This window comes from Streptomyces europaeiscabiei (assembly GCF_036346855.1).
Lineage (GTDB): Bacteria > Actinomycetota > Actinomycetes > Streptomycetales > Streptomycetaceae > Streptomyces > Streptomyces europaeiscabiei.
Window position 1 is genome coordinate 9,594,494 of the sequence record NZ_CP107841.1, and the last position, 56,606, is coordinate 9,651,099.

General features: G+C 71.5%; 47 protein-coding genes, 4 pseudogenes and 1 riboswitch (1 of these 52 cut by a window edge). Of the genes and pseudogenes, 26 read left to right on the plus strand and 25 right to left on the minus strand.

Annotated elements, in window-relative coordinates:
* Positions 1 to 876, plus strand: partial view of a universal stress protein gene (locus OG858_RS41680; RefSeq protein WP_319065433.1) — the 3' portion only. The gene continues 3 nt to the left of window position 1, outside the view; only the last 876 of its 879 coding nucleotides appear in the window; the start codon falls outside the window, past its left edge; the stop codon is at positions 874 to 876.
* A 17-nt stretch (positions 877 to 893) separates the two neighbouring features.
* On the opposite strand, the gene ppk2 is transcribed toward OG858_RS41680, so the two are convergent.
* Entirely contained in the window at positions 894 to 1,697 is an 804-nt protein-coding gene (gene ppk2 / locus OG858_RS41685) for a polyphosphate kinase 2 (protein ID WP_086749845.1), read from the minus strand.
* Positions 1,698 to 1,746: 49 nt separating this feature from the next.
* Between ppk2 and OG858_RS41690 the strand changes: the two genes are divergently transcribed.
* Positions 1,747 to 4,128, plus strand: a complete 2,382-nt coding sequence (locus tag OG858_RS41690; protein ID WP_319259831.1) for a phosphoketolase family protein — start codon at positions 1,747 to 1,749, stop codon at positions 4,126 to 4,128.
* A gap of 696 nt (positions 4,129 to 4,824) precedes the next feature.
* Positions 4,825 to 5,019, plus strand: coding sequence for a hypothetical protein (locus OG858_RS41695; protein WP_143677300.1), 195 nt, complete (start codon positions 4,825 to 4,827; stop codon positions 5,017 to 5,019).
* Positions 5,020 to 5,159: 140 nt separating this feature from the next.
* Here the strand turns inward: OG858_RS41695 and OG858_RS41700 are convergent, their stop codons facing one another.
* Positions 5,160 to 5,582: an STAS domain-containing protein gene (locus OG858_RS41700; protein ID WP_328543910.1), complete on the minus strand. Its 423-nt coding sequence runs from the start codon at positions 5,580 to 5,582 to the stop codon at positions 5,160 to 5,162.
* A gap of 223 nt (positions 5,583 to 5,805) precedes the next feature.
* Here OG858_RS41700 and OG858_RS41705 point away from each other — a divergent pair, with 223 nt between their 5' ends.
* The 3 genes and pseudogenes from OG858_RS41705 to OG858_RS41715 all read left to right on the plus strand — a co-directional run bounded on the left by OG858_RS41705 (position 5,806) and on the right by OG858_RS41715 (position 9,896).
* On the plus strand, positions 5,806 to 6,876 hold the full coding sequence (locus OG858_RS41705) for a zinc-dependent alcohol dehydrogenase family protein (protein ID WP_319318602.1): 1,071 nt from the start codon (positions 5,806 to 5,808) through the stop codon (positions 6,874 to 6,876).
* Positions 6,877 to 7,015: 139 nt separating this feature from the next.
* A pseudogene (locus tag OG858_RS41710) lies at positions 7,016 to 7,150 on the plus strand (universal stress protein); the annotation flags it as partial.
* 1,027 nt (positions 7,151 to 8,177) lie between these two features.
* Positions 8,178 to 9,896: a sensor histidine kinase gene (locus tag OG858_RS41715; protein ID WP_086749841.1), complete on the plus strand. Its 1,719-nt coding sequence runs from the start codon at positions 8,178 to 8,180 to the stop codon at positions 9,894 to 9,896.
* Between the two features lie 75 nt (positions 9,897 to 9,971).
* Here the strand turns inward: OG858_RS41715 and OG858_RS41720 are convergent.
* Positions 9,972 to 10,142 (minus strand): annotated as a pseudogene (locus tag OG858_RS41720) (universal stress protein); the annotation flags it as partial.
* Positions 10,143 to 10,591: 449 nt separating this feature from the next.
* On the opposite strand from OG858_RS41720, the gene OG858_RS41725 reads away from it, so the two are divergent.
* Positions 10,592 to 10,975, plus strand: coding sequence for a universal stress protein (locus OG858_RS41725; protein WP_327747862.1), 384 nt, complete (start codon positions 10,592 to 10,594; stop codon positions 10,973 to 10,975).
* A gap of 142 nt (positions 10,976 to 11,117) precedes the next feature.
* Here OG858_RS41725 and OG858_RS41730 read toward each other — a convergent pair whose 3' ends face one another.
* The 5 genes and pseudogenes from OG858_RS41730 to OG858_RS41750 all read right to left on the minus strand — a co-directional run bounded on the left by OG858_RS41730 (position 11,118) and on the right by OG858_RS41750 (position 15,474).
* Complete coding sequence (locus OG858_RS41730) at positions 11,118 to 11,780, minus strand: DUF4389 domain-containing protein (protein ID WP_086749839.1); 663 nt, start codon at positions 11,778 to 11,780, stop codon at positions 11,118 to 11,120.
* A gap of 382 nt (positions 11,781 to 12,162) precedes the next feature.
* A pseudogene (locus OG858_RS41735) lies at positions 12,163 to 12,249 on the minus strand (CBS domain-containing protein); the annotation flags it as partial.
* A 45-nt stretch (positions 12,250 to 12,294) separates the two neighbouring features.
* On the minus strand, positions 12,295 to 12,516 hold the full coding sequence (locus OG858_RS41740) for a helix-turn-helix domain-containing protein (RefSeq protein WP_046707561.1): 222 nt from the start codon (positions 12,514 to 12,516) through the stop codon (positions 12,295 to 12,297).
* Complete coding sequence (locus tag OG858_RS41745) at positions 12,516 to 13,001, minus strand: DUF2975 domain-containing protein (protein ID WP_086749838.1); 486 nt, start codon at positions 12,999 to 13,001, stop codon at positions 12,516 to 12,518. Before OG858_RS41745 ends, OG858_RS41740 begins: the two co-directional genes overlap by 1 nt.
* Before the next feature lie 517 nt (positions 13,002 to 13,518).
* A complete protein-coding gene (locus OG858_RS41750; RefSeq protein ID WP_086749847.1) occupies positions 13,519 to 15,474 on the minus strand; it encodes an alpha-L-fucosidase in 1,956 nt (651 codons plus the stop codon).
* 1,415 nt (positions 15,475 to 16,889) lie between these two features.
* On the opposite strand from OG858_RS41750, the gene OG858_RS41755 reads away from it, so the two are divergent.
* The 3 genes from OG858_RS41755 (at position 16,890) to OG858_RS48385 (ending at position 18,082) form a co-directional block, all read left to right on the plus strand.
* Positions 16,890 to 17,540: an adenylate kinase gene (locus tag OG858_RS41755; protein ID WP_086749837.1), complete on the plus strand. Its 651-nt coding sequence runs from the start codon at positions 16,890 to 16,892 to the stop codon at positions 17,538 to 17,540.
* Between the two features lie 128 nt (positions 17,541 to 17,668).
* Entirely contained in the window at positions 17,669 to 17,896 is a 228-nt protein-coding gene (locus tag OG858_RS48380) for an FCD domain-containing protein (RefSeq protein WP_406202041.1), read from the plus strand.
* A 15-nt stretch (positions 17,897 to 17,911) separates the two neighbouring features.
* Positions 17,912 to 18,082 carry a hypothetical protein gene (locus OG858_RS48385; protein ID WP_406200773.1) on the plus strand — a complete coding sequence of 57 codons (171 nt, stop codon included), beginning with the start codon at positions 17,912 to 17,914 and terminating at the stop codon, positions 18,080 to 18,082.
* 318 nt (positions 18,083 to 18,400) lie between these two features.
* Here OG858_RS48385 and OG858_RS41765 read toward each other — a convergent pair whose 3' ends face one another.
* A complete protein-coding gene (locus OG858_RS41765; protein WP_319259844.1) occupies positions 18,401 to 18,697 on the minus strand; it encodes a DUF2218 domain-containing protein in 297 nt (98 codons plus the stop codon).
* Between the two features lie 254 nt (positions 18,698 to 18,951).
* Here OG858_RS41765 and OG858_RS41770 point away from each other — a divergent pair, with 254 nt between their 5' ends.
* From OG858_RS41770 to OG858_RS41800, 7 genes are all read left to right on the plus strand, one after another.
* Positions 18,952 to 19,917 (plus strand): D-2-hydroxyacid dehydrogenase family protein, encoded by a 966-nt coding sequence (locus OG858_RS41770; protein WP_319318607.1) that lies wholly within the window; start codon positions 18,952 to 18,954, stop codon positions 19,915 to 19,917.
* Between the two features lie 292 nt (positions 19,918 to 20,209).
* Positions 20,210 to 20,503, plus strand: a complete 294-nt coding sequence (locus tag OG858_RS41775) for a hypothetical protein (protein WP_319318611.1) — start codon at positions 20,210 to 20,212, stop codon at positions 20,501 to 20,503.
* Entirely contained in the window at positions 20,500 to 21,765 is a 1,266-nt protein-coding gene (gene cbiE / locus OG858_RS41780; RefSeq protein WP_319065429.1) for a precorrin-6y C5,15-methyltransferase (decarboxylating) subunit CbiE, read from the plus strand. Before OG858_RS41775 ends, cbiE begins: the two co-directional genes overlap by 4 nt.
* Positions 21,762 to 22,511, plus strand: coding sequence for a precorrin-4 C(11)-methyltransferase (cobM, locus tag OG858_RS41785; RefSeq protein ID WP_086753949.1), 750 nt, complete (start codon positions 21,762 to 21,764; stop codon positions 22,509 to 22,511). The genes cbiE and cobM overlap by 4 nt, the downstream gene beginning before the upstream one ends.
* A gap of 785 nt (positions 22,512 to 23,296) precedes the next feature.
* Positions 23,297 to 24,325: a FecCD family ABC transporter permease gene (locus OG858_RS41790; protein ID WP_319259852.1), complete on the plus strand. Its 1,029-nt coding sequence runs from the start codon at positions 23,297 to 23,299 to the stop codon at positions 24,323 to 24,325.
* A 2-nt stretch (positions 24,326 to 24,327) separates the two neighbouring features.
* Entirely contained in the window at positions 24,328 to 25,095 is a 768-nt protein-coding gene (locus tag OG858_RS41795) for an ABC transporter ATP-binding protein (RefSeq protein ID WP_319259854.1), read from the plus strand.
* 8 nt (positions 25,096 to 25,103) lie between these two features.
* Positions 25,104 to 26,117, plus strand: a complete 1,014-nt coding sequence (locus tag OG858_RS41800; RefSeq protein WP_328543909.1) for an ABC transporter substrate-binding protein — start codon at positions 25,104 to 25,106, stop codon at positions 26,115 to 26,117.
* 192 nt (positions 26,118 to 26,309) lie between these two features.
* Here the strand turns inward: OG858_RS41800 and OG858_RS41805 are convergent, their stop codons facing one another.
* Positions 26,310 to 27,482: a cobalt-precorrin-5B (C(1))-methyltransferase gene (locus OG858_RS41805; RefSeq protein ID WP_256960687.1), complete on the minus strand. Its 1,173-nt coding sequence runs from the start codon at positions 27,480 to 27,482 to the stop codon at positions 26,310 to 26,312.
* 18 nt (positions 27,483 to 27,500) lie between these two features.
* Between OG858_RS41805 and OG858_RS41810 the strand changes: the two genes are divergently transcribed.
* Positions 27,501 to 28,247 carry a cobalt-precorrin-6A reductase gene (locus OG858_RS41810; RefSeq protein ID WP_319065427.1) on the plus strand — a complete coding sequence of 249 codons (747 nt, stop codon included), beginning with the start codon at positions 27,501 to 27,503 and terminating at the stop codon, positions 28,245 to 28,247.
* Positions 28,248 to 28,281: 34 nt separating this feature from the next.
* Here OG858_RS41810 and OG858_RS41815 read toward each other — a convergent pair whose 3' ends face one another.
* The 3 genes from OG858_RS41815 to cobG are packed head-to-tail and all read right to left on the minus strand — an operon-like array spanning position 28,282 to position 31,798.
* Positions 28,282 to 29,772, minus strand: a complete 1,491-nt coding sequence (locus OG858_RS41815) for a precorrin-2 C(20)-methyltransferase (RefSeq protein ID WP_319260181.1) — start codon at positions 29,770 to 29,772, stop codon at positions 28,282 to 28,284.
* A gap of 11 nt (positions 29,773 to 29,783) precedes the next feature.
* Positions 29,784 to 30,446, minus strand: a complete 663-nt coding sequence (locus tag OG858_RS41820; RefSeq protein ID WP_179200986.1) for a precorrin-8X methylmutase — start codon at positions 30,444 to 30,446, stop codon at positions 29,784 to 29,786.
* Positions 30,447 to 30,484: 38 nt separating this feature from the next.
* Positions 30,485 to 31,798, minus strand: coding sequence for a precorrin-3B synthase (gene cobG / locus OG858_RS41825; RefSeq protein WP_408059505.1), 1,314 nt, complete (start codon positions 31,796 to 31,798; stop codon positions 30,485 to 30,487).
* A 101-nt stretch (positions 31,799 to 31,899) separates the two neighbouring features.
* A riboswitch (cobalamin riboswitch) is annotated at positions 31,900 to 31,976 on the plus strand.
* A gap of 92 nt (positions 31,977 to 32,068) precedes the next feature.
* Between cobG and cobN the strand changes: the two genes are divergently transcribed.
* Positions 32,069 to 35,698 (plus strand): cobaltochelatase subunit CobN, encoded by a 3,630-nt coding sequence (cobN, locus tag OG858_RS41830; protein WP_086748538.1) that lies wholly within the window; start codon positions 32,069 to 32,071, stop codon positions 35,696 to 35,698.
* 36 nt (positions 35,699 to 35,734) lie between these two features.
* Here cobN and OG858_RS41835 read toward each other — a convergent pair whose 3' ends face one another.
* The 10 genes from OG858_RS41835 to OG858_RS41880 all read right to left on the minus strand — a co-directional run bounded on the left by OG858_RS41835 (position 35,735) and on the right by OG858_RS41880 (position 45,994).
* A complete protein-coding gene (locus tag OG858_RS41835; RefSeq protein ID WP_086748537.1) occupies positions 35,735 to 36,436 on the minus strand; it encodes a gamma-glutamyl-gamma-aminobutyrate hydrolase family protein in 702 nt (233 codons plus the stop codon).
* A complete protein-coding gene (locus tag OG858_RS41840; RefSeq protein ID WP_328543907.1) occupies positions 36,433 to 37,926 on the minus strand; it encodes an aldehyde dehydrogenase in 1,494 nt (497 codons plus the stop codon). Before OG858_RS41840 ends, OG858_RS41835 begins: the two co-directional genes overlap by 4 nt.
* Before the next feature lie 59 nt (positions 37,927 to 37,985).
* Entirely contained in the window at positions 37,986 to 39,443 is a 1,458-nt protein-coding gene (locus OG858_RS41845) for an APC family permease (protein ID WP_086752995.1), read from the minus strand.
* A gap of 191 nt (positions 39,444 to 39,634) precedes the next feature.
* Positions 39,635 to 40,294 (minus strand): TetR/AcrR family transcriptional regulator, encoded by a 660-nt coding sequence (locus tag OG858_RS41850; RefSeq protein WP_319065425.1) that lies wholly within the window; start codon positions 40,292 to 40,294, stop codon positions 39,635 to 39,637.
* A 59-nt stretch (positions 40,295 to 40,353) separates the two neighbouring features.
* Entirely contained in the window at positions 40,354 to 41,199 is an 846-nt protein-coding gene (locus OG858_RS41855; protein WP_086749855.1) for a fumarylacetoacetate hydrolase family protein, read from the minus strand.
* Between the two features lie 18 nt (positions 41,200 to 41,217).
* Positions 41,218 to 42,162 carry a 3,4-dihydroxyphenylacetate 2,3-dioxygenase gene (locus OG858_RS41860; protein ID WP_086749854.1) on the minus strand — a complete coding sequence of 315 codons (945 nt, stop codon included), beginning with the start codon at positions 42,160 to 42,162 and terminating at the stop codon, positions 41,218 to 41,220.
* Complete coding sequence (locus OG858_RS41865; protein ID WP_086749853.1) at positions 42,155 to 43,615, minus strand: aldehyde dehydrogenase; 1,461 nt, start codon at positions 43,613 to 43,615, stop codon at positions 42,155 to 42,157. The genes OG858_RS41860 and OG858_RS41865 overlap by 8 nt, the downstream gene beginning before the upstream one ends.
* A 125-nt stretch (positions 43,616 to 43,740) precedes the next feature.
* Positions 43,741 to 44,553, minus strand: coding sequence for an acetoacetate decarboxylase family protein (locus OG858_RS41870; RefSeq protein ID WP_086749852.1), 813 nt, complete (start codon positions 44,551 to 44,553; stop codon positions 43,741 to 43,743).
* A gap of 14 nt (positions 44,554 to 44,567) precedes the next feature.
* The gene (locus OG858_RS41875) at positions 44,568 to 45,800 is read right to left on the minus strand and encodes an NAD(P)/FAD-dependent oxidoreductase (RefSeq protein ID WP_328543906.1); all 1,233 of its coding nucleotides are present in this window, start codon (positions 45,798 to 45,800) and stop codon (positions 44,568 to 44,570) included.
* Between the two features lie 5 nt (positions 45,801 to 45,805).
* Positions 45,806 to 45,994, minus strand: coding sequence for a ferredoxin (locus OG858_RS41880; RefSeq protein WP_037698699.1), 189 nt, complete (start codon positions 45,992 to 45,994; stop codon positions 45,806 to 45,808).
* Positions 45,995 to 46,206: 212 nt separating this feature from the next.
* Between OG858_RS41880 and OG858_RS41885 the strand changes: the two genes are divergently transcribed.
* From OG858_RS41885 to OG858_RS41895, 3 genes are all read left to right on the plus strand, one after another.
* Positions 46,207 to 47,562 (plus strand): glutamine synthetase family protein, encoded by a 1,356-nt coding sequence (locus OG858_RS41885; protein WP_319065423.1) that lies wholly within the window; start codon positions 46,207 to 46,209, stop codon positions 47,560 to 47,562.
* A 20-nt stretch (positions 47,563 to 47,582) separates the two neighbouring features.
* A complete protein-coding gene (locus OG858_RS41890) occupies positions 47,583 to 48,887 on the plus strand; it encodes a cytochrome P450 (protein WP_086750242.1) in 1,305 nt (434 codons plus the stop codon).
* Positions 48,888 to 49,170: 283 nt separating this feature from the next.
* Positions 49,171 to 50,181, plus strand: coding sequence for a LacI family DNA-binding transcriptional regulator (locus OG858_RS41895; protein WP_327745935.1), 1,011 nt, complete (start codon positions 49,171 to 49,173; stop codon positions 50,179 to 50,181).
* Positions 50,182 to 50,417: 236 nt separating this feature from the next.
* On the opposite strand, the gene sigJ is transcribed toward OG858_RS41895, so the two are convergent.
* Positions 50,418 to 51,356: an RNA polymerase sigma factor SigJ gene (gene sigJ / locus OG858_RS41900; RefSeq protein WP_327745522.1), complete on the minus strand. Its 939-nt coding sequence runs from the start codon at positions 51,354 to 51,356 to the stop codon at positions 50,418 to 50,420.
* Between the two features lie 102 nt (positions 51,357 to 51,458).
* Between sigJ and OG858_RS41905 the strand changes: the two genes are divergently transcribed.
* Positions 51,459 to 51,833 carry a hypothetical protein gene (locus OG858_RS41905; RefSeq protein ID WP_086749909.1) on the plus strand — a complete coding sequence of 125 codons (375 nt, stop codon included), beginning with the start codon at positions 51,459 to 51,461 and terminating at the stop codon, positions 51,831 to 51,833.
* A gap of 96 nt (positions 51,834 to 51,929) precedes the next feature.
* Here the strand turns inward: OG858_RS41905 and OG858_RS41910 are convergent.
* Positions 51,930 to 52,376: pseudogene (locus OG858_RS41910) on the minus strand (sugar ABC transporter substrate-binding protein); the annotation flags it as partial.
* Positions 52,377 to 52,517: 141 nt separating this feature from the next.
* Here OG858_RS41910 and OG858_RS41915 point away from each other — a divergent pair.
* From OG858_RS41915 to OG858_RS41925, 3 genes are all read left to right on the plus strand, one after another.
* A complete protein-coding gene (locus OG858_RS41915; protein ID WP_086749910.1) occupies positions 52,518 to 53,384 on the plus strand; it encodes an AraC family transcriptional regulator in 867 nt (288 codons plus the stop codon).
* Positions 53,385 to 53,475: 91 nt separating this feature from the next.
* On the plus strand, positions 53,476 to 54,651 hold the full coding sequence (locus OG858_RS41920) for an FAD-dependent monooxygenase (RefSeq protein WP_319259887.1): 1,176 nt from the start codon (positions 53,476 to 53,478) through the stop codon (positions 54,649 to 54,651).
* 219 nt (positions 54,652 to 54,870) lie between these two features.
* Positions 54,871 to 56,409, plus strand: a complete 1,539-nt coding sequence (locus tag OG858_RS41925; protein WP_319065421.1) for a cation:dicarboxylate symporter family transporter — start codon at positions 54,871 to 54,873, stop codon at positions 56,407 to 56,409.
* Positions 56,410 to 56,606: the final 197 nt, after the last annotated feature.

Sequence of the window (56,606 nt, forward strand, 5' to 3'; positions counted from 1 at the left end):
TCGATGGACCTGCCGATCGTCGTCGGCGTCGACGGCTCAGAGCCCGGCCTGCGGGCCGTGGACTGGGCGGCCGACGAGGCCGCCCTGCGCGGGGCACCGCTGCGCCTGGTGTACGCCTCGCTGTGGGAGCGGTACGAGGGCGCCCGGCTCGCCGAGGACCTGGGCGAGCCGTCCGAGCGGGTACGGGCCGAGGACATCGTGGACGGCGCCGCCCGGCGCGCCCACCTCCGCCGGCCCGACGTGAAGATCACCACCGAGGTGCTGCCCGAGGAACCCGAATACACGCTGCTGCGGGAGAGCCGGACCGCCTCCCTGCTGGTGACGGGCACCCGGGGCCGCAGCGCCCTCACCGAGGCACTGCTGGGCTCCGTGAGCCTGACGGTGGCCGCGCACGCGCACTGCCCGATGATCGTCGTACGCGGCAGCCACGACAACCGGGCCCTGCCCGCCACGCACGGCCGCGTCGTCGTCGGCGTGGGGGAGAGGCCGACGTCCTCCGCGGCGGTGCGCTTCGCCTTCGACGAGGCGAGGCGACGCGGGGCGGAGGTCGAGGCCCTGCGGGCCTGGCGGTGCCCCGCGCACGAGACCACCGACCATCTTCTGCTGGCCGGGGAACCCGCGCGCGTGCACGAGGAGCAGGCCGTAAAGGCCCTGGAGGCGGCGCTCCAGGACGCCCCTGCCGATGTCCGACTGCACCGCCGTACCGTCGAGGGCCACGCCCGGAACATGCTGGTCGACGCCTCGCGCGACGCCGACCTCCTGGTCATCGGAGCCAAGCGCCGGCAGCGGCACTTCGGACTCCAGCTCGGCCGGGTGACGCACGGGGTGCTGCACCACTCCGCCTGCCCGGTCGTGATCGTGCCCGAGCAGGAGTGAGCACGGTGACCGGCTGCTCAGAGACTCGCCGCGTGATCGGGGACGTACGTCTGCAGATCGCGCGGCGGGCGCTGGTAGCCGGTCGACGCCGGGCGCGCGGGCAGCTCCAGCACCGGGGGCGGGACCTCGCGGTACGGCACGGAGTCCAGCAGATGGGCGATCATGTTCAGCCGCGCCCGGCGCTTGTCGTCGCTCTCGACCACGAACCAGGGCGCCTCGGAGACGTCGGTGTGCACCAGCATCTCGTCCTTCGCCCGGGAGTACGCCTCCCAGCGGGTGAGCGACTCCAGGTCCATGGGCGACAGCTTCCAGCGCCGCAGCGGATCCTCCAGCCGCTTGCGGAACCGCTCCTGCTGCTCGGTGTCGCTCACCGAGAACCAGTACTTGCGCAACAGGATCCCGTCCTCGACCAGCATCCGCTCGAAGATCGGGCACTGGCGGAGGAACAGCTGGTACTCCTCCTTCGTACAGAAGCCCATCACATGCTCGACCCCGGCCCGGTTGTACCAGGACCGGTCGAACAGCACGATCTCCCCGGCGGCCGGCAGATGCTCGACGTACCTCTGGAAGTACCACTGGGTGCGCTCGCGCTCCGTCGGCTTGGGGAGCGCCGCGATCCGGGCGACGCGCGGGTTGAGATGCTCGGCGACCCGCTTGATCGTCCCGCCCTTGCCCGCCGCGTCCCGCCCCTCGAAGACCACGACCAGCCGGGCGCCCTCCGCCCGCACCCACTCCTGGAGCTTCACCAACTCCGTCTGCAGGCGCAGCAGTTCCTTCTCGTACGCCGCGCGCGGCACTCTCGCCGCCTTCTTGTCGGCCATTTTGCCTCCACCACCCGACGACCCCATTCGATGAGTTCCGGAGTCACCCATGACCAAGGTCGAACACCAGAACGTCACCGTACTTTCCGACGACGAGCTGCGCACCCTGGACGCCCACTGGCGGGCCGCCAACTACCTGACCGCGGGCCAGATCTACCTCATGGCCAACCCCCTGCTGACCGAGCCCCTGCGACCGGAACACATCAAGCCCCGGCTCCTCGGCCACTGGGGCACCTCGCCCGGCCTGAACCTCGTGTACACGCACCTCAACCGGGTGATCAAGGCGCGTGGCCTCGACGCGCTGTGCGTGTGGGGCCCGGGACACGGCGGGCCTTCCGTGCTGGCCAACTCGTGGCTGGAGGGCAGCTACAGCGAGACCTACCCCGACGTGCCGCGCGACGCGGAGGGCATGGCACGGCTCTTCCGGCAGTTCTCCTTCCCCGGCGGGGTGCCCAGCCACGTCGCTCCGGAGACGCCCGGTTCCATCCACGAGGGCGGTGAACTCGGCTACTCGCTGGCGCACGCGTACGGCGCCGCGCTCGACAACCCCGACCTGCTCGTGGCCTGTGTCATCGGGGACGGCGAGGCGGAGACCGGGCCACTGGCCGCCTCCTGGCACTCCAACAAGTTCCTCGACCCGGTGCACGACGGAGCGGTCCTGCCGATCCTGCACCTCAACGGCTACAAGATCGCCAATCCGACGGTGCTCTCCCGCATCCCGGAGAGCGAACTGGACGCGCTGCTGCGGGGATACGGCCATGTGCCCATCCACGTGACCGGTGACGACCCGACGCAGGTGCACCGCGCGATGGCCAGGGCCGTCGACGAGGCGCTGGACCGCATCGCGATGATGCAGCGGTCAGCCCGCGAGGACGGAGTCGCCGAGCGTGTGCACTGGCCGGTGATCGTGCTGCGCACCCCGAAGGGCTGGACCGGCCCCGCCGAGGTCGACGGTGTGCCCGTCGAGGGAACCTGGCGCGCGCACCAGGTTCCACTGGCCGGTGTCCGGGAGAACCCGGAACATCTCAGCCAGTTGGAGGCCTGGCTGCGTTCGTACCGGCCCGCCGAACTGTTCGGCCCGGACGGCCGGCCCGTCGCCGACGTCCTCGCCTGTGTCCCCGAGGGACTCAGGCGCCTGGGCTCCACCCCACATGCCAACGGTGGACTCCTCGTCCGCGACCTGCCCATCCGCTCACTCGACGACTTCGCCGTACCGGTCGAGAAGCCGGGCACGACGCTGCACGAACCCACCCGGGTCCTCGGCGACCTCCTGGAGAAGGTCATGAACGACACCTGCCTGCGCCGGGACTTCAGGGTCGTCGGACCGGACGAGACCGCCTCCAACCGCCTTCAGGCCGTCTTCGACGCCAGCGGCAAGGCCTGGCAGGCCGAACACCTGCCCGTCGACGAACACCTGGACCGGCACGGCCGGGTGATGGAGATCCTGTCCGAACACACCTGCCAGGGCTGGCTGGAGGGCTACCTCCTCACCGGCCGGCACGGACTGTTCTCCTGCTACGAGGCGTTCGTCCACATCGTCGACTCCATGGTCAACCAGCACATCAAATGGCTGAAGACCTCACGCGAGCTGCCCTGGCGTGCGCCCATCGCCTCCCTCAACTACCTGCTCACCTCGCACGTGTGGCGCCAGGACCACAACGGCTTCTCCCACCAGGACCCCGGCTTCGTCGACCACGTCCTCAACAAGAGCCCCGAGGTCGTACGCGTCTATCTGCCGCCGGACGCCAACACCCTGCTCTCGGTGGCGGACCACGCCCTGCGCAGCCGCGACTACGTCAACGTGATCGTGGCCGGCAAACAGCCCTGCTTCGACTGGCTGTCCATCGAGCAGGCCCGCGCCCACTGCGCGCGGGGCGCCGGGATCTGGGACTGGGCCGGCACCGAGAACGGCGGCGAACCGGATGCCGTCCTCGCCTGCGCCGGGGACGTGCCCACCCAGGAGGTGCTGGCCGCCGCCCAACTGTTGCGCCGCCACCTGCCGCAGCTCGCCGTCCGCGTCGTCAACGTGGTCGACATGACCCGGCTGCTCCCGCGCGAGGAACACCCGCACGGGATGAGCGACTTCGAGTACGAGGGACTGTTCACCACCGACAAGCCGGTGATCTTCGCCTACCACGGCTACCCGTGGCTGATCCACCGCCTCGCCTACCGCCGCACCGGCCACAAGAACCTGCACGTACGCGGCTACAAGGAGTCCGGCACCACCACGACACCGTTCGACATGGTCGTCCGCAACGACCTCGACCGCTACCGCCTGGTCATGGACGTCATCGACCGCGTCCCCGGCCTCGCGGTGCGCGCCGCCGCCGTACGCCGGCAGATGGCCGACGTCCGCACCCGCCACCATGCCTGGATCCGCGAACACGGCATCGACCTGCCCGAGGTCGCCGACTGGACCTGGAGCACCTGAGAACCCCTGCAGGGGCAGAGGAAGGAACCGGCCGATGGGATCGGCCCCGACTCCCGCAACGAGACGGGTGTCGGGGCCGGTGCCGTCCCCACCGAGTGGTCGACCGTCCCGGCACCACGGCAACCGTCCACGAGGCCTCGTGGAGGAGAACCCCTGCGGTTTCGCCCCACCGCGTGCCGGGGCGCGTGCCCACCACGACCGGCGCGGCACCGGCGGAGTGGTGGAGCAGGGCCTGAACCGGGGTGAGCAGAACGACGTCTTCGAGCACCGGCACCTCCCGGTACTTCTCCCGCCACGGACGCAGCACGTCCGCCAGGAGCTGCACCTCCTGGCCTCCCAGGTCGCGCGGTCCTTCTCCGGCACGGCGAAGGGCCACTCGGCGGCGCTGGAGGGTTTCCGGCCGCGGTACCCAGGACACCCGACTCGACCGCCGCCGCTGTCGGATCCGTCGGCTCGGGGGACAAGACGTCCCTCGCCGTCCTGCCAGACCACGGCCTTGGATCCGGCCTCGAGACCGGCGGTCACCAAGATCCGGTCCGTACGGGGCGAGCCGTCGGGTGTCGTCCGGCGCACAGCGGCCATCCTCCGCCCCGTGGTTCCGCCGGGCACGGTGGCGATGCGCGGGACGTCGTTCAGGACGACGGCACGGACGGACTGCCGCTCGGCCCGCCGCCGTGCGAACACCTCACTCGCGGCATGGGCCGTCACCAGCCCGGCGACGGTGCCGCCCACGACGACGACCGCCCGGACGGCGAGCACGATCCAGCCTCCGCGATGTCGTCGCGGCGCCGCAGCGGATTGCCCCGCCAGCGCCACAGCCGCGCTTTCATGTACTCGCCCCTGGGCATCGGTCCGTCCCTCCTCGTCGTACGGGTGACTCTTCGACGGTGACAGCCCGTACCGTGCTCCGGCATGAGCCGAAGAGGGCTCCCCTGCAGGGCTGTTCGGGACCGACTCGACAGCGAGGAGGGCCGTTGAGCCCAAGGCGTCGTGCGGCCCGACCGACCCCGTGCCAGGGCCCGGTGCCGGACTCAGCCGGCCGAAGCAGAGACGGAGCCGCAGCCGGATCCGGAATCGGATCCGGAATCGGAGACCGGCGACCCGGCGGCCGCCTCGGGCAGGCGGGAGCGGATGTCGAAAACGCCGGTCAGTCCGGTGTGGCGCAGGATCCGCAGAAACGGGGAACTGTTCGTGACCAGCCGTAGCCGACCGTGCCGGGCCTTCACCCGGTTCCGCGCCCCGCACAGCACGCCCAGCCCGGTGCAGTCGATGAAGGAGACCTGACGCAGGTCGAGCACCAGATCGGGGCCCGGACCGGAGGTCAGTGCGTCCAGGCGGGCCGCGAGCGAGGGCGCCGTCACGATGTCGAGCTCGCCTCGCAGAGTCACGACGGTCGTACCACCGACGGTGGGTTGCGTGCGGTACGGCGTGGACCTCGTGTGGTTGTCGTCCATGGGACGAGACAACCCGTACCGACAAGGTGCGCGGAAGGGCTGTTCGGTCCCTGTTGTCCTGGCTCGACAGGGCCTGTAGGCCCTCCCCGCTGCCCGCCGACGGGGCAGGTGCCCCGTCGGCGGGCGGGGAGGGCCGGACGGCCCAGGCGAAGCGTGCGGCCGAGGGACAAGCTGGATGTGTGGGGTGATCCCGGCACGCGATAGAAGGACGGTGAGGAGTGAAATGAAAGGCTACGTATTCCACGGCCCCGGGCAGTCGGCCTGGGAGGAGATCCCGGACCCTGCCGTCAAGGAGCCCACCGACGCCATCGTGCGGGTCGACGCCGTGACCATCTGCGGCACCGACCTGCACATCCTCAGGGGCGATGTGCCCGAGGTGCATCCCGGCACGGTCCTGGGGCACGAGGCCGTCGGCGAGATCATGGAGGTCGGCGGCGACGTCCGGACCGTCCGTCCGGGCGACAGGGTGCTGGTCTCCTGCATCAGCGCCTGCGGGCGCTGCCGCTACTGCAGGGAGAGCGCCTACGGCCAGTGCCGGGGCGGCGGAGGCTGGATTCTCGGCCACCTGATCGACGGCACCCAGGCCGAGTACGTCCGCGTCCCGTACACAGACCTGTCCGTCCATGTGCTCCCCAGCGCGGTCGAGAGCAAGGACGCCGTACTGCTCGCGGACATCTTCCCGACGTCGTACGAGGTGGGCGTGCTCAACGGCCATGTACGCCCGGGCGACACCGTCGCCGTGGTCGGAGCAGGACCCATCGGCCTCGCGGCGATCGCCACGGCACGCCTGTTCGCACCCGAGCGGATCGTCGCCGTCGACCTGGCCACCTCCCGGCTGGACGCCGCCAAGCGGCTCGGCGCCGATGCCGTGGCCGACGCCCGTGAGGACCCCGAGCAACTGATCACGGACCTGACCGACGGGCTCGGCGCGGACGTGGCCATCGAGGCGGTCGGCGTCCCGGAGAGCTTCGAGATGTGCACGCGCATGGTGCGCCCCGGCGGCCACGTCGCCAATGTCGGCGTCCACGGCAAGCCCGCAACGCTGCACCTCGAAGACCTGTGGATCAAGAACGTGACCATCACCACCGGCCTGGTCGACACCCACTCCACACCCACCCTGCTGCGCATGGCGGCCGCCGGCCGCCTGCCCACCGCGCAGCTGGTCACCCACACCTTCCCGCTGGACCGCATGGAGGAGGCGTACGACGTGTTCGCCCGGGCCGCCGACACCGGAGCCCTCAAGGTGATGCTCGGCGAGCAGCCGCACAAGGAGGTCGCCGTCCCGGCGGTCTGACGCCACCCGGCTTCGGACTTCCGTCCCGAACCCCGGTATCCGGATATCGCGGTGGAGACCGTCGCCGGGGAAGGCGGAGCGGTACCCGCGCTGGTGCGCGAGAGCGCGACCGCGGAGCTGACCGTCGTGGGAACACGCGGCGACCCGCGAGGCCGCCGTGGTCGTCATCGGCGCCCACCACCGTACGACCGTGCTCGGCACACGCCTCGGGCCGGTCGCCCACACCCTGCTGCACCGCGCGCACTGCCCCGTCGTCGTGGTCCCGAACGTATGACGGGACGTCTGTTGCGGCGGCACGCCCCCGACGGAGGCCCCCTCATGCCCCCGTACCGGCACCGTCGGTCTGGACGGAACGGACGAAAGCCCGGCGGCGCCGGACTGGGCCGCTCGTGAAGCCGGGTATGTACGGGCTTCCCCTCCGTGTCGCGCACGCGGGGGAGCGACAGCCCCATTCCCATGTGCCGTTCGCGGACGAGCCGGTGCCCCCGCCGAGCGCCGGAGCGGCCGGTTGTCGCGCGATGTCACACCACGATGTGGTGCCGGGGCCGGACCTGTGTGCCCCCGACGACCACGTCCTCGCCTTCGCGTTCGGCGCCGCGGTCAGGCGTGACACAGGGTTGCGCGTTGTCCACGGCTGGAGCAGGAGGACCTCACACGAATCGGCCGACGTGCTCCGCCCGTGGCAGCACTGGCCTTCCGGCATCGACGCGACGGAGGAAGCGGTGGTCGGCAACGCGGGTGCGCGGCTGGTGGACGCTTCGCGTGGTGCCTCGCTGGTCTTCCTGGGACGGCGCAACCGTAGGGCTCCCAGAGCCCGCGCCCCGGTGGCGCACGGTGTCCTTCGGCCCGCCGTCGCGCCTGCCGCGGTCCTACCGCCCGACCGACAGCGTTCAGGTGGACCAACGGAGCGGCACCGCGGGGGATCGGTGCCGCTCCTGTCTTCAGTGTCCCTCGGATCACCCGGGCCCCACAGGGGCCGATGGTCCTGACCCGGGGCCCTTTCAGCGGCCGACACCGCCCTCCGTCGCGGGCAGAACTGCCGGGCCGCCCTCCGGTCGGGCCGCGCAACGGCGAGCACGCGACGTGGCCCGGCTCCGCGGCACGGAAGCAGTCCCCGGACTCGGGGCGCCGCCATGGTCGCCGCAGACGCCGATCCTCAGTCCGGACCGAAATCCTGGCCCTGACCGGGCAGTAGGGCGACTCGGCCGGATCCGCTACCACCCCAGGCTGCCGACGACTAACTTGGCAGATGACCGGACCGGTGGGGGTCCGTCGTACCAGGGGATCTGGAGGCGCAGCAGGTGGGAAGCCCCGACGAGGCCCGCGTACGGCTGCCGCAGCTGCGGCTGGACGAGCTGCTGGAGGAGCTGCAGGCCCGTCTGGACGCGGCCCGCGGCACCCGTGACCGGGTGCACAGCCTGCTGGAGGCGGTGCTCTCGGTCGGCCGGGAGCTGGACCTGGAGCAGGCCCTGCGCAGCATCGTGGAGGCCGCGGCGGTGCTGGTCGACGCGGAGTACGCGGCGCTCGGCGTGATCGGCCCCGACGGCAAGCGCCTCTCCGCCTTCCACACGGTGGGCGTGTCCGACGAGCAGATCGCCCGGATCGGACCGTATCCGGAGGGCCACGGCATCCTGGGAGAGCTGATCCACCACCCGGAGCCGCTGCGCCTGGCGAAGATCTCGGAGCACTCGGCGTCGTACGGATTCCCGCCCCATCACCCGCCGATGAACACCTTCCTCGGCGTTCCGATCCGGGTCCGGGACCAGGTCTTCGGCAACCTGTACCTGACTGAGAAACGGGGCGGCGCCCAGTTCGACGAGGAGGACGTCTCGGTCACGCTCACGCTGGCCGTGGCCGCCGGAGTCGCGATCGACAATGCTCGGCTGTACGCGGAGTCCCGGCTGCGTGAGCGCTGGCTGCGGGCGAACGCCGAGATCGTCCACCGGCTGATGGCGGGCGGCGAGCGCGCCGAGGTCCTGGGACTCATCGCCGAACAGGCCCGGGAGATCACCGGTACGGCCCTGGCCGTGGTGGCCATGCCGATGGAGGAGACACAGTCGCTGTCGGTGGAGCTCGCCCTGGGCCACGGAGCGGACGCCCTCCAGGGCATGGTTCTGCCGATCCACGGCACCCTGATCGGCGAGGCCTTCTCCGGCGCGACCGCCGTCACCAGCGCGGACGTCACCCACGACGAACGCATCTCGGTGGGACCACCCAGGTTCTCCGGCCTCGGCCCGGCCGTGGCCGTCCCCGTAGGGACGGGCGAGAGCGGCGTGCGCGGTGTCCTCCTGCTGGTGAGGGAGGCCGGGCACATCGCGTTCTCCGAGAGGGAGATCGACCTCCTGAAGGGCTTCGCCGCTCAGGCGGCGATCGCGATGGAGCTGGCGGAGCGCCGTCTGGAGGCCGAAGAGGTCGCGGTGCTCAAGGACCGGGACCGGATCGCCCGAGACCTGCACGACCTGGCCATCCAGCGGCTGTTCGCCACCGGCATGACCCTGCAGAGCGCGGGCCGTTTCATCGAGCACGCGGAGGCGTCCGAACGCGTGTCACGGGCGGTGGACGACCTCGACGACACCATCAAGATCATCAGATCCACGATCTTCGGCCTGCGCACGCGTGAGGGAACCGAGGGGAGCGGCCTGCGGGCCCGCGCCGTGCGGGTGGTGGGGGAAGCGGCGCCGGTGGTGGGCTTCGCTCCTGGCGTGCGGATGGAGGGCCTCCTGGACACCGATGTACCGAAGGACATCGCCGACAACGTGGTGGCCGTCCTCTCCGAGGCCCTGACCAACATCGCCCGGCACGCCCGAGCCGACCGCGCGGAGGTCGTCCTCGCGACCGACGGGCGGGAGGTCCGGCTGTCGGTCACCGACAACGGCGTAGGCATTCCGCCCGACGGCCGCCGCAGCGGCCTGCGCAACATGGCGGAGAGGGCCGAACACCTGGGCGGCCGCCTCGAACTGACGGAACCCGCCGACGGCGGTACCTCGCTGATGTGGCGCGTGCCGGTGAAGCAGGGCTAGCCGAGGGCTAGCCGGCGAGCGGCTCCGGGCCATGGGGCCACGCGGTAACAGTGGCGACGGCGGACTCCGAGGATCCACGGGTTGCTCCGCGCATGCCACGACGATCATGCTGATGTCACCGAGAAAGCAGCTCTCCACGGGAGTCGGGCCCCGGGAGCCGAGTACGAGCATCTCCGACTCGGACGCCGCCTGGAGCAGTGCGTCCTGGGCGTCGTCGGCGACCAGGTTGCCGACGACGGTGAGGCCGGCGCGCAAGGGCCGAACGGCCCCTGCCGACGATGGAAAAGTGACGATGAAGCCCCGCACCGCCCCGCGCACCCCTGCGGCCCGGCGCGGACAGCGACCACTCCGGGCCCCGGCTCGGCCGGGTGGCCCACACGCTGCCGCACCACAGGCCGTGTCCGCCGACGATCGTCGGCAACAGGTGTGGTCGACTGGCCGAACGTGAGATCAGGACCGACCGGTGACGGGTCACAGGGAGAGTACTCATGCCCGTACAGTCCCGCGACACGCTCGCGCCCGTGCTGCGGGACGGATCTCTCCGGTGACGGAGGGCAGTCCCGCCGACTCACGGTGTCGATCTTCATGCCTGTGTAAGCCATGGTGTCCTCGTCCACGGCATCGTCGGAGCGTAGCCGCACGATGGGCATGGTCTTGGTCTTGTTGTCGGCACTGGTCAAAGGGGTCTCCTTCTGATGGGGGAGGGTTTGCGCCAGAGGGCCCAACTGCCGAACGGCGGCCTGCTGGGGCGGGATCTCGTGGACCCCGGTGACGCGGTCATCGAGTTCGCGTTCGACGCCGCTCGGTACCGCGAGGCCGTGCCGCGCGTCGTGCACGGCTGGAGCGTGCCGTCCTCCTACGGCGACGAGGACGCCCTGGAGCCTTGGAAGGACAAGTTCCCCGACGTCGAGGTGCGTACGCAGAGCGTGGTCGGCGGCGCGGGCGCCCACCTCGTGGACGCCTCGCGGGCGGCGGCGCTGATCGTCGTGGGACGACGGATCCGCCGTGCACCGGTCGGCAGCCACATCGGTCGGTCACTCACGCGGTGCTGCACCACGCCTCGACGCCGGTGGCGGTGATCCCGCACGACTGATCACAGCCGGTCGGTACACGGTCGTACGGGTTCTGGGAGCCGCTCCCAGGCCCCGTGGGCGCATGCCCGGCCGGTCGCGGGCATGGCAGCCGAGGGTCACGGCGACGACGACGCCGGTTGGGGTGTCATCACGGCTTTCTCGAAGCCATCGGCTCGGTGCCCCCCATGTCGAGCCGGAACGGCGGATACGCGTCCGTCATCAGGGAGGCGTAGGCGGCGACCCGCAGCACCCACCGGTTGAGGCCGAGGATCAGGTCGAACAGGTCCGTGGGGTACTTCTCGGTGAAGGCCATGGTCACGGCGGCGATCAACGTCAGTACGGCGACGAGCCCACCCTCCCACCAGCCGAGGTGCCAGCCGCCGACGAAGAAGCCGATGATGATGTAGTGCGGGATGGCCAGCAGCCACCACTTCACCAGCACCAGGCCGCGGGACAGGCGCTCGGGGTGGGCGATGTCCAGCCGTGCCGGGTAGTCGGGTTCCTCACCCAGACTGAACGGCGGGTACCGGTCCGTACCCAGGGCGCCGTACGAGTAGTAGGCGACGCGCCACGTCCAGCGCAGCACTCCCAGGTTGAAGTCGAACAGGGGGCGTGGATAGCGCTCGGTGAACAGGATGGCGAAGAACGCGATCACGCTGACCACGGTGAACGCGATCCAGAGGAAGAACAGCACCACGTAGTGGGGGATGACCAGGATCCACTTCACCAGCCACAGCCACCGGGACAGCGGTGCGTCGAGCACCGCGTTCACCCGGACGGGGCGGTCCGGTACGTCTGCCACGGTCGTCATGTCGATCAACTCCTTCGGCCGATGACGCTGCCTGCAGGAAGAGGCCCAGGACCAGCGTGACCACAGAACGGGCGCGGCCGCGAGGCAGACCGATGCGGCCCTGGGGCCATCGGTGCCGACTGATCGGCCCCCAGGTGCTCGGGGTGTTCGCGGTTGTTCCTGGGTGAGCGCCCCGTGGTCGGCCTGCGCCTTGAGGCCGGCAGTCACCAGTCGGTCCACGGCGATGGCGATGTCGGACGGTGCGTCGGCGGCGTCCGTGGCGGTGGCCGTAGCCGCGGCCACGGTCCGAGGTCGGTCGTCGTGGCGGGGCATGAGGGTGTACGTCTCCGTCGGCGCTGGAGCCCCACGATCGGCGGCGGGCCGCCCGGCCGTGGGCCAGGTCGGTCTCGGAGATCACTCCCAGAACCTTGCCGCCGTGGTCCACCACGGGAAGTCCGCTGATCGGGTGGGCGTCCGGCAGCCGTGTCACTTCCTTGAAAGAACGTCCAGCACGGGAGGCGAGATGGGGGGCGCGTCATCCGCCCGCGGTGTCCTCGGTCTCCCAGCGCAGCAGGTCGCCCGGCTGGCACTCGAGCACCTCGCAGAGCGCGGCGAGTGTCGCGAAGCGTACCGCCTTGGCGCGGCCGTTCTTGAGTACCGCCAGGTTGGCGGGCGTGATCCCTACGCGGTCCGCGAGCTCGCCCACGGACATCTTCCGCCTGGCCAGCATCACGTCGATGTCGACGGTGATCGGCATCAGATCACCTCGTCCAACTCGGCCTGCATCTGCGCTGCTTCGACGTCGCGAGCGACTGCCTGGGCGAGCAGCATCCGCAGCACGAGCACGATGAGCGCGACCCCCAGGATGGCCATGCCGATCCCGCCCATGATGACGGTGACGCCCGGGTCGTCCCGCTGGCCCGGCGCATTGAGGGCGGTGACCGCGAACCACATGAGGGCAGCCGCCACGATCGCGCCGATCACGCCGTCCACGTACCGGAAGGCGGCGTGGGAGAACACGGTTCCGCGTCGCACCATCGTCACCAGCCGCCATACACAGACCAGGGCAACCTGAACCGACACCATGCCCAGGATCGTGATCACGCGCAGCGGGGTCAGCGGGAGCGACCCGTCCTCCGGATCGGTTGCCAAGGCCCACACCATCCCTGCCTGCACGAACACGGTGCCGGCGAGCATCACCACGAGCACGGCGCGCAGCGCACGCACGGTCAGTTTTCCCATCACCCATCCTCCCATCGATTTACGATGGGAATCTATCGAATTTCGATAGCTGAAGCAAGGGTTGGGGTGGAAGGCGGGTGGCGGCTTCGCACTATGACGGACACCGCCACCCCTCCCAGGGCATGGGGCTGGCGCGAACGGTTTCGATCTTGTCGAAGTCGGCCTCGCTCGAGCATGGATCCGGGACCTACCCGGGCCGTCGCCGGCCTTGTCGGTTGGCGGCGGGGGCGAGGGGTCGAGGGGGCGAGAGTTCGAGGTCGGTCGTCGATCGCTCGTACCGGGTCATCGGTCAGACCGCTGGCCGGCCACTGCTCCACGGCGGAGAACGGCTGACCATCAACGGGATCGCCTTGCGGCCGGAAGTCCTGCAGCCGACGGGGTTCCAGTTCGCCAGCACTGACCCCGCCGCCGAGCGAGCCCCCTGCGAACCAGCCGCTCACCGGGCAACGTCCGGGGAGTCGGGCACCGTTCCGCGGGCGCGGGGTCCGCAAGGGGCCCGCGCCCGCGGACGGCAGGGTCAGAAGGGGACGATCTTCCACTGCTGGTGGGTCTGTGACGTGTAGGGCTGCTGCTCGACGGCGGCTCCGTCGGCGGTGCTGCCTTCGTCCACGGCGAGGGAGAGCCCGCTGTAGCGGTTGATGAGCAGGTAGTGCCCGTCGCCGGTGGGTGTGACGGCCCAGTGCTGCTGGGGGGCGGCGGCGTCTCCCCAGATGCCGGCGGTGCCGCCGTCCGTGCGGGACAGACCCTGGATCTCCAGGAGCTTGCCGCTGCCCACCCCCTTGATCTTGTAGTAGCCGTCGCCGGTCTTGACGAAGGTCCACTTCTGGTTCGTCTGGTCGAGCGGGGGCCACTGCAGGACCTTGGTGCCGTCGGTGGTGCGTCTGCTCTCCACGTCGGCGGCCTGGCCGCTGTGCCGGGCGACCAGGCGGTAGACGGTGCTGTCGCCGGGCAGTGTGGTGGACACCAGTGCCGGCTTGAGCGACCGGCCGCCGATCCGGACGCCGCTGATGTTGGCGTAGCCGCCGGTGGCCGCGTTGACCTGGATCCGTACGAAGCCCACGTTCCGGTTGGGCCACTCGGCCAGCTTCGGCTTGCGGCTGTTGCCGGCCCAGGTGCCGGTGGCGACCTGGGTGAAGGTGACGCCGTCGGTGCTGGTGAGGATGGTGCAGGAGGTGATGTCACCGTCGGTGGAGTCGTTGCGGCTCCACTGCTTGGGCAGGTACTCCAGGGTGGAGACGTTGCTCCACACGCCACCGAGGTCGATGGTGATGGACTGCGGCAGCGGCGCCGGCAGCCCCCAGGTCGACCAGCAGGTCTCGTAGCGGACGTCGCTGAGTCCGTCGATGGCGTTCAGTGGACCCTCGCCGGTGTGGAAGCCGGTGGCGTAGGCGTTGACCGGTGTGACGGGGTGCTCCGCGCGCAGCGGCTGGGCGGGCAGCGGTGGCCTGGAGGTGTTGGGGCTCCATGCCGCGCCGACCTCGGCGAGCCGGTTGACGACGTTGGTGTCGAGCAGACCGTTGCGGTTGGGCGGGCAGTTGAGGATGAACGAGGTGTACTTCGGTTCCAGGTCGGCCAGGTGCGAGAGGATGGAGGCCTTGCTCATGAGGCTCTCGGTCGGGGTGGAGGGGTGCCAGAACCAGCCGTTGCTGATCGTCTGCCCCTGCATACCGGCATAGGTGTTGCCCGTCGGCGCCGTGACACCCAGCGGCTCCTCGAAGAAGATCGCGTCGCTGAGGAAGGGCTCCGACAGTCCGCCGATGTCCAGCGTGACGCAGTCCGGCTGCAGCTCCTTCACCAGCGACCGGATCGCCTGGTAGGAGACGGCCTGCTGCCCCATCTGCCACGCGTAGCCATCCGTCATGAACATGTCGATGGTGCCGTAGTTGGTGAGCAGCTCGCGGATCTGACCGAGCATGAAGGTCATGTGGCTGGGCCGGATGGCGTCGGTGATCTGGAGCCCGGACACCTTGTGCCGGCTCTCCCATGCCTCTACGCCGAAGGTGCGGTCCCAGATCGAGTAGTAGAACCCGACTTTGAGTCCCTTCGCGCGGAAGGCGTCGCAGTACGCCTGCACGACGTCGTGCTTGTAGGAGCTGTTGGCGACGTTCTGGGTGCCGTAGGCGCTGGGCCACAGGGCGAAGCCGTCGTGGTGCTTGGTGGTCAGGATGCCGTAGCTCATTTTCGCGGCGGCCGCCGCGTCGGCCCACTGCGCGCAGTTGACACTCGGCGGGGCGAAGAGGGCGGGGCTCTGGTTGGGTTCCGCCCACTCCTGGTTGGTGAAGGTGCCCAGGCTGAAGTGGTTGAACATGCCGAACCGCATGTCGGCCATCTTGCCGAGGTTGGTCTGCGCGTCCGCGGCCGACGCCTGCGACAGAAGGCCGGAGAAGCCGGGGGTGAGCGGCAGAGCGGTCGCGGCGGTCGCCGCCCCCGCCGCACCGAGAAACGTACGGCGGTTCATTCTGGAAGGGGACATGTTCCACTCCTGTGGATCGATGGCATCGCCTGAGGTGACGGCGCTGATGGCATTGCCTGCGGTGACGGCGTTGATGGCGTTGCTTGCGGCGGCGGCGTGCGGGGGCATTCCGTGGCGGCCGGGTGTCGTGGTGCGCCGGGAGGTCGGCGGCCGGGCTGCCCCGGGAGTCGCGAGCGGTGTCGGCCGGAGCGACGCGCGGGCCGGCCCGGGAGGTGAACTGACGGGCTGCGGTGGCGTCGTCCGGGAAGAGGGTGGCTCGTCGGGACGGGCAGAGCCCGAGGGTGAACCGTGGCTTGAGCGCGGAGCAGGTGGGGGAGCGATGCGAACTCCCCAAGTGAGGCACCCGGCCCAGGCGTTACGGCGTGTGCCGGCCAGCAGCTCTTCCTGTCGGGGTGGGGCCCTGGACGCGGGGGCGAAGCCTGCCGCCGGTGCCCGCCATGCCGACGAGCGCCTCTTCGGCGGGCGATCGACTCTGACAAGGTCTTCTCCCTGGCAGCTCGGAGGGCAGCGCACGGCGTCGCTGCATACCTTGTGCACCGCCTATGTTTCGGCGGAGCAACATCGGATGTATTAACGGGCACGAGTCGGCGGTCTGTCTAGGTGATCGACAGAAATTGCCAGATCAAACCCAGGATTGCTACTGACGGACGTGTTCGACCCTCAGGGCTGTGCAGGTCAATACATAGGAGGTGTTGGAAGTGTTCAGTCCAGTCGGTCGTGCGGATCGGGTGACTGGGTGTCTGCGGATGCCGGCTTCAACCGCCTCAACCGCCTCAACCGCGCCACCGGTGATCCCGCGCCTTCGGTGGCGGACCTTGCCGTCGGCTCATGTCGTCCGGGTGGCCGGACGTATCAGGAATCCGGGGGCGGTGGTGAGTTGCCGGGCACGGGCGAATCTGTCCGACCTGTCGGACGTTGCTCGAAAACTGTTGACGCTGATCGTGCCCCACTTCACACTCACCAACGCGATGCCGGACGGGCGGCGAGTCAGCGCCTCGGCCGAGGCCCCGCGCACCTCCCGAGCCTTCCCAAGCCTGTCTTCTTCAGGGGATGTGAACCCCTGCACGGCGTGACCCGGCACGTAGCCCGGCGCGCCACCGGAACCGCGCTGACCCTGCTGTACGGCTCCAACCCGGGAACTGTGCCGGCATCGCCCGTCAGCCGGCGGCGGACGGCGACGGACACGGCTTCAGGTGTCCCGTCGCGCGCTTCGACGAGGCCGTCGGCAAGCCGACTGCGGACGCCTGCCCGGCGACAGTTCCATAGCGCATCAACCTCAACGCGGCGATGTCCCAAGGTGTGGTTATCCTCACCGCCAGGGGATGGCTTACCGGATGGCAATGACATCGGTGCGCGGCGATCGTGTGTCCCAGAGGCGACTTGATGGCCAGGCATGACGAAGGGACACCTCATCGATGCGCATCCTCCTGATCGGGCCGCCCGGAGCTGGCAAGGGGACGCAAGCAGTGCGCCTTGCCGCGCATCTGTCGATCCAGCACATCTCCACCGGTGACCTGTTTCGCGAGCACATCGACCAGGGCACCGAGCTCGGCCGGAACGCCCACACGTACATACGCGCCGGCCTTCTGGCCCCGGACGAGGTCACCATCGGGGTGATCAAAGAGCGCCTTGCCCGTCCGGACACCGAGTGCGGATTCCTGCTGGACGGCTTCCCTCGCAATCTTGCCCAGGCGGAGGCGCTGGACGGCATCCTGGCCGACTCGAAGTCGAGACTGGACGCCGTGCTGGACCTGGAGATTCCCGACGCCCAGGTGGTCGGGCGGATCGCTGGACGACGGTTGTGCCGTCAGGACCGCGAACACATCTTCCATGTCGACTACAGCCCGCCTGAAGTGGCAGGAGCCTGCGACGTCTGCGGCGGTGAGCTGTACCAGCGCGATGACGACCGCGAGACAACCGTTCGTCAGCGACTGGAGGTCTATCGCAGTGAGACGGCGCCGGTCGTCGACCACTACCAAGCTCAGGGCCTGGTGACCACGATCTCGGCCCTCGGCCAGGTCCAGGCGGTCCTGGACCGCGCGCTGGTCGCGATCGGCCAGGCCTGATCGACGCCTCCGGCGCCGTCGAGCTGTTGACCCCTCCGCTTGGAAGGCGCGGGGCCGCCGTCCCTGATTGCTGCCGCCGAGGACTGTGAGCTCCGCCCGCCCGCCGACTCTTTTCGACACCCCGACTTCTGGACGACGAGGCTGACCGGACCCTCGCGAGGCAGGCCCGGTCAGGCGTCGGCCGGCGCCGGTTCTCGTCGAAGTCGGCCGTCGAGATGTGCCGCCACGGGTTCGTCCACGGGCAGGTGGAGGTGTTCAACCAGGCGGACGAGGACTTCCATGCCGGGGTCGCGGCGGCCTCGCGCAACACCTTCCTCGTCGAGGCCGTACGTGAGGCACGCCGGCTGCAGCGGTAGTCCGGTGCGATCGGTATGCATGACGCGCTGAGCGACCATGCCGAGGCCGCGGTCGAGGGGCACGCGGCCATCTGCGAGGTCATTCGGGACGGCCGGCCCGAAGCCGCGGCCCAGGCGACAGCCGTGCACCTGGACAAGACGCTTGAGGACTACCGTCGTGCGATCCGGCGGCGGCTGTTCGGGTAGGCGGTTGGTTCACAGTCGGTCCACCGTGAGCAGGCCGGGATGCGGCTGACCTGCGGCGATGCGTGCAGGAGTTCGCTGGGTTCCGGAACCTCCTCGGTCGCACCCGGCCCGAGATCGAACAGGCCCAGGGCCCACCAGGACCGGATGCGGGTGTGACCGGCACCCGCTTCGGTGAGGTGGAGGGGTGCGACGGGGCCTCGCTGCCCGCTACGGCGCTGCCGACGGTGTCAGCGTGCCGCTGAAGCCGCCGGGGAAGGGTGCGCCGACCTGCCCATGATCGATCCGGGGTGCGGGCCGTTGCGGGCGGCCCCGGGAGTGTCAGCCGTCGGAGCGCTCCTCCCAGGCGACGGTCAGTTCGTTGCGGAGGCCGAAGCGTTCGAGGTGGCTGCCCACGACCTCCCGGATGGTGGTGAGCGTGGACTCGTCGGGTGCGCTCACGCGGATCAGGAGGTGGTCCTCGGCCGGCTGGAGCAGGACGTCGGTCTGCTCGAAGGTGAGGCGGTGACCCCCTTCGGGAGTCTCCTCGGTGGGGATCTTCCGGCCGAAGTGCGAGGCGAGTTGCTTTGCGTAGCGCGGGGCGGCGTCGGTGGAGGCGCGACCGAGGGAGGTGGGCATGGGGGAACTCCAGGGTGCGAGCGAACGATGTGATCGGCCGGCCCGGCGGTGAGCGCGCTCCGCCACCCGGATCCGTATGTGTTTCAAATTTGAAGCCAATCGCTACTGTCGACCCTAGTCCTGCCTGATTCAAATTTGAATCAGCGGCCATGTTGCGTGCATCACACGGGGATGCGTCGGTGGACCTGAGGGAGCCGTCGGGTACGGAGATTTCGGAGGCGACGTCGGCTGCCGAGGAAAGGCAGACTGCCCGCATGACCCTCCACTGCGCAGTGCTGGACGACTACCAGGGCGCTGCCCTGGCCATGGCCGACTGGAGCCCCCTCGCCGGCGAGGTCGAGGTGCGCACGCTCCGCGAGAACATCACCGACCGGGACAGGCTCGTGGCCGAGCTCGCCGACTGCGAGATCGTCGTGGCCATGCGGGAACGCACCCCTTTCGACGCCGCTCTCCTGCGCCGACTGCCCCGGCTGCGCCTGCTGGTGACCACCGGCATGCGCAACGCCTCCATCGACCTCGCCGCGGCGCAGGCCCAGGGTGTGACCGTGTGCGGTACGGCGAGCAGCCCCACCCCACCCGTCGAACTGACCTGGGCGCTTCTCCTCGGCCTCGCCCGGCACGTCACCGCCGAGAGCCGGATCCTGCGGGAAGGGGGCCCCTGGCAGTCCACCGTCGGCCAGGACCTGCACGGCCGCACCCTGGGCCTGCTCGGCCTCGGCAAGATCGGCACCCGGGTGGCGGGCGTCGCCACCGCCTTCGGTATGGAGGTCCTAGCCTGGAGCGAGAACCTCACCGCCGAGCGGGCGACCGAAGCCGGAGCCCGACTCGCCGCAAGCAAAGAGGACTTGCTCGGCCGCAGCGACTTCGTGTCCGTCCACCTCGTCCTGTCCGGCCGCACCCGCGGCCTGCTCGGCGAGCCGGAACTGCGCGCCATGCGCCCGCACGCCTACCTGGTCAACACCTCCCGCGCCGCCATCGTCGACCGCCCGGCACTTCTGCGGGCCCTGCGGGAGGGCTGGATCGCCGGCGCCGGTCTCGACGTTTTCGAGACCGAGCCCCTCCCCGCCGACGATCCCCTGCGCTCCCTGCCGAACGTGCTCGCCACCCCGCACCTCGGCTACGTCACCGAACGGAACTACCGCACCTTCTACGAGGAAGCGGTGGAGGACATTGACGCCTTCCTCGCCGGCACCCCCGTCCGACCGCTGACACACGGCTGAGTGGGGCGGGGCGGCCGGCGGCCGTCAGGGGCCGGGTGACCCGGTGGCGCCGTGGTCACCCGGGGGTGCCGGGGCAGTGCCTCCGGCCTGATCGGCAGTCCGCACGCGGCGGCGCACGCGGCGCAGACCCGCTGTGCCCGTCGGAAGCCGAAGGCGGGGCCATCTCCTCATCACGGCAAAGGAGTCGGGGATCGACGGGAACTCGCGCGGGCCGCCGTCCGACTACTGCGACGGAGCCCGTCGCAGGACGAGCTGCCCGAGCAGCCCGCACCCTCGCACCAAGGAGTCCCGTATGCCGAAGAAGCGGCCGGCGGCCGGCGTCCTGGCCGTCGCCCTGGCCGGCGTCCTGGCCGGCGTCCTCTGTCTGGTCACCACGGCATGCGCCGACTCGACCGGGACGACGGGCGCCACCGGCAGACGAGGGCGGCGAAGCCGCTGTCGGCAGAGGAAGCCGCTGTCGGCACAGAAGGAGCGCGAGGAGCGGGCGGGGCGCACCCGGGCACAGGCGCGCAGGTCACCGCCCAGTAGAGTGCGCCTCTGTCGTCCCCGACAGTCGCCCCCGATCCGCCGAGGTACCGCGCAGTGACCCCCGCACGACCAGGACCGCCGTACGCCGTCACCGTCGTCGGGCTCGGCGCCGACGGCTGGCGAGGCGTCCCCGACGCCTCCCGGGAGGTTCTGCGCGACGCCGAGGTCCTGATCGGGGGCCCACGACAGCTCGACCTGCTGCCACCGGAGTGCGCGGGCGAGCGGATCGCCTGGCCCTCGCCCCTGCGCCCCGCCGTCCCCGCCCTGCTCGCCGCGCACGCCGGCCGCCGGGTCGCCGTACTGGCCAGCGGGGACCCCATGTTCTACGGCATCGGCCGTGCCCTCGCCGAGGAGGCCGGTGACCGGCTGAGCGTCCTGCCGCACCCCTCCTCCGTCTCCTACGCGGTCGCCCGCCTCGGCTGGCCCCTGGAGGACGTCGAGGTCGTCACGCTCGTCGGCAGACCCGCCGCCCGCCTGGCCGCCGCCCTGCACGAGGGCCGCCGGCTCCTTGTGCTCAGCGCGGACGCCGGCACGCCCTCCGCGGTCGCCGCCCTGTTGCGGGAGCGGGGCTTCGGGCCGAGCCGGATGCGCGTCCTGGAACAGCTCGGCGGGGAGCGGGAACGGACGAGTACCGAGACCACCGCCGACGACTGGGCGCGGACACACCCGCCCGGCGACCCCCTCAACGTCGTCGCCGTCGAGTGCCGGCGGGCCCCGGACACCCTGCGGCTCGGCGCCGTCCCCGGCCTCCCCGACGAGGCGTACGAGCACGACGGACAGCTCACCAAACGGTATGTGCGCGCCGCCACGCTGGCCGCGCTCGCCCCGGCACCCGGCGAACTGCTGTGGGACGTCGGCGGCGGGTCCGGCTCGATCGCCATCGAGTGGATGCGTACGCACCCCTCCTGCCGGGCGGTCACCGTCGAACGCGACCCGGTGCGGGCCGAACGCATCACCCGCAACGCCGACCGGCTCGGCGTGCCCGGCCTGCGGATCGTCACCGGTGGAGCGCCCGGCGCGCTGGCCGAACTGCCACAGCCGGACGCCGTGTTCATCGGCGGCGGCCTCACCGCGCCGGGCCTCCTCGACACCTGCCTGCAGGCGCTTCCCCCCGGCGGGCGGCTGGTCGCCAACACCGTGACGCTGGAGTCCGAGGCGCTGCTCGCCGCCGCCCACCGCCGCCACGGCGGCGAGCTGGTGCGGCTCGCGGTGGCGCACACCGTGCCCGTGGGCGGCTTCACCGGGTGGCGGCAGGCGATGCCGGTGACCCAGTGGGCCGTGGAGAAGACCCTCGACACCCTTCCAGGAGCAGACAGATGACCGTGTACTTCATCGGGGCCGGCCCCGGTGCCGCCGACCTGATCACGGTCCGCGGCGCCCGTACGCTCGCCGCCTGCCGGGTCTGCCTGTACGCGGGCAGCCTCGTCCCGCGCGAACTGCTGGCCGAATGCCCGCCGGACGCACGGCTGGTGGACACCGCCCAGCTCGACCTGGACCAGATCACCGCCGAGCTGCTGCGCGCCCATGAGGAGGGCCACGACGTGGCCCGGCTGCACTCGGGGGACCCGTCCGTGTTCAGCGCGGTCGCCGAACAGATGCGACGGCTCGACGCGGCCGGAGTGCCGTACGAGGTGGTCCCGGGCGTGCCCGCCTTCGCCGCGGCGGCGGCTGCCCTGAAGCGGGAGCTGACCGTGCCGACCGTCGGCCAGACCGTGATCCTCACCCGCATCGCCCAGCGCGCCACCGCCATGCCGGAGGGCGAGGACCTGGCCACGCTCGGCCGTAGCGGCGCGCTGATCGTGCTGCACCTCGCCGCCCGCTACGTCGACCGTGTCGTCGAGGAGCTCCTCCCGCACTACGGGGCCGACTGCCCCGTCGCGGTCGTCGCCTACGCGTCCCGGCCCGACGAAGTGATCCTCCGGGGCACGCTCGCGGACATCGCCGGGCAGGTGAAGGAGGCGGGTGTGCTGCGCACCGCCGTGATCATGGTCGGTCGGACGCTTGGTGCGCGGCAGTTCCGGGACAGCCACCTGTACTCGCCGGAACGGGACCGGCACAGCTGTTGAGCGGGCCGGTTGGGTTCATTGTCGGACGCGGGTCCGGTGGGGCTTCTCGCGCAGTTCCCCGCGCCCCTGAAGGATTCAGGCCCCTGCGGGCCTGAAAGACCACGGCCCTGCGGGCCTGAAGGTGACGGGTCGGTGGGCCTGAACCCACGGGTGGTGGGCCTGAAGGTGACGGTCCGGTGGGCCTGAACCCACGGGTGGTGGGCCTGAAGGTGACGGGTCGGTGGGCCTGAACCCACGGGTGGTGGGCCTGAAGGTGACGGTCCGGTGGGCCTGAACCCACGGGCGGTGGGTCTGAAGGCGACGGTCCGGTGGGCCCGATGGCATGGGCGGCGGGCCTGAAGGCACGGTCGGTGGGCCTGAACCCACGGGTGGTGGGTCTGAAGGTGACGGGTCGGTGGGCCTGAAGGCACGGGGCGCAGCCCTGGCATTTCAGGGGCGCGGGGAACTGCGCGAGAAGCCCCACCGGACCCGCAGTCGCCAACGAACCCGAGCCACCCGGGCCCGAAGGCGCCCCGGTACCCGGTGTTAGGCTCACCTCGCCTCCCGCGGGGGAAGTCCGGTGAAAGTCCGGCGCTGACCCGCAACGGTGTGCGCGACGGTCGAACAGACCGTCGCGCGAGCCCGATCGCCCGTGGGTGGTGCGACCCGTTGAACGCTCGCCGTGGACTGCGAGAGGGGACCGCACGGCCGGCGTGCCGTACGGGCTGCTCCTGACCGACGTCCCACCAGGCGGCCCAAGGCGAAGGACCGCCCCGACCGTGCGCCGCAGCCCCACCCCCAGCCGCATGCCCCTGCCCCCACTGGTATTCGGCCTCGCACTCCTGTTGCTGCTGTCGCTCGTCGGCGGCACCGGCCTGGGCGCCGCCGGGATCGGATGGCCGGACGTCCTCCGGTTCCTGTGGGCAGGGCTCACCGGCGGGACCGTGCACGCCGGGGACGCCGCTTCGTACACCATCGTCTGGGAGATCCGGCTGCCGCGCGTCGTGCTCGGTGCCGTCGTCGGCGCCGGGCTCGCGTCCGTCGGGGTGGCCGTCCAGGCGATCGTGCGCAACGCGCTCGGCGACCCGTTCGTGCTCGGTATCTCCTCCGGCGCGGCGGTGGGCGCCAACGCGGTCATCCTGCTCGGCGCGTTCGCCGGGCTCGGGGTCTGGGCGCTGTCCGCGTCGGCTTTCCTTTCGGCGCTCGGCGCGATGGCGCTGGTGTACGCCGTGGCCCGCTCGCCGCACGGGCTGACCCCGCTGCGGCTGGTCCTGACCGGTACGGCACTGGCGTACGGCTTCGAAGCGGTCACCACGGTCATGGTGTTCGGCGCGGCCCGCGGCGAGGCGGCGCGGTCGGCGCTGATGTGGCTGCTGGGCAGTCTGGGCGGGGCGACCTGGGCGCAGGTGCCGCTGGTCGCCGTGACCGTCGCGGCGGGGTGGGCCTGGCTGCGCCGGCGGGCCGAATCGCTCAACGCCCTCGCCATGGGCGACGAGACCTCGGCCGCACTCGGTGTCCGGCCGGAGCGGCTGCGCCGGGAGCTGTTCCTCGTCACCGCCGCCGTCACCGGGACCGTGGTCGCGGTCAGCGGGGCCATCGGCTTCGTCGGGCTGATGGTGCCGCACGTCGTGCGGATGCTGGTCGGCGCCGACCACCGCCGGGTGCTGGCGGTCGCCCCGCTCGTCGGCGCCGTGCTCCTGGTGTGGGCGGACGTGCTGTCCCGGCTGCTGCTAGCCCCCGCCGAACTACCCGTCGGAGTGATCACCGCCGTGGTCGGGGTGCCCGCCTTCCTGGTGCTCATGCGGCGCGGCGGCTACGCGTTCGGAGGCCGCTGACCATGCGACTCGACATCGACGGCGTGACCGTCGAGGCCGCCGGGGCCCGACTGGTCGACGACATCCGGCTCACGGCCGACAGCGGGGCCTTCGTCGGCCTCGTCGGCCCCAACGGCAGCGGCAAGTCGACGCTGTTGCGCTGTGTGTACCGGGCGCTGCGCCCGGCCGCCGGCGTGGTGCGGCTGGACGGCGAGGACACGCACGCGATGCCTCCCCGGGCCGCGGCACGGGTGCTGGCCGCGCTGCCGCAGGAGTCGTCCGCCGAGTTCGACTTCACGGTCGCCGAGGTGGTCGCCATGGGACGGCTGCCGCACCGGGACCGCACGGCCGCCTCCGACGCGGAGATCTGCGCGCGGGCCATGGGCCGCACCGGCGTGGACCACCTCGCCGACCGGGGGTTCCTGGCCCTGTCCGGCGGCGAGAAGCAGCGCGTCCTGCTCGCCCGCGCCCTCGCCCAGCAGCCCCGGGTGCTCGTCCTCGACGAACCCACCAACCACCTCGACATCGCCCACCAGCTGGACGTCCTGTCCCTGGTGCGCGACAGCGGCATCACCGTGCTCGCCGCCCTGCACGACCTCAACCTGGCCGCCGCGCACTGCGACGTCCTGTACGTGATCGCGGACGGCCGGATCGTCACGTCGGGCCCGCCTCACGACGTCCTCCGACCGGACCTGCTCGCCGAGGTGTTCGGGGTCCGCGCGCATCCCGTACGGCACCCGGCGACCGGCGCCGTCCAACTCCTGTTCGACCTGCTCCCCTCCACGACCTGAGGACCCCCATGCGCAAGCTGCTCGCCGCCGCACTCTGTCTCGCCGCGACCGCCACCGCCACCGTCAGCGGATGCGGCGCGACCGTCGAATCGTCCGCGGACGCCAAGTCCCCGTCCGCCGAGAAGGCGGTCACCCTCACCAACTGCGGTCAGAAGATCACCTTCGACAAGGTCCCCGAGCGCGTGGTCACCAACGACGTCGGCATCACCGAGCTGATGTTCGCCCTCGGCCTTGAGGACCGCATGGCCGGGTTCGCCATGCCCGACGACAAGGGTGACCTGAGCGGTGTGCCCTGGAAGGACGGCTACGACAAGGTGAAGTGGCTGTCGAAGGACCAGCTCACCAAGGAGAACGTCCTCGACGCCAAGGCCGACCTCGTCTTCGCCGGCTGGAACTACGGCTTCCGCGAGGACGCCGGCTTCACCCCCGACACCCTGAAGAAGCTCGGCGTCCCCTCCTACATCCTCACCGAGTCCTGCCGCAACGGCCGGACCGAGACCTCGCGCGGCATCATGCCGCCCCTCGACGCCCTCTACACCGACCTCACCAACCTCGGAAAACTCTTCGGCGTCGAGAAGCGGGCCGCCACCCTCGTCGCCGACTTCAAGAAGCAGATCGCGGGTGTGCGCGCCGAGGCGCCCGCGAAGAAGCCCAAGGTCTTCCTCTACGACAGCGGCCAGGACCAGCCCTTCACCTCCGGCCGCTACGCCGCCCCCGAGCAGATCATCACCGAGGCCGGCGGGGTCAACGTCATGCACGACGTCGAGGACTCCTGGACCACCGTCGGCTGGGAGAGCGTCGTCCAGCGGGACCCCGACACCATCGTCATCTGCGACTACGGGGACGTCAGCGCCGAGCAGAAGAAGAAGTTCCTGCTCTCCTACGCCCCGCTGCGCAACGTCTCCGCGATCAAGCACAAGCGGATCTTCGTCCTCGACTACGTCGACCTGGTCGAGAGCCCCCGCAACCCGTCGGCCGTCGCCCGCCTCGGCGCCTACCTCCGGACCGTCCCGGGAAGCTAGCGGATCGTGCTGCGGCCGACGACGGTGCTCGCGCGGTCGATGTGGATGGCGTTGACCGCGACGGGCGCGTCTCGCTGCGTGGTCTGGGCTTGGCGGCGGGTCGTGGTGGCGAGTTGGTCGCTGTGCGGTGTCTTTGGCGGCTTGCGGGGTTGGGGTGGGGTGAGGCGGGTGTGGGTGGCGGGTCGTGGGGAGTCAGCGGATCGTGCTGCGGCCGACGACGGTGCCCGCGCGGTCGATGCAGATGACGTCGACCGCGACCGGCGCACCCCGGAGTACGGCCAGTGCCTCGTCGCGGGCCGTCGTCGCCACCAGGTCGCCGAGTGGTACCCCGGCCGCCATGCAGAGCTGGAGCGCGGCGAGCCCGGTGTTGGCGCCGGCCACCTCGGCGGACAGGGCTTCGTCGGCGCCGCCGCGCCGGGCCAGTTCGGCGAGGAAGCCCTTGTCGACCTGGGAGCGGGCGGAGTGCAGGTCGAGATGGCCGGCGGCGAGCTTGGAGAGCTTGGCGAAGCCGCCGCAGATCGTCAGCCGGTCGACGGGGTGCCGTCGGACGTACTTCAGGACCGCGCCCGCGAAGTCGCCCATGTCGAGCAGCGCGTCCTCGGGCAGCGCGTACTCGGCGACGACCGTCTTCTCCGACGTCGACCCCGTGCACCCGGCGACATGCGTGCGCCCGGCCGCGCGCGCCACGTCCACGCCCCGCCGGATGGAGTCGATCCACGCCGAGCAGGAGTACGGGACGACGATCCCGGTCGTCCCCAGGATGGACAGACCGCCGAGGATGCCGAGGCGGGGGTTCCAGGTGGAGCGGGCGATCTCCTCGCCGTGGTCCACGGAGAGGGTGATCTCGACATCGCCAGTGCCGCCGTGGCGGCCGGCGACCTCGGCGACATGGTCGCGCATCATCTGCCGGGGGACCGGGTTCACGGCCGGTTCGCCGACGGGCAGGGGCAGGCCCGGACGAGTGATCGTTCCGACGCCGGGGCCGGCCCGGAAGACCACCCCGGCCCCGGCCGGCAGCCGCCGTACGGTGGCCCGGACCAGCGCGCCGTGCGTGACGTCCGGATCGTCGCCCGCGTCCTTCACGATCCCCGCCATCGCGCTGTCGCCGGTCAGCTCCTCGACGGCGAGCGCGAACGACGGGGTCTGCCCCTTCGGCAGGGTGATGGTCACCGGGTCGGGGAACTCGCCGGTCAGCAGCGCGGTGTACGCGGCCGTCGTGGCGGCGGTCGCACAGGCACCCGTGGTCCAGCCGTGCCGCAGACCGGTGTGCTTGAGTTGGGCCGCACGACCACCCTTGGCCTCGCCGGCCTCTTTCGCCGCACCGCCCTCTTTCCCCGCACCGATGTCTTTCGCTTCACCGCTCATGATCGGACCCGGACTTCCATGCACGTACTGATACTCGGCGGAACCACGGAGGCACGCCGCCTGGCCGAACTGCTGCACGGCACCCCTGGCCTCAGGCTGACCAGCTCCCTCGCCGGACGGGTCGCCAGCCCCCGGCTGCCCCCGGGCGAGGTCCGCGTCGGCGGCTTCGGCGGGGCCGAGGGGCTGGCCGCCTGGCTGCGCGAGCACGGGGTGGACGCGCTCATCGACGCCACCCATCCTTTCGCCGGGACCATGAGTTTCCACGCGGCACGGGCGGCCGCCACCACCCATGTTCCCCTGCTCGCGCTGCGCCGGCCCGGCTGGGTCCCGGCCGACGGCGACGACTGGCACGACATCGGCTCCCTGGAGGAGGCCGCGCGCCTGCTGCCCACGCTCGGCCGACGCGTGTTCCTCACCACCGGGCGCATGGGCCTGGCCGCGTTCGCCGCCCTGGACGACCTGTGGTTCCTCGTACGGTCCGTCGACCCGCCCGAGGCCCCGCACCCGGCCCGGATGGAGGTGCTGCTCGACCGGGGCCCCTTCACCCTTGACGGGGAGCGGGAACTGCTGCGCCGCCACCGTGTCGACGTCGTCGTGACGAAGGACAGCGGGGGAGCCGCCACCGCACCGAAGCTGACCGCGGCCCGTGAGGCCGGGGTGCCCGTCGTCGTGGTGCGCAGGCCGCCCGTGCCCGAGGGCGTCACCGTGGTGACGGCCCCGGAGACGGCGGCCCACTGGGTCGAGCGGCGTCTCCCCACCCGCTGAACCCCAGCGGCCCCCGCTCGCGCTCCCGCCCCGCTCACGCCTCCGGATACCGGCGGGGCGTCCAGACGATCTGCTCGCCGTCCCCACGCCGGACGACCCGGGTCTGCGAGGAGCCGACCAGCAGGATCGTGCGCATGTCGACCTCGGCCGGGTCCAGATCGGCCAGCCGTACGATCCGTACCCGCTCGCCGGAGCCGCCCACGTCCCGCGCGACCACGACCGGTGTGTCCGGCGCCCGGTGCTCCAGCAGCAGCTCGCGTGCCTTGCCCACCTGCCAGGTGCGGCTGCGCGAACCGGGGTTGTACAGGGCCAGCACCAGGTCCGCGGAGGCCGCCGCGCGCAGCCGCTCGGCGATGACCTCCCACGGCTTGAGCCGGTCGGAGAGGGAGATCGTGGCGTAGTCGTGGCCCAGCGGGGCGCCCGCGCGGGCGGCGGCCGCGTTGGCGGCGGTCACCCCCGGCAGCACCCGTACCGGGACGTCCGCGTACTCGTCCTGCGCGGCGACCTCCAGCACGGCCGTCGCCATGGCGAAGACCCCCGGGTCGCCGCCGGAGACGACCGCGACCCGCCGCCCGCGGCGGGCCAGATCGAGGGCGAACTCGGCGCGCTCCGACTCGACCCGGTTGTCCGAGCCGTGCCGGACCTGACCCGCCCGCTGCGGCACCCGGTCCAGGTAGGTGGTGTAGCCGACCAGGTCGTCGGCGGCGGCGAGCGCGCCCCGCGTCTCGGGCGTCAGCCACAGCGGACCGGCGGGCCCGGTCCCGACCACCACGACCTCACCCCGCTCCCGGGCCTCCGGCCGCTCGGTGTCGACCTGGCTGGGCAGCACGGCCACCGAGAAGTACGGCACCGACTCCGGCTCCACGTCCGCCAGTTCGCCGATCCGCTCCCCGGGCATGGTGGCCCTCTCGACATAGCGGGCCTCGCCCAGCCGCCCCGAACTCTCCAGCGCGCTGCGGACCTTGGTGAAGGTCCGCCCCAGCTTCATCACCACGGCCACGTCCGTCGCGGCGAGCCGTGCGGTCAGCTCCTCCTCGGGCAGGGTGCCCGGCAGGATCGTCAGCACCTCCTCGCCCTCGACCAGCGGCGTGCCCAGCCGGGCCGCGGCGGCGGACACCGATGTGACACCCGGGACGACCTCGGTGTCGTAGCGGTCCACCAGCCGCTTGTGCATGTGCATGTAGGAGCCGTAGAAGAGCGGATCGCCCTCCGCGAGGACCGCGACCGTGCGCCCCGCGTCGAGATGCGCGGCCAGCCGCTCCGACGCCTCCGCGTAGAACTCCTCCATCGCGCCCTTGTAACCGCCCGGATGATCGGTGGTCTCCGTCGTCAACGGGTACATCAGCCGCTCCTCGATCTGGTCGGCGCGCAGATGCTTCGCCGCGATCGAGCGGGCGATGGAACGGCCGTGCCGGGCACTGTGATACGCGATCACATCAGCCTCGGAGATCACCTCGACGGCCCGGACGGTCATCAGGGACGGGTCACCGGGGCCGAGCCCCACCCCGTACAGTTTGCCGCTCACTGGCTTGTCGCTCACTCTTCCTCACTCGCGATCGCGTTGAGCGCGGCGGCGGCCATGGCGCTCCCGCCACGACGGCCGCGTACGACGATGTGCTCCAGGCCCGACGGGTGCGCGGCGAGCGCGTCCTTGGACTCGGCGGCGCCGACGAACCCGACCGGCACGCCGATGACGGCGGCGGGCCGGGGTGCGCCCTCCTCGATCATCTCCAGGAGGCGGAAGAGCGCGGTGGGCGCGTTGCCGACGGCCACCACCGCACCCTCCAGCCGATCCCGCCACAGCTCCAGCGCGGCGGCGCTGCGCGTGGTGCCCAGCTTCGCCGCCAGCTCGGGGACGGCCGGGTCCAAGAGCGTGCACAGCACGTCGTTGTCGGCGGGCAGCCGCTTGCGGGTCACCCCGCTGGCCACCATCCGCACATCGGTGAAGATGGGCGCGCCGGCACGCAGGGCCTCACGCGCGCGGGCCACCACGTCGGGCGTGTACGCCAAGTCCCGTACGAGGTCGACCATTCCGCAGGCGTGGATCATCCGGACCGCGACCTGGCTGACGTCGGCGGGCAGGGCCGCGAGGTCCGCCTCCGCGCGGATGGTGGCGAAGGACTGCCGGTAGATCGCCGGGCCGTCCTTCTCGTAGTCGTACGTGGTCACGGTGGTCTTCTCGCTGCTCTCGGTCGTCATGAGGGTGTCGTTCGTGCGGGTCGTGCGCTTCTTGTGGCCTATGGGGCGATCGCCGCCAGGGCGGTGGCGAGTTGGCCGGGGTCGGCCATGGACGTGGTACGTGGGTCCTGTCCGGGGGCCGTGCGGGAGAGTTGGTAGCCGCCCCCCGGCACGGCCACCACGTCGATGCGTTCGCCCCGGGGGTGTCCGCAGCGGCGCTCGCATCCGGACCAGTACAGGGGAAGTCCGCCGTGCCCGGCCGCGTCGAGGTTCGCGGTCGCGTCCGCCCGCACGTCCGCCAGGGACTTGGCGCAGCCGGGCCGCCCGATGCAGGCCCCGACGCGGAGCCATGGGGAGGCGGGATCGGTGACGAGGCCGGTCACGCAGAGCCGGGCGAGCGCTTCGGACGCCTGCTCCTCGCTCATGCCCGGCGTGGGGACGACGACTCCGCGCCAGGGCGTCAGCCGCAGTTCACGGGAGCGCGTCGTGGACGCGAGGTGCGTCAACTCCCGCCACTGCGGGGCGGTGAGGCGACCGAGGGGCGGGTGTACGCAGAGGGCGTCGCCGACGGCTCCGGGCGGCGGGCCCTCGGTCCGAGGCGTCCCGGTTCCCCTCCGGGCCCGGTTCACCGCGTCGATACCGTCGGCGGCCATACGGCCGTGGACCATGCGGAGCAGCCCGGCCTGGAATGGGAGTTCGGTCACACGCCAGACCCGGGAGCCGTTGTCCCGCGCCGCCTCCAAGAAGGTCTCGGCGGCCGCCAGCGCGGCACGGGGCGCGTCCTCGCCGGGCACGGACAGTGCCTCGTCGGCCGCTCCGAGGCTCAGCAGCGCCTCGCCGTCCCCGGCCGCCCGGACGGTCACATCGGCGTCGAGCCCGGCCACGTCCCCCCGTCCGTCGTCGAGCGCGAACAGGAACCGGCCCGACAACGCCCGCGCCGCCTCGCTCGCACACAGCGCCGCGTCGAGGGCCGACAGCCAGGGCCGAACGTCCCGCAGGCCCCGCCCGTCGAGGCCCGACAGGGGCGAGGCGACGATGTTGCGCACCCGTTCGTGCCCGGGGGAGGGGAGCAGCCCGGCCGCGTCCAGCGACTCGGCCAGCGCGCCCCCGCAGCCGTCGGCCAGTCCCCGCAGTTGCACGTTGCCGCGCGAGGTGAGGTGAAGATCACCGTCGCCGAGCCGCCGCGCCGCCTCGGCGAGCGCCTCGGCCTGGCGGACGGTCAGCACACCACCGGGCACCCGGACCCGGGCCAGAGCCCCGTCGTCCGCCGCGTGCAGCCGCAGCGTCCCCGGGCAGGCGTCGCCACGGTCCCGTGTGACCGCTGTGGCCTGGGACGATGATCGGACGGGAGGCGTGGACATGGCCGCGAGCATACCCACCGGCATCAGGGACGTATGCTCCGCCCTTTTGAGGCGACCCTTACTATGCTGCTTGGTGGATCATCCGGTCCGCCGACGCCACCACGGCGACAGGGGAGGAAGCCCGGTGTGAGTCCGGCGCGGTCCCGCCACTGTGAGTCCGTCCCAGGAGGGGCGGGCGAGTCAGGAACTCCCTTCCCCGTACCCCTCGGTCCCGCCCGAGCAGGGGAGCCTTTCGATCCGACACCGCCCGGGGCGCGGACCCCGAGGAAGGCCAGCAGCCGCATGCAGCCATCGTCCGGGGAGCGCTCCGCGCAGCCCCACATCCTGCTCCTGTCGACGTCCGACACCGACCTGCTCAGCGCCCGCGCTGCCGACGGTCCGGTCCCGTACCGTTTCGCCAACCCCTCCCGCCTCGCGTTGGACGACCTCCCGGCGCTGCTCGACGGTGCCGGGCTGGTCGTCGTACGCCTTCTCGGCGGCATCCGCGCCTGGCAGGACGGCCTCGACCTGCTGCTCGCCGACGGCCGCCCGGTCGTGGTCCTCACCGGTGAACAGGCCCCCGACGCCCAGCTGATGGCCGCCTCCACGGTCCCGGTCGGCATCGCCGCCGAGGCCCACGCCTACCTCGCCCACGGCGGCCCCGCCAACCTGGAGCAGCTCGCCCGCTTCCTCTCCGACACCGTCCTGCTCACCGGCCACGGCTTCGACGCCCCCGCGCCCGCCCCGTCCTGGGGCCCGCTGGAGCGTGCCCCACGCGCGGGCACCGACGGCCCGACCGTCGCCGTGCTCTACTACCGGGCCCACCACATGAGCGGCAACACCGCGTTCGTGGGTGCCCTGTGCGAGGCGATCGAGGACACGGGCGCCCGCGCGCTCCCGCTGTACGTGGCGTCCCTGCGCGCCCCCGAGCCCGAGCTGATCGAGGAACTCCGCGCCGCCGACGCCATCGTCACCACCGTTCTGGCCGCGGGCGGCACCAAGCCCGCCGAGGCGTCGGCCGGCGGCGACGACGAGTCCTGGGACGCGGGCGCCCTGACCGGCCTGGACGTGCCGATTCTCCAGGCGCTCTGCCTGACCGGCTCGCGTGCCGCCTGGGAGGAGAGCGACGAGGGCGTCTCCCCGCTCGACGCGGCCAGTCAGATCGCCGTCCCCGAGTTCGACGGCCGTCTGATCACCGTCCCGTTCTCCTTCAAGGAGATCGACGAGGACGGCCTCCCGGCCTACGTCGCCGACCCCGAGCGCGCCGCTCGCGTCGCCGGAATCGCCGTACGCCACGCACGACTCCGGCACATCGCCAACGCCGACAAGCGCCTCGCGCTCGTCCTGTCCGCCTACCCGACCAAGCACTCCCGCATCGGCAACGCGGTCGGTCTGGACACCCCCGCCAGCGCGGTCGCCCTGTTGCGCCGCCTGCGCGAAGAGGGCTACGACTTCGGGGGCGCCGACGTCCCCGGGCTGGCCTCCGGCGACGGCGACGAGCTGATCCGCGCCCTCATCGAGGCCGGTGGCCACGACCAGGACTGGCTCACCGAGGAGCAACTGGCCCGCAACCCGGTCCGTATCCCGGCGGCCGACTACCGCCGCTGGTACGCCACGCTCCCCGAGGAGCTGCGCACGGCCGTGGAGGAGCACTGGGGGCCGGCGCCCGGCGAAATGTTCGTCGACCGCAGTGCCAACCCGGAGGGCGACATCGTCCTCGCGGCCCTCCGCTTCGGCAACCTGCTGATCCTCATCCAGCCGCCGCGCGGCTTCGGCGAGAACCCGATCGCGATCTACCACGACCCGGACCTCCCGCCCTCCCACCACTACCTGGCCGCCTACCGCTGGATCGCCGCCCGTGCCGACGACGGCGGCTTCGGCGCCGACGCGATGATCCACCTCGGCAAGCACGGCAACCTTGAGTGGCTGCCCGGCAAGAACGCGGGCCTGTCCGCCGCCTGCGGCCCCGACGCCGCCCTCGGCGACCTCCCTCTGGTCTACCCGTTCCTGGTCAACGACCCGGGCGAGGGCACCCAGGCCAAGCGCCGCGTCCACGCCACCCTCGTCGACCACCTGGTCCCGCCGATGGCCCGCGCGGACTCGTACGGCGACATCGCGCGCCTGGAGCAACTTCTCGACGAGTACGCCCAGATCTCCTCCATGGACCCGGCGAAGCTGCCGGCGATCCGCGCCCAGATCTGGACCCTCATCCAGGCCGCCAGGCTCGACCACGACCTCGGCCTGAACGACCGTCCGGAGGACGACGGCTTCGACGACTTCCTCCTGCACGTCGACGGCTGGCTCTGCGAGGTCAAGGACGCCCAGATCCGCGACGGTCTGCACGTCCTCGGCAACCCGCCCACCGGCGCCGACCACGTCAACCTGGTCCTCGCCGTCCTCCGCGCCCGCCAGATCTGGGGCGGCACCACGGCCCTGCCCGGCCTGCGCGAGGCCCTCGGTCTCGACGAGTCCGCCGCGACCCGCACGACCGCCGACGAGGCCGAGGAGAGGGCCCGCACGCTGGTGCAGGCGATGGAGGACGCGGGCTGGGACCCGGCCGCCGTCCCCACCGAGCACGGCGAACAGGTCGCCGCCATCCTGGAGTTCGCCGCCCGCGAGGTCGTGCCCCGGCTCGCCGCGACCACGGCCGAACTCGACCACACCGTGCACGCGCTGAACGGCGGCTTCGTCCCGGCGGGCCCGTCGGGCTCCCCCCTCCGGGGCCTGGTGAACGTCCTCCCGACGGGCCGCAACTTCTACTCCGTCGACCCCAAGGCCGTCCCCTCCCGCCTCGCCTGGGAGACGGGCCAGGCCCTCGCGGACTCTTTGCTGGAGCGCTACCGCACCGACAACGGCGAATGGCCCACGTCGGTCGGGCTGTCGCTGTGGGGTACGAGCGCGATGCGCACGGCCGGGGACGACGTGGCGGAGGCGCTGGCCCTGCTCGGCGTCCGGCCCGTCTGGGACGACGCCTCCCGCCGGGTGACCGGTCTGGAGGCCATCCCCTCCGAGGAGTTGGGCCGCCCCCGCATCGACGTCACCCTGCGCATCTCGGGCTTCTTCCGCGACGCGTTCCCGCACACCATCGGCCTCCTCGACGACGCCGTACGTCTCGCCGCGTCGCTGGACGAACCGGCGGAGACGAACCACGTGCGGGCCCACGTCCAGGCCGACCTGGCGTCCCACGGCGACGAACGCCGGGCCACCACCCGTATCTTCGGCTCCCGGCCCGGAACGTACGGCGCCGGACTGCTCCAGCTCATCGACTCCCGGGACTGGCGCACCGACGCCGACCTCGCCGAGGTCTACACGGTGTGGGGCGGCTACGCCTACGGTCGGGAACTCGACGGCCGCCCGGCCCGGGAGGAGATGGAGACCGCGTACAAGCGGATCGAGGTCGCCGCGAAGAACACGGACACCCGCGAGCACGACATCGCCGACTCCGACGACTACTTCCAGTACCACGGCGGCATGGTGGCCACCGTCCGCGCCCTGCGCGGCACGGCCCCCGAGGCGTACATCGGCGACTCCACCCGCCCCGAGACGGTCCGCACCCGCACCCTCGTCGAGGAGACGTCGAGGGTCTTCCGGGCCCGCGTGGTGAACCCCAAGTGGATCGAGGCCATGCGCCGCCACGGCTACAAGGGCGCCTTCGAACTCGCCGCCACCGTCGACTACCTGTTCGGCTACGACGCCACGACCGGCGTGATCGCCGACTGGATGTACGACAAGCTCACCGAGACCTACGTCCTGGACGAGACCAACCGCGAGTTCCTGCAGCGGGCCAACCCCTGGGCCCTGCACGGCATCGCCGAGCGGCTCCTCGAGGCGGAGTCGCGCGGCATGTGGGAGAAGCCCGACCCGGCGGTGCTGGAAGGGCTTCGCCAGGTGTACCTGGAGGCGGAAGGGGACCTGGAGGGCGGCGAGAGCTGACGGCAGGACGGATCGGGCCGTCGTCGACGGCCCGATTCAGCGTCCGGCTCCGGCGGCCCGTACGAGGGCGTCGAAGAGGGCCTGCTGTGCGGGGTCCGCTTCGGCGGTGTCCTCGGGGTGCCACTGGACGGCGGTGAACCAGCCGGGGGCGCCCCGGAGTTCGAGGCCTTCCGCGGTGCCGTCGGCGGCGCGGGCGGTGACCTCCAGTCCCTCGCCCAGCCGGTCCACCCGCTGGTGGTGGTAGCAGGACGCCTCCACCTTCTGCGCGCCGGTGGCACGCTCCAGCACGGTTCCGCGCCGGAGCGCCACCGGGTGCACGAGGTGGCGGTGTTCGCGCTCCGGGCCGCCCATGTCCTGTTCCAGGGTGCCGCCGAGAGCGACGTTGACGACCTGGAGGCCCCGGCAGACCGCCAGCAGCGGGATGCCCGAGCGCAGGGCGGCGCGGGCGGCTTCCAGGTCGAAGGCGTCCTGCACCTCGTCGACGTCGTACACGCTGTCGTGGGTGTCGGCCGCGCCGTAGCGGTACGGGGCGAGGTCGCCGCCGCCCGGGAGGAGGACGCCGTCGAAGCGGGCCAGGCGGGCGGCCGCGTCGCCGTCGGCCGGGTGGATGCTCGCGGGTTCGCCGCCCGCCCGCCAGACGGCCTCGATCAGGGCGCGGGCGTTGACCTCGGCGGCGTAGCGCAGTGCGGAGGTGGTGGCGGCGAAGCGGGCGGGTATCGCTATCAGGGGCCGGGTCACAGCTGGATCCACGTGGTCTTCAGCTCGGTGTACTTCTCGACGGCGTGGGCGGACTTGTCGCGGCCGTTGCCCGACTGCTTCATGCCGCCGAAGGGGACGGTCAGGTCGCCCTCCTCGTAGCAGTTGACCCAGACCGTCCCCGCTTTGAGCGCGCGGGAGACCTGGTGGGCGGTGGACAGGTCGGAGGTCCACAGGCCGGCGGCGAGACCGTACTCGGTGGCGTTGGCGAGCCGTACGGCCTCGTCGAGGTCGTCGAAGGTGAGGACGGACAGGACGGGGCCGAAGATCTCCTCGCGGGCCAGCCGCATGCCGGGGTCCACCCGGTCGAAGACGGTGGGCCGCAGATAGCTGCCGCCGGTGCCGGTCAGGGCGCGTTCGCCACCGGCCCGCAGTCGCGCGCCATCGGCGACGCCCGTGCCGATGTGGCCGAGGACGCGTTCGAGGTGGGCCTCGCGGACCAGCGCGCCCATCTCGGTGGCCGGGTCCAGCGGGTCACCGACGCGCAGTTCCCCGGCCCGGGCCACGATCGCGTCGGTGACGCGTTCGGCGACGGAGGAGTGCACCAGGAGCCGGGAGGGGGCGGTGCACATCTCGCCCTGGTTGAAGAAGATGCCCCAGGCGGCGGTGGCGGCGGCCTTCTCCAGGTCGGGGGCGTCGGGAAGGATGATGTTCGGCGACTTGCCGCCCAGCTCCAGCCAGACCCGCTTGAGGTTGGAGTCGGCGGCGTAGCGCAGGAAGTACCGGCCGACCGCCGTGGAGCCGGTGAAGGCCAGGACGTCCACATCGGGGTGCAGTCCGATGGCCCGCCCGGCGGTCGGCCCGTCACCGGTGACGACGTTGAGGACACCCGGCGGCAGTCCGGCCTCGGTGGCGATCCGGCCCAGCAGCAGGGCGGACAGCGGGGAGTTCTCCGAGGGCTTCAGGACGACCGTGCAACCGGCCGCCAGCGCCGGGGCCACCTTCCAGCTCGCCAGGGTCAGGGGGAAGTTCCACGGCACCACCGCGCCCACGACACCCGTCGGTTCGCGGGTGACCAGGGCGAGGGCGTCGGGGGCGGTGTGGGGCGACTCGTCGGTGAGCTTGTCGGCCAGCTGCCCGTACCAGCGGAAGGTGTTGATCGCGGCGCGCAGCTCGATGTCGTGCGCTTCCCTGAACGGCTTGCCCATCTCCAGGGTGATGGTCAGGGCGAGCTTCTCCCGCCACTCCTCCAGGAGTTCGGCGACGCGGAGCAGGATCCGGCCGCGGTCGGCGGGTGCCAGGCGGGGCCAGGGGCCGGAGTCGAAGGCGCGGCGGGCGGCGGCCACGGCCAGGTCGACCTCGGCGCTGCGCGCGTCGGCGACCTCGACGAGGACCTGACCGTCACGCGGTGACACGACGGCGAAGGAGGCGCCCCCGCCCGGCTCGTCCACCCCGTCGATGTGGTGCTGGTCGGGCAGATCCAGTTCCTTGGCGCGACGGAGCAGGTCGTCGTGGGCGAGGGCGGCGGGCATCAGCTCTCCTCATTCCTGTCTTTGTGAGGGTTCGGATCGGCGAAGGCGAGGAGCGGCGGTCAGTCGGTGACCGTCTGCCGCCCCCGGGTCACCCGGGCCACGACGAGACCCAGGACCAGCACCGCGGGGACGGTCAGCTGGAGCCACACGGCGGTGGCCCGGTCGCCGCCGATGAGCGTGGTGAAGTTCTCGATGATCAGCCAGATCGCCCAGGCGATGCCGAGCGCGCCCAGGACCGGTGCGATCAGCGTGTTCCAGGGCCGGGTGTCGGCTCGGGAGCGGCGGAAGAAGACGACCACGGAGACGGAGGTCAGGAAGTACAGGAGCATCATCGCCAGGACTGCCACCCCGCTGAACCAGGAGAAGAGCGTCAGCACGGGGTCCTTGCCGAGGAGCGCGAACGGGATCACCAAGGCCACCGCGATCACGGTCTGGACGAGGCCGGCCGCCCAGGGGGAGTGACGCCGGTTGAGCGTGGTCAGCCCGCGCGGCAGCAGACCCTCGCGGCCCAGGGAGAACAGGTAGCGGTTGGCGGAGTTGTGGAACGCCAGGATGCCCGCGAACAGCGAGGTGGCCAGCAGGACGGGCAGCACATCGCCGGTCCAGGCGCCGAACTCCGCCACGATGGGGGCGAAGACCCAGCCCGCGGCGTCGCCGCCCTCCAGGGCCTTGCCCGCTTCGGCCGTCGCCTGCGAAGCGCCGTGCGCGGAGACCAGCATCCACGAGGTGAAGGCGAAGAAGCCGGTGACCACCGCGACCGACAGATAGGTGGCGCGCGGGACCGTCTTCCTCGGCTCCCGGGCCTCCTCGCCGTAGATGGCGGTCGCCTCGAAGCCGAACATCGACGCCACGGCGAACATCAGCGCCACACCGGGAGCGCCCTGGAGCGCCGCGTCCGGCGAGAAGCTGTCGGCGAGGCCGAGCCCCTCGGGGCCGCCGCCCTTGAAGAAGGTCACGAAGGCGAAGGCGATCAGGATGCTGAACTCCGCCAGGACGAACACGGCCAGCAGCTTGGCGCCCATCTCGATCCCGGCGGCGCCGAGGACCTGGACGACCACCATGGTGACCAGCGCCCACACCCACCAGGCGATCGTCACGTCGGCATAGTGCTCGACGAGGCCGCTCACCGTCGCGCCGTAGAGGCCGTACATCGCGGCCTGGATGGCGCAGTAGGCGAAGAGCGCGACGCCGGCGCTGCCGGAGCCGGTCGAGCGGCCCAGGCCCTTGCCGATGTACGTGTAGAAGGCGCCGGCGTCCACGACGTGGCGGCCCATGGCGACGAAGCCGATGGAGAACAGCAGGATCACGACGCCGGCCGCGAGATACGCGGCGGGGACACCGGCCCCGTTGCCGATGACGACGGCGATGGGCACGGCTCCGGCGATGCCGGTCAGCGGGGCCTGGGCGGAGAGGACGAAGAACAGGATGCCCAGGACGCCGAGGGAATCGGGCTTGAGCCTGCCTTCCGTGGATGGATCTTGTGAGCTGTGCGGGGCGACCGCCGTCTGACTGTCCACTCGGATCACCTGTCGGGGACGGGGAGGGATGGATTCGTTTAGACCCAAACGAGTTGCCTTATCGTGGGCCCGAACTATCCGTTTGGCAAGGGGTCACGTGAAGATTTTCGACGGGTTTTCCGGTCGTGCGCGGGGACGGCGAAAAGCCCCGGACGCCGCACGTCCGGGGCCGGAACCGCTGAGGTCAGCGGCTATGCGTGGGCTTCGCCGGTGTCCTCGGCGGTATGGGTTTCGTGGGCGTCGCCATTGGCGTCGAGCAGCCGCAGCAGGGAGCGCAGCTCCTCCAGGGCGGCGTCCGTGACGGCGGGCTCGCCGAGGACGAGCTGATGCAGGACCAGGCCGTCGAGCGCGGCGAAGACCAGCCGCGTCAGCGCCTTGTCCGCGCCGGCCGGCAGCATCCGGCCCAGCTCGCGCTGCGCGGCGTCGAAGTACTCGTCGTACAGCTCACGGATCTGCGGCAGCAGCTCCGGCCGGCGCCGGGATTCGAGCAGCAGCTCGTACTGGAACGCCTGGGTGTCCGGGTCGGCCGTGACCATCTCGGACAGCCCGGTGGAGAAGTCCGCGACCTTGCCGGTGCCCGGTTCCAGGTCGCTGGTGTTGAGCGAGGTGCGGATGGTGTGGGCGAGGGCCTCCTCGATCAGGGCGTCACGCGACCCGAAGTGGTGCACGACGAGCCCGTGGGTGACCCCCGCCTCCTCCGCGACGGCCCGATAGGTGAGCCTGCGCAACCCGCCCCGCGCCACCACGTGCACGGCGGCGTTCAGCAGAGCCTCGCGGCCCTCGCCGTAGTGGAGACGCTTGCGTGGCCGTCGACTCTTCGGGGGGTCGGCGGCGTCGGCGGAGTCGGTCATGCGCGTGACCCTACCCGGCTGCCTCCCGCCCGCCGCCTGCCCGTCACCGCGCCCGGACGTCACCGCCGGGGCGGGCGGACGCCACGGAACTCCCAGTCGCCGCCGAGCGCCGTGGAGAGGACCTCCTCGGACTCGGTGGGCTGTGCGCCGACGTCGGTGCGTACCGGGGTGGGACCGGTGACGATGTGGTTGGTGAGCCGGCCGAGACCCTCCACCTCCACCTCGACGATGTCGCCGGGCCGTACGGGCCGGGAGTTGGCCGGGGTGCCGGAGAGCAGGACGTCCCCCGGGTACAGGGTGATGGTGCGGGCGATGTCGGCGACGAGGTAGTGCATGTCCCACTTCATCTCGTCCGTCGAACCGTCCTGGACGACCTCTCCGTTGACGTACGTCCGCAGCCGCTTGCCGTGGAAGTCCCAGTCGGTGACGAGCCCCGGGCCGAGCGGGCAGAGGGTGTCGGAGCCCTTCACCCGCAGCATCGAACCGGCGTCGGTGTCACGGAAGTCGTGCAGACCGTAGTCGTTGGCGACGGTGTAGCCGGCGATGTACTCGCCCGCGTCCTGCGGCGCGATGTTCCGCGCGGTCCTCCCGATGACGATGGCGACCTCGCCCTCGTAGTTGAGCCACTTGCAGCCGTCGGGGCGGACGACGGCGCCCTTGTGGCTGTTGAGGGAGGAGGTCGGCTTGTGGAAGTAGGTGGGCGTCTCGGGGAGTCCGATCCGGAACTCGTCGACGCGGCTGCGGTGGTTGAGGTGGACGGCGATCACCTTCGACGGCACGACCGGGGGGAGGTGCTGGGCCTCCTCGATCTTGACGCGGCGGCCGTCCCCGGCGATCAGTTCGTCGCCGTCGACGGTGACCTGGACGGTGGCCCCGTCGAGGAGGATGCGGCGGTACTCGGGCATGAGGGCTCCTGGATACGGCTAGCTGCGGGTGTGTGGGTTGCTCGGGGCGACGGCCGCGGATGTGCCGGCCCGGTCGTCGCCGCTCCAGCCGTCGGTGGGGCGGTCGAACCAGAGGTGGACCTGTCCGGTGCCGATGGAGTTCTCGTACTCCCCGTACTGGCGGGCCGGGGCGACACAGGCCTGCTCGCCCAGCGCGCCCGCCATCATCAGGTAGTGGAAGAACCTGGCCTCGGGCTTGTACTTCCAGAACTCGTCCATGGTGTCGAGGACCTTGTCGTGCCGGCCCTCCTTGAACCAGGCGATCCGCTCGTTGTCGGCCGCGCGCGCCTCGGGCGTGAAGATGTGCGCCGGGTCGCTGGCCTCGTGGTCGCGCAGCTCGCGCAGCGGCCAGAAGGTGTGGGAGAGGGCGCCGGACGCGATGATCAGGACCCGTCGCCCGGGGGTGGCGGCGATGCCGTCGGCGAGCGCCCGCCCCAGCCGCAGATGGTCCTCCATGTCGCCGGTCTGACAGACACCGATGGTCACCCACCGCTTGTCGGGCAGACCCTCGCCGAGGAACTTCCACAGGTTGATCGTGGCGTAGTAGATCGGCAGGTACTCGTCCTCGATCGCGGTGATCCAGGTGTCGTGCCGGTCCGCGAACCTCTCGATGTTCCGGGCGAGTTCGGGGTCGCCGGGAAAGTCGTACGGCATCCGGCACATTCCGCGCGGCAGCTCCTCGGAGGTGAAGAGACCGGCGCGGCGCTGCTGCGCGGTGACCACGAACTCGACGGTCGTCGCCCAGTGCGAGTCGAGGACGACGACGGTGTCGTAGTCGTCGCGGGCGAAGACGTCCTCGCGGAGCTGCTGCAGGCCGGTGACGAGGGTGATCTCCTTGCCCCCGTTGAGCTCCAGGCGGTCCGCCTCGGGCAGGACGATGGTGGGGACGTGGGCGAGAAGTCCCGCCCCGACGATCTCACCCATGGTTGTTCCATCCGTTCGGCGCGGTCACGGTGTTCTTCACGTCGCAGTAGAAGTCGAAGCTCCAGGTGCCGCCCTCCCGGCCGACCCCGGAGTGACGGGAGCCGCCGAAGGGGGCCCGCAGGTCGCGGACGAAGAAACAGTTCACCCACACCGTGCCCGCGACCAGTCGCTCGGTCACTCGCGCGGCGCGCTCGGTGTCACCGGTGGCGAGGGTGGCTGCCAGCCCGAAGCGGGTGTCGTTGGCGAGCCGGACCGCCTCGTCCTCGTCGGTGAAGGTCTGCAGGGTCAGGACCGGCCCGAAGACCTCCTCCTGCACGATCTCCGAGTCCTGGGCGACATCGGTGAGCAGGGTGGGTGCGTAGTACTGCTCGCCCTCGCGGTGCCCGCCGATGACCACACGGGCCCCGTCGGCCACGGCCCGCCGCACGAACCCGTCGATCTTCTCCAGCTGCCGGGGGTGGATGGTGGGCCCGATGTCGGTGGCCTCGTCGCGCGGGTCACCCTGCTTCAGCGCAGACGCCTTCTCGACGAACCGCCGGGTGAACTCCTCCGCGACCGACTCCTCCACGAGGAAACGTGTCGCGGCCAGGCACACCTGCCCGGCGTTGTCGTACTGCTCCACCGCGAGGTCCACGGCCAGGTCCAGATCGGCGTCCGCGAACACCAACAGCGGTGACTTGCCGCCGAGTTCGAGGCTCAGTGGGGTGAGGTTGGGCGCTGCCGACCCGGCGATCCGCCTGGCCGTCGGCACCGATCCCGTGAAGCTGATCCGGCGCACGTCCGGGTGCGAGGTGAGCGCGTCACCGATCTCCGATCCGTACCCCTGGACGACATTGAGCACCCCGGCGGGCAGCCCCGCCTCGGCGGCGATGTCCGCCAGCAGCGACGCGGTCAGCGGAGTCCACTCGGCGGGCTTCAGAATCACCGTGTTGCCGGCGGCGAGGGCCGGGGCGACCTTCCAGGTGGCCAGCATCAGCGGCGCGTTCCACGGTGTGATCAGCACGGACGGTCCCGCCGGGTCCCAGCTCACCCGGTTGGTGTGCCCGCGCGTCTCGAAGTCCTCGTGCTCCAGCGTCAGCAGCCAGTCCGCGAAGAACCGGAAGTTGTGCGCCACCCGAGGCATCACACCCCGCCGGTGCGACCGCAGCAGCGCCCCGTTGTCGTTCGTCTCGACGACGGCCAGCTCTTCGAGTCGCTTCTCGACCCCGTCGGCGATGGCGTGCAGGACGCGGGCGCGTTCGGCGCGGGGGGTGGCGGCCCAGCCGGGAAAGGCCTCACGGGCGGCGACGACAGCGGCCTCGACCTCACCGGGACCGCCGCGGGCGATCTCGCCCAGGACGCGACCGTCGATGGGGGAGACATCGGTGAAGGTCTCGGCGGAGGCGATCCGTCGGCCACCGATCCAGTGCCGGGTGTCGACGGAGACACCCGCGACGACGATTTTGTCAGACATGAAAGGGGATTCCTTCTCGGGATAGGGACGGACCCACTGACCTGGGGGGCGCGGGGCTGTATCGATGTGCGGCTCCGCCGGGTGGGCGCGATCGGCCCACGACGACCCGCACTTCGACGACGGCCCTACTCGGCACTCGCTCCCGACAACCCGGACTCCAACAACCGCCCGCCGTCCCAGACGACCCCCACCTGCCGGTAGTACGCGGCGATCGGCTCACGGATCTCCAAGCGGGCCAACTCCTCGGTCGGCGCCTCGAACAGCTCCAACTCCGCGTCACCGACCCACGGCTGCCCACCCTCGAAGTCGGCCGCCCCGGTCTCGATCAGCTCGTCGAGCGCCAGCCCCTTCCCCTTCTCGATCGACGGCAGCCACCGGTGATGAGCCATGGGATGCGCGTTCACGAACCCGTTCGTCTCCGCCGGCTCCCGCAGCGTCACCACCGTCTGCGCGAGCCGACGGTCCGCGGCCGCCAGCGTCGCCCCGAACCGTGCCCCCGCCTCGATCCGCGGAGCGGGCCCGAGGGGATGCGGCCGCGTCTGGTGGATGGACCCGAGCTTCTTCGGATAGCCCTGGTGCAGCCCGCGGGCGATCGCGAAGTCCTTGTCGACCCAGATGTAGACGCACCGCGAGTACGTCCGTCCCCGGTACTGGCAGCGGACGACCGCGAAGGCCTCCTTGTACTGGGACAGGACGGGGTCGAGCAGTTCCGCCCCCGACGCCGAGCAGGACTGCCAGTCGGCCCAGATCAGTGCGACCGCGCCGGGGTCCTCGTCGGCCAACTCCAGCGGCTGCGGCAGCAGTTCACGTACCCGCGCGGGATCCGTGCGGTACTCGACGGTGAGCAGGTCGCCCGAGTAGCGCCAGGGCGGGGAGGGGATGAGCGACGAGCCGCCGCTCGCCGTCTTGGGATGGAAGTATCCACGGACACTGGTCATGGTCAGGAGGGTCCTTACGCGGTGAGGGCGGGCTGCTTGAGCAGTTCGGCGCGGTAGCGGGCGGCGGCGGACACGGTGGCGGGGCCGCCGAGCGCGACGACGCCGACCAGCCGGCCGTCGTGGTGGTAGCCGACCAGGACGTCCGCGGCCGGGTCGCCGTCCAGGACCCGTACGTCGTCCCTGCCGAGGACCGGCGCGCCGAAGGACTGCAGCCGGAAGTCGTGCTGGTCGCTCCAGAAGGTGGGCAGCGGCCCGAAGGGGGCCGGCCGCGCGTCCGCGCCGGTGAGACGGCCGACGAGGACCTTCGCCGCGTGCTTGGCGGTGTCCGTGGGAATGGACCAGTGCTCGACGCGGCGGGGTACGCCGTCGTAGCGGGCGTTGGGGAAGCGGGCGACGTCGCCGACGGCCACGACCTCGGGCCGCCCGCCGACCCGCAGCTGCTCGCAGGTGAGCACGCCGTCGGACAGATCGAGGCCGTTGCCCTCCAGCCATTCGACGTTGGCGACCGAGCCCACCGACTCCACCACCACGTCGGCGGGCAGTACGGTCCCGTCGCCGAGCACCACACCCGTGACCCGGTCCTCGCCCTCGAACCCGGCGACGCCCGTGCCGAGCGCGAACCGCACCCCGCGCTCCTCGTGCCGCCGGAGCAGCGCGCGCCCGAGCAGCTCACCGAGCGGGCCGACCATGGGCAGCGGCAGCGGATCGACCACGGTCACCTCGGCGACACCGAGGCCCACGGCAGTGGCGGCGACCTCGCAGCCGATGAACCCGGCGCCGATCACGACCACCCGGACACCGGGCCGGGTCAGCTCGTCCCGCAGACCCTGGGCGTCGGCCAGCGTACGGACCGTGTGGCGGCCGGCGAGCGGGCCGGAGCAGCCGAGCCGACGGGGCCGCATACCGGTGGCGACGACCAGACCGTCGTACGACAGCGTCGAGCCGTCGTCCAGCTCGACGGTCCGCTCGGCCAGGCGCGCGGCGACGACCTTCGTGCCGAGCCGCCACTGAACGTCGGCCACGCTCGCGCGGGGACGGAAGGCCAGCGACTCGAAGGGTGCCTTCCCGGCCAGCACCTCCTTGGACAGCGGGGGCCGGTTGTAGGGCATGTGGGGCTCGTCGCCGACGACGGTGACGGCCCCGGTCCATCCAGCCGCCCGCAGCTGCTCGGCGGCGCGCAGACCGGCCATGGAGGCCCCCGCGACGACCACGCGGCCCGCCCCTGTCTCTGTCCCGGTTCCTGGCATGGGGCTCAGGCCTCGATCCGGATGGCCTGGAGCGGACAGACGTCGGCGGCCTCCTCGACCTCGTCGAGGAGGGCGTCGTCGGGGTCGCTGACGTAGGCCAGGTGCCCGTTCTCGTCGAGCTGGAAGACGTCGGGGGCGGCGAAGACGCACTGTCCGTGGTCCTGGCACTTGTTCATGTCGACGACGACCTTCATGGCCGGTCCTCCTGGGAGTCAGGGCGTCGGGCGGGATGGAGAAGCGAACGGAGAAGAATCTCGTTTGGCTTCAAACAACATAGGAAGCCGTCACCCTGCGGTCAATACCTGTCCAGGTGGATAATTTTTTGTGGCCGACCCCTTGCGGGCCGCTGGAGTGGTTCTTATCGTTTGGCATCAAACAATTGACCCCAGTCGTCGAGGAGACAACGGTGAGCGCATCCGAAACGCCGTCCGTCGGGCACTACCAGGAGCGGCTGGCCGCAGAGGGCATCGACGTGGTCCGGGTGACCTACCCCGACCTCATCGGCACCGACCGGGCCCGGGACGTGCTGCTCGACCAGCTGCCGACGGCGTGCGAGCACGGGCTCGCCTTCTGCCGGGCGGTCTACCACACCTCACCCCAGGGCGACGTCGTCCCCGTGGCCGGAGGCCTGGACGCCGGCCTGCCCGACATCCATGTGCGCCCGGACCTCGACACCCTGATCGCCCTGCCCTGGGAGCCCGGAGTCGCCACCTGTCTCGGCGAGACCATCGACCCGGCCACCGGGGCGCCCGCCCCCGAGTCCCCCCGCGACCTGCTGCGCTCGGTGCTCGCCCGCTGCGCCGAACAGGGACTGCGCCCGGTGGTCGGCCCCGAACTCGAGTACTTCCTCTGCGACGAGGACCCCGCGTCCCCCAGGGGCTTCAAGCGCTACTCGGGCGCCACCGGCGTCGTCTACACGGCCGGCCTGCGCGCCGACCCCGACAACCACCTGCTGCGCACCCTGCGCCACCTCCGCGACCTGCGCATCGGTGTCACCAACGGCAACCACGAGTTCGACGGCGGCCAGTTCGAGATCAACCTGACGCATTCGGAGGCACTCTCGGCCGCCGACCGCTCCTTCCGCTTCAAGGCCGCCGTCAAGGAACTCGCGCGCAAGGAGGGCCGCCTCGCCACCTTCATGGCCCGGCCCTTCAACGACGCGGGCGGCTCCGGCTTCCACCTCCACCTGTCCTGCGACGACGAGCGGGGACACAACACCTTCGACGACCCCTCGGGCCGGTACGGGCTGTCCGACACCGGCCGCCACGCCATCGCCGGTGTCCTCGCCCACGCCCCGGCACTCGCCGCCCTCGCCAACCCGACGGTCAACTCCTACAAGCGGTTCGGTCCGGACACCCTCGCGCCCTGGCTGATCGACTGGGGGCTGGACAACCGCAGCGCCATGGTCCGCATCCCGCCCGAGCGCGGCTCCGGCGCCCGTCTGGAACTGCGGCTCGGCGACGCGAGCGCCAACCCGTATCTGCTGATCGCGGGCACGCTCGCCGCCGCACTGCTCGGCGTCCGCGCGGGCGAGGAGCCCGCCGCCCCGCTGGAGGGCTACGGCTACGACACCGCCCGAGCGGCCGTGCTGCCCATGAGCCTGCCCGCCGCCCTCGACGCGCTGGAGGCGGACACCGCCCTCACCGAGATCCTCGGCAAGGACTTCACCACCTCGTACCTCACCTACAAGCGCGATGAGGTCGAACGCTTCCAACGGCACGTCACCGACTGGGAGTTCACCGAGTACGCCTACCACCTGTGAAGCCCAGGAGAACCGCCGCCATGACCACTTCCGCCCGCCTCCCCTCCGCCCTCGTACGCGAAGCCGTCCAGGAGCCCATGCCGCTGGACGACGTGGACCTCGCCGACCTCGACAACTTCACCGACGGCGTCACCCCGTGGCGCATGTTCCACACCCTGCGCCACCAGGACCCGGTGCACTGGCAGCCGGAGGAGGCCCCCAACTCCGGCTTCTGGGCGGTGACCCGGCACGCCGACATCGCCCGCGTCGACCGCGACGCCGAGACCTTCACCTCGACGAAGTTCGTCAACCTCGAAGAGGTCGACGACGACCAGATCAAAACGCGCGCCTCCATCCTGGAGCTGGACGGTGTCCGCCACCGCGCGCTGCGCAGCGTGATCCAGCGCCAGTTCGGCGCGAACGTCATCAACAGCTACACCGACTTCCTGCGCGGCCTCACCGCCACCACCCTCGACGCGGCCCTCGCCAAGGGCACCTTCGACTTCGTCGCCGACGTCTCCGCCGACTTCCCCATCAACGTCCTCGCCCGGCTCCTCGACGTCCCGCCGGAGGACAACCAGCGGCTCATCGACTGGGGCAACCGCATCATCGGCAACACCGACCCCGACTACGCCGACGTCCTGCTGGGCAGCGCGGAGAGCGAGCAGTACCGGCACCTGCCGTTCCGCTCGCCCGCCTCCCTCGAAGTCTTCGAGTACGGCCGCGAACTTGCCCGGCAGCGGCGCGGCGGCGACGGCACCGACCTGGTCTCCAAGCTGGTCAACACCACCCCGCGCGACGGCGTCCCGCTCTCCGCACAGGACTTCGACAACTACTTCCTGCTCCTGGTCGTCGCCGGCAACGAGACCACCCGCCACACCATCACCCACTCCATGCTGGCCCTGCTCCAGCACCCCGAGCAGCTCGCCCGCCTCCAGGAGGACCCCTCCCTGATCCCGACGGCGACCGAGGAGTTCCTGCGCTGGGCGTCCCCCGTCTACCACTTCCGCCGCACCGCCACCCGGGACGTCGAACTCGGCGGCAAGCAGGTCAAGGAGGGCGACAAGGTCGTCATGTGGTACGCCTCCGGCAACCGCGACGAGGAGGTCTTCGCCAACCCCTACGACCTCGACGTCGCCCGTGCCGACAACGACCACGTCACCTTCGGCAAGGGCAGCCCGCACCTGTGCCTGGGCAACCTGCTGGCACGCACCGAGATCCGCATCATGTTCGAGGAGCTGATCCCGCGCCTCGCCGACATCCGCCTCGTCGGCGACGTCCCGCGCGTGCGCTCCAACTTCGTCAACGGCATCAAGAAGCTGCCGGTCGAGGTGACGCTCGCCTGAGCCCCTCGCCCGACACACCCTCGGGCACCGGTGGGGGAGATGCCCGCCGGTGCCCGAGTCCCGCGCTGGGCGGGGCAGGGACGGCCGGATGTACCGCGCTCTACTGGTGCGCTCTAGTTCGCGTACGATGATCCCTGTCCGCATGTCATGTCACTAGCCCCCGCCGGGAGACCTCACGACCTCGGCCCCCGGTCCGGGCGTGATCCGGACGACAGGCCCTGGGGCGGGCGGCGATCGGAGGGTGGGTTCACAGGTGGATGCATCGGGCAAGCAGCGGCCCACGATGGCGGACGTCGCCGCGAAGGCGGGTGTCTCCCGGGCGCTCGTCTCGATCGTGTTCCGCAACCAGCCGGGGGCGAGCGAGGAGACCCGGGAGCGGGTGCTGCGGGTCGCCGACGAGATCGGTTACCGGCCCGACAGCGCGGCCCGGCTGCTGGCGCGGGGCCGCAGTCGCACGCTCGGCGTGATGTTCACCGTCCACCAGACCTTCCACACCAACCTCATCGAGGGCATCTACCCGGAGGCCGAACGCCTCGGCTACGAGGTCCTGCTGTCGGGCGCCACCCGGAGCCGCAGCGAGGAGAAGGCCGTCGAGGCGCTGCTCAGCCACCGCTGCGAGGCCCTGATCCTGCTCGGCTCCTTCGCCGAACCCGCCCTCCTCGAAGATGTGGGACGCCGTACCGTCGCCGTCTCCGTCAGTCGCCGGGTCCCCCGGGCCCACGTCGACTTCGTGCACTCCGCCGAGGGCAGGGGCGTACGGCAGGCGATGGACCACCTCGTCGAGCTGGGGCACCGGCGGATCGTGCACATCGACGGCGGCCGGGGTCCCGGCTCGGCCGAGCGGCGGCGCGCGTACCGGGCGGCGATGCGCCGGCACGGCCTGGAGTCCGAGGCCCGTGTCGTACCCGGCGACCACACGGAGGAGTCGGGCATCGAGACCGGCCGCCTCCTCCTCGCGGAACGCGACCGGGGGCAGCTGCTGCCGACGGCCGTCCTCGCCGGCAACGACCGCAGCGCGATGGGCCTGTTGATGTCCCTGACCCGGTCCGGCGTGGAGGTTCCCCGCGACCTGTCCGTGGTCGGCTACGACGACAGCCACCTCTCCCACGTGATGCCGATCGGTCTGACCACTGTCCGCCAGGACGCGGCGCTGATGGCGGAACACGCGGTGCGCTTCGCCGTGGAACGGCTGGAGAAGCCGGAACTGGAGCCGCGCGAGGCGGTGCTGGAACCGAAGCTGGTGGTACGGGGGAGCAGCGGGCCGGTGCCGACGGAGGACACGGAGAACCCCTGACGAAGGGGTGCGGGCTGCCCGCCCCGGTTGTGGGAGGCCGAGGACGAGCCGGGGGGCGGTGATCGAGCGGCAGTCGCCGGTGCCGTAGCGCCGGACCCGGCGTCCGGGACACGAGCGGTATCCGGGCCGGCGGGTGTTCCAGGGCATCTGGCCGACCCCTGACGCGCGCTCGTCGCCCGGCGGCGACTGCGCGCTCCGCCGGGCGAGGGCCTGTCAGGGGGTGTCGTGCGGGACGTTCACAACGCCCCCTGGCCCTCCCGCCCCCACGGCCGCAGCTTCTCGGGGTTGCGGACCGCCCAAATGTGGGTGACGCGTCCCTCTGTGATGTCGAACGAGGCCACGGTCATGACGACGCCGGAACGCCGGGCCACCAGGCCCGGTACACCGTTGACCGACCGCTCCAGGAGTTCGAGCCCCGGAGCCCTGTCGGCGATGGCGACCATGTACTCGGCGATGCGCGCGCCGCCCTCGACCGGGCGCAGGACGGTGCCGACCATGCCGCCGCCGTCGGCGGTCATCACGGCGGCCGGGTCGAGCAGATTGACGAGGGCCGCGATGTCCCTGGTCTCCCACGCCACTTTGACGCGCCGCACCACGTCGGCCCGGCCGGTCGCCGTCACCGGAGTGCGCGCGTCGCCGACCCGTCGCCGGGCGGAGGCAGCCAGCTGCTTGCAGGCCGCGGGCGTCCGGCCGAGAACGTCGGCGATCTCGGCGAACGGGTACCGGAAGACGTCGTGCAGGACGAACGCCACCCGCTCGGCGGGCGTCATCGACTCCAGGACGACGAGGAAAGCCATGGCCACCGACTCGTCCAGGACGATCTGGTCGGCGGGGTCCGCGGGGGCAGTGGGGCCGGTGGGGCCGGCGCCGTCCGCGTGGTCCCGCTCGGCGCGGTCGGGCAGCGGCTCGGGCAGCCACGCGCCGACATAGCGTTCACGACGGGCCCGCGCCGAGCCGAGCAGGTCCAGGCAGATACGGCCGGTCACCGTCGTCAGCCAGGCGCCGGGGGACAGGATCTCCTCCTGCCGGCTCCGTGGCAGCCCGTACCAGCGTGCGTAGGCATCCTGTACGGCGTCCTCGGCCTCGGTCACCGAGCCGAGCAACCGGTAAGCGACGTTGACCAGTTGGCGTCGCTCGCCGGCCGTCGCGTCCGTGCCGGCCCTCACGGTCCCCATGCCTTTGGCCGCCCCCCTCGCCTTACCTTTCGCGGGCCCACGTCGTCGTACCGGTGAGAGCTTATCGATCTACTGCCCGAGGGCGGAAAAGGGGACTGTGGCATGGCCACTCAGGTGACGGCGACGGTGAACGCGCAGCGCGGCTCCTCGTTCCTGCGGATCGCGATCGCCCTGCAGACCTTGACCATCTTCCTCCAGGCGGTCTCCGCCGGACTGCTGCTGACCTCGTCCTACGGACAGACGCTGCACAGTGTCGGGGCCCGTGTGATGTACGGGGCGTCGATGCTGTACGTGCTCGCGGCCGTGCTGGCGTGGAAGCCGGGCGGCGGCTCGCCCCGGCCCGTCCTGCACGCGTCGGGCTTCCTCGTACTGGCCTCGGTCCAGGTCGTGCTGGGTATCGCGCACGTCCCGTCGGTCCATCTCCCCCTCGGAGTCCTGATGTTCGGTCTGAGTGTGCTGGCGCTGGCCCGGCGTTGAGCCCGCCCGGGTTCACGGCTCGGGTGCGGCCGACACCGCGTGAGCGATGTCGGCCGCACCCGGGAGGTGCCGTGGCACCGCTGTGAGGCACAGCGGTCAGCGGGTGCCCATCGCCGCGGACTCGGCGACGTCTTCCACGTTCTCCTTGGAGATGAACGCGGGGCCGTTGGGGACGGGTGCCGTGCCGCCGCCGCTGAAGTTGCCGTTGGTCCTGTGGAGCCACAGTCCGTCGTCGGCGAGGTAGCCCTGAAGGTACGACTGCTGGTCGACGGCGAACTCGACGTCGCCGTCCTGCACCGCCTTCACCAGGTCCTTGTTGAGGTCGAACGTCGCGACCTCGGGCTTGCTGTCCGCGTCGGACACGGACTGCACGGCGGTCGGCGCGATCGGGGCGCCCAGGGTGACCACCCGGTCCATGGAGGAGTCCTACTTGAGCTTGGCGGTGATCGTCGACTTCACGGAGGGCATGTCGGTGCCGTTGCCGTGGAGGATGTCGGTGGTGCCGCCGAAGCCCTTCTTGAGGCCGGCACAACGGGCTTCCAACGGGTATGTCAGACGTCTCGACAAATCACCGCCCCGCTCGCCCACCCGTCAGTCCGCTCACCCGACCGGAACGGGCACAGGAAGTCGGGTGCGGCAAGGTGGCTTCTTCCTAGCGTGGTGGGCGAAAGGAAGGAGGCCGGAGTGCTGGAGCGGCTGAACCAGGCCATGGAGCACATCGAGCGCCACCTCGACCAGTCGATCGAGGTGGCCGACCTGGCACGGATCGCGATGACCTCGGAGTACCACCTGCGGCGGCTCTTCTCCGCGCTCGCGGGCATGCCGCTGTCGGAGTACGTCCGGCGCCGGCGGCTCACCGTCGCCGGCGCGGAGGTGCTGGCCGCCGAACGGACCCTGCTGGAGATCGCGGTGCGCTACGGCTACGGCTCGGGGGAGGCGTTCGCGCGGGCGTTCCGCGCCCTGCACGGCGTCGGCCCCGGGGAGGCCCGGCGGACCGGCGCGAGTCTGCGGTCCCAGCCCCGGATGTCCTTCCGCCTCGTCGTCGAAGGGAGCAGCAGCATGCGATACCGCGTAGTGGAGAGGGAAGAGTTCCGGGTGGTCGGGAGGAAGACCCGTGTCCCCCTCGTGCACGAGGGGATGAACCCGGCGATCGCCGACTTCATCCGGAGCATCGGCCAGGAGACCCTCAGCCTGATCGAGAGCCTCTCCGACCAGGAGCCGCAGGGGATCGTCTCGGTCAGTGACAATCTCGCCGAAAGCCGGGCGGAGGGGACCGAACTCGACTACTTCCACGGGGCGGTGACCCGCGCCGCCGCGCCCGACGGCATGGACGAACTGATCGTCCCGGCGGGGACCTGGGCCGTCTTCGAGAACTCCGGACCGTTCCCGCAGGCGCTGCAGTATCTGTGGCGGGACGTGTTCACGCAGTGGTTCCCGTCCAATCCGTACCGGAGCCGCCCGGGCCCCGAGATCCTGCGGACCCGGCTGTCGCAGGACGCGGCACAGGCGGAAGCGGAACTATGGATTCCGGTGGATCGGACCCCGCTCTGAGCACGGCGCGCGGCGACTTCACGTCGTCGCGCGCCTGCCTCCGGTCCTCGTCCGCCGGTAGCGTGAAACGACGTCGACCTGAGGTGGGGGCATGAGGGCGATCGTCGTGGGCGCGGGTATCGGGGGGCTGGCCGCGACATTGAGCCTGCGGCGCGCCGGGTGCGAGGTGACGCTCGTCGAGCAGGCGCCGCGGTTCGCAGAGGTCGGCGCGGGGATCCAGCTCGCGCCCAACGCCACTCGCGTCCTGTGCCGACTGGGTCTGCTCGACGCGGTCGCCGCCCGGTCCAGCCGGCCGTCCCGGCTGAGCTTCCGCACCTGGTCCGACGGCGGTGAGATCTGCGGCTATGCGCTGGGCCGCGAGGCCGAGGCCGCGTTCGGGGCGCCGTACCTCCAGGCCCACCGGGCCGATCTGCACCAGGCCCTGGCCGCCGCCGTGCCGCCCGAGTCGGTGCGGCTGAACACCGTGGTCGTGGGCATCGGGCAGGACGCCAGGTCCGCGAGGGTGACGACGGCCGACGGGGAGTGCCTGGAGGCGGACCTCGTCGTCGCCGCGGACGGCGTACGTTCCCGGGCCCGCCAGTGGCTGTTCGGCGCCGACGAGGCCCTGTTCTCGGGAACCGCCGCCTACCGGGCCCTGCTGCCGGCCGACGAGGTCACCGGCCTGGACCTCCCGGAGTACGCGCTCTGGCTCGGGCCGGGACGGCACTTCGTGCACTACTGGGTGCGACGTGGGGAACTGCTCAACGTCGTGGGCGTCATCGAAACCGGGGCGGCGCAGGAGTCGTGGACCGCTCGGGCCGAGCCGGGGGAGTGTCTGCGCGCGTTCGACGGGTGGGACACCCGGGTGCTCGACGTCCTCGGACGGACGGGGACGGTGCTCCGCTACGGCATTTACACCCGCGCCCCGCTCACCCGCTGGAACACCGGGCGCGTGACCCTGCTCGGCGACAGTGCCCACGCGATGGTGCCCTTCCAGGCCCAGGGCGCGGCCCAGGCCCTGGTCGACGCGGCGGTGCTCGGCGACTGCCTCGCGGACGCGGCACCCGCCGACGTACCCGACGCGCTGGACCGGTACGTGCGCCGACGGCTGGCCACCGCCACGAAGGTGCAGGCCGGCTCCGCGCGGGCCGGCGAGGACTACCACCTGCCGGACGGGCCGCGGGCACGCGCCCGGAACGCCCGGCTGGCCGCGCAGGCGGCCGAGAACGGGTTCGGCCCCCATGCGGGCGCGTGGGGGCTCGACACCTTCGACGAGCAGGCGTCGTAGTACACCGTTTTGTACAACGCTTTGCATACCGCCCTTTGTCCGACCCGTCTGCCGTGCCGGGGCGCGGCGGACGCGCGATGGCACCGAGTGTCCCTTTCGGACGAACATCCAATATTTGAGCGATGGGACTCCACGGGCTTCTGTGGAGTCTCCGGTTGATCCATAGTTACGGGCGTGTTTCGGAAGTCTCCTTCCGAATAGCGGAAGAAAGCTCGGAGGATGCCCGTGTCGCTGTCCGTCCCGTCACCGTCCCTGCCACGACGCGCAGCCCGGCTGCTGCGTACCTCACTGTTCCTGCAGGTCGGCCTCGCCCTGGTGCTCGGTCTACTCGTGGGACGGCTCTGGCCCGATGTGGGTACGGCCGTCCAGCCGCTGGGTGACGGCTTCGTGAGGCTCATCAAGGCGGTCATCGCGCCGCTGGTGTTCTGTGTCGTCGTCACCGGCATCGCCAAGGCCGGGAACCTGCGGGCGTTCGGCCGGATCGGTCTCAAGGCCCTGGTCTGGTTCGAGGTGGCGACCACTTTCGCCCTGCTCATCGGTCTCCTCGCGGGCAACCTCATGCAGCCGGGCGCAGGCATGAACATCGACCCGGCGAAGCTCGATGCCGGCGCGGTCGACACGAAGACCGGCGGCGGATCACTGCCGTCGACCAGCGAGTTCCTGCTGCACGCGCTGCCCGAGAGTGCAGTGGGGGCCTTCGCCGAGAACTCGCTGCTCCAGGTCCTGGTCCTGGCCTGCCTGGTGGGCGCCGCCCTGCTCCACCTCGGTCTCACCAAGGTGCCCAAGATCCTGCCGGCCGTCGAGCAGGCGCAGGAGATCGTCTTCGCGATCGTCGGCTTCATCATGAAGCTCGCCCCGCTCGCCGTCTTCGGCGCCACCGCCCACCTCGTCGGCCAGTACGGCCTGGGCGTGATGTCCACGTACGGCAAGCTCATCGCCGTCTGCTACGGCGTGGCCGCCCTGTTCCTGCTCCTGCTGGCGGTCGTCCTGAAGGCCGTCACCGGGCTGAGCCTGTGGCAGTTCGTCCGCTACACCCGCGAGGAGATGCTGCTCGCGCTGGGCACCGCCTCCAGCGAGACCGTCATGCCGCGCATGATGCAGAAGCTGCGCCACGCCGGCTGTCGCGACGACGCCGTGGGCCTCGTGGTGCCCACCGGGTACTCCTTCAACCTCGACGGTGCGTCCATCTACCTCTCCATCGCCACGCTCTTCATCGCCCAGGCCGTCGGCGTAGACCTCACCCTCGGCCAGCAGGTGACCGTCATCCTGATGCTCATGCTCACCAGCAAGGGCATGGCGGGCGTACCCGGTTCGGCCTTCCTCGCCCTCTCGGCGACCGCCTCCGCGCTCGGGGTCATCCCCGCCGGCGCCGTCGCTCTCCTCCTCGGCGTCGACCGCATCATGGACTCCATGCGCGTGGCCACCAACCTCCTCGGCAACTGCGTCGCGGCCTTCGGTGTCTCCCGCTGGGAGGGTGCCCTCGACACTGCCCGCGCGAAGAAGGTGCTGCGGGGCGAGCTTCCCTTCGTGGAGGACGCGGATGTGGATACGGACGCGGGTGCGGAGGACGACCGGGCGTCGACCGGGGTCGAGACGGGGGTCCGGGTCGAGGCCGAAGGTGGGGCAGGGGCAGGGGCAGGGGCCGAGGACGGGGCTGGGGCCGGGGCCGCTGCTCCGCGCGAGGCCATGGTCGGTCCCCGCGAACCTGTCGAAGCGCAGGACGAACCGGGTAAGGACCGCCCCGTTCGGACGACTTGAGACACGGGGCCGGCCCTTTCCGCCCGCACCGCCCGCCCGGGCCCGACTCCCTAGGGGAGCGGGCCCAGGAAGTACGATGCCGTGGACGGTCAACTCGACCTGGCTGTCGGCCTGTTGGTTTGCGACGGCGATCCGCCGGGCGACCGCTCGGCGTCCCACCCGGTCCAGCGGACGGTTGTCGAGCGTGGACTGCGGGC

What these genes read in the sequence shown, in the direction of transcription:
- OG858_RS41905 (WP_086749909.1), top strand. Translation starts at nt 51,459, where the DNA reads ATGGCCACTCAGGTGACGGCGACGGTGAACGCGCAGCGCGGCTCCTCG.
- OG858_RS41880 (WP_037698699.1), bottom strand. Translation starts at nt 45,994, where the DNA reads ATGAAGGTCGTCGTCGACATGAACAAGTGCCAGGACCACGGACAGTGC.
- OG858_RS41755 (WP_086749837.1), top strand. Translation starts at nt 16,890, where the DNA reads ATGCGCATCCTCCTGATCGGGCCGCCCGGAGCTGGCAAGGGGACGCAA.
- OG858_RS41740 (WP_046707561.1), bottom strand. Translation starts at nt 12,516, where the DNA reads ATGCCGATCACCGTCGACATCGACGTGATGCTGGCCAGGCGGAAGATG.
- OG858_RS41695 (WP_143677300.1), top strand. Translation starts at nt 4,825, where the DNA reads ATGGGCCGTCACCAGCCCGGCGACGGTGCCGCCCACGACGACGACCGC.
- OG858_RS41820 (WP_179200986.1), bottom strand. Translation starts at nt 30,446, where the DNA reads ATGACGACCGAGAGCAGCGAGAAGACCACCGTGACCACGTACGACTAC.
- cobM (WP_086753949.1), top strand. Translation starts at nt 21,762, where the DNA reads ATGACCGTGTACTTCATCGGGGCCGGCCCCGGTGCCGCCGACCTGATC.
- OG858_RS41925 (WP_319065421.1), top strand. Translation starts at nt 54,871, where the DNA reads ATGCCCGTGTCGCTGTCCGTCCCGTCACCGTCCCTGCCACGACGCGCA.
- OG858_RS41705 (WP_319318602.1), top strand. Translation starts at nt 5,806, where the DNA reads ATGAAAGGCTACGTATTCCACGGCCCCGGGCAGTCGGCCTGGGAGGAG.
- OG858_RS41765 (WP_319259844.1), bottom strand. Translation starts at nt 18,697, where the DNA reads ATGCCCACCTCCCTCGGTCGCGCCTCCACCGACGCCGCCCCGCGCTAC.
- OG858_RS41700 (WP_328543910.1), bottom strand. Translation starts at nt 5,582, where the DNA reads ATGGACGACAACCACACGAGGTCCACGCCGTACCGCACGCAACCCACC.
- ppk2 (WP_086749845.1), bottom strand. Translation starts at nt 1,697, where the DNA reads ATGGCCGACAAGAAGGCGGCGAGAGTGCCGCGCGCGGCGTACGAGAAG.
- OG858_RS41840 (WP_328543907.1), bottom strand. Translation starts at nt 37,926, where the DNA reads ATGCCCGCCGCCCTCGCCCACGACGACCTGCTCCGTCGCGCCAAGGAA.
- OG858_RS41750 (WP_086749847.1), bottom strand. Translation starts at nt 15,474, where the DNA reads ATGTCCCCTTCCAGAATGAACCGCCGTACGTTTCTCGGTGCGGCGGGG.
- OG858_RS41790 (WP_319259852.1), top strand. Translation starts at nt 23,297, where the DNA reads ATGCCCCTGCCCCCACTGGTATTCGGCCTCGCACTCCTGTTGCTGCTG.
- OG858_RS41860 (WP_086749854.1), bottom strand. Translation starts at nt 42,162, where the DNA reads ATGGGTGAGATCGTCGGGGCGGGACTTCTCGCCCACGTCCCCACCATC.
- OG858_RS41875 (WP_328543906.1), bottom strand. Translation starts at nt 45,800, where the DNA reads ATGCCAGGAACCGGGACAGAGACAGGGGCGGGCCGCGTGGTCGTCGCG.
- sigJ (WP_327745522.1), bottom strand. Translation starts at nt 51,356, where the DNA reads ATGGGGACCGTGAGGGCCGGCACGGACGCGACGGCCGGCGAGCGACGC.
- cobN (WP_086748538.1), top strand. Translation starts at nt 32,069, where the DNA reads ATGCAGCCATCGTCCGGGGAGCGCTCCGCGCAGCCCCACATCCTGCTC.
- OG858_RS41725 (WP_327747862.1), top strand. Translation starts at nt 10,592, where the DNA reads ATGGGGGAGGGTTTGCGCCAGAGGGCCCAACTGCCGAACGGCGGCCTG.
- OG858_RS41855 (WP_086749855.1), bottom strand. Translation starts at nt 41,199, where the DNA reads ATGCCCGAGTACCGCCGCATCCTCCTCGACGGGGCCACCGTCCAGGTC.
- OG858_RS41775 (WP_319318611.1), top strand. Translation starts at nt 20,210, where the DNA reads ATGCCGAAGAAGCGGCCGGCGGCCGGCGTCCTGGCCGTCGCCCTGGCC.
- OG858_RS41745 (WP_086749838.1), bottom strand. Translation starts at nt 13,001, where the DNA reads ATGGGAAAACTGACCGTGCGTGCGCTGCGCGCCGTGCTCGTGGTGATG.
- OG858_RS41890 (WP_086750242.1), top strand. Translation starts at nt 47,583, where the DNA reads ATGACCACTTCCGCCCGCCTCCCCTCCGCCCTCGTACGCGAAGCCGTC.
- OG858_RS41920 (WP_319259887.1), top strand. Translation starts at nt 53,476, where the DNA reads ATGAGGGCGATCGTCGTGGGCGCGGGTATCGGGGGGCTGGCCGCGACA.
- OG858_RS48385 (WP_406200773.1), top strand. Translation starts at nt 17,912, where the DNA reads ATGCATGACGCGCTGAGCGACCATGCCGAGGCCGCGGTCGAGGGGCAC.
- OG858_RS41770 (WP_319318607.1), top strand. Translation starts at nt 18,952, where the DNA reads ATGACCCTCCACTGCGCAGTGCTGGACGACTACCAGGGCGCTGCCCTG.
- OG858_RS41865 (WP_086749853.1), bottom strand. Translation starts at nt 43,615, where the DNA reads ATGTCTGACAAAATCGTCGTCGCGGGTGTCTCCGTCGACACCCGGCAC.
- OG858_RS41690 (WP_319259831.1), top strand. Translation starts at nt 1,747, where the DNA reads ATGACCAAGGTCGAACACCAGAACGTCACCGTACTTTCCGACGACGAG.
- OG858_RS41895 (WP_327745935.1), top strand. Translation starts at nt 49,171, where the DNA reads ATGGCGGACGTCGCCGCGAAGGCGGGTGTCTCCCGGGCGCTCGTCTCG.
- OG858_RS41810 (WP_319065427.1), top strand. Translation starts at nt 27,501, where the DNA reads ATGCACGTACTGATACTCGGCGGAACCACGGAGGCACGCCGCCTGGCC.
- OG858_RS41730 (WP_086749839.1), bottom strand. Translation starts at nt 11,780, where the DNA reads ATGACGACCGTGGCAGACGTACCGGACCGCCCCGTCCGGGTGAACGCG.
- cobG (WP_408059505.1), bottom strand. Translation starts at nt 31,798, where the DNA reads ATGCTCGCGGCCATGTCCACGCCTCCCGTCCGATCATCGTCCCAGGCC.
- OG858_RS41870 (WP_086749852.1), bottom strand. Translation starts at nt 44,553, where the DNA reads ATGACCAGTGTCCGTGGATACTTCCATCCCAAGACGGCGAGCGGCGGC.
- OG858_RS41795 (WP_319259854.1), top strand. Translation starts at nt 24,328, where the DNA reads ATGCGACTCGACATCGACGGCGTGACCGTCGAGGCCGCCGGGGCCCGA.
- OG858_RS41800 (WP_328543909.1), top strand. Translation starts at nt 25,104, where the DNA reads ATGCGCAAGCTGCTCGCCGCCGCACTCTGTCTCGCCGCGACCGCCACC.
- OG858_RS41805 (WP_256960687.1), bottom strand. Translation starts at nt 27,482, where the DNA reads ATGAGCGGTGAAGCGAAAGACATCGGTGCGGGGAAAGAGGGCGGTGCG.
- OG858_RS41850 (WP_319065425.1), bottom strand. Translation starts at nt 40,294, where the DNA reads ATGACCGACTCCGCCGACGCCGCCGACCCCCCGAAGAGTCGACGGCCA.